We start from the raw sequence: 54402 nt of genomic DNA on the forward strand, positions 1-54402 counted from the left end.
CAGCCGTCACCACGGACTGGTCACCGCTCCCGGCGGCGACCTGGACGCTTGCCGCCGACTCGCGCACGACGTCCGACCGCGCAGTGATCTGCTCCGACAGCGCACCGAAGGTCACCGTCGCCACGATGTCACCGGGCGGCGGAGGTGCCGCGTTCGCGGCGACCTGTGCCGGGGACTGGAAGCTCGCCGCCGCGAACCACCCGCCCACGAGCCCCCCGACGAGGAGGACGGTCACGACCGCCCCGACGACGACGCGGCGGCGAGGAATCACCCGACCCCCGCCCCGTCCAAGATCTCCCGGGACTGCTTCTCGAAGGCATTCTTCTCCTCGAGGAGCGTGGCCAGCGCGTCCTCGTTCTCCGCGACGACCGTCGTCTGACGCTCCCACTCCGCGTCGTACAGCGCCTGCGCGTAGCCGGAGCTCTCCTGGCACTCGGCGTCGAACGTCGCGAGCCGGATCTCCTCCGCCTTCTGCTCCGGCGTCCGCTCGTTCTCCATACCGTCGGCGATCTCGCCGAACGACGCGCTCATCGTCTCGGTCGGCGTCCCACCGTCCTCGCCGTTCGGGCTCGACGGGAGATCGGTGACGCCGAGCGGCTGCATGCACGTCACCCACTTCTCGGCTGCCGCCACGACCGCGGGATCCAGGGCCGCGCCGTTCCAGGCCGACGCGCCGAGGCCGGCGAGGGCGTTGTTGATCCGCATGCCTTCCGTGGGCAGCTCCTCTCGCGCCTCGTCGACGCACGCCCAGAACTGCTCGTCCTGTTCCGGCGACCAGGACATCGACTCCTCGCTCGCCGCCCTGATGATGGCGGCGTTCGGGTCGGGCGCCCCGCTGTACCCCCACCGCGCGGCCGTCTCGACGTTGAACAGCCGTCGCCCACCGAGCGACATGGACTCCGAACGCACCGAGACGTCGACCTGCGGACGCTGATAATCGAAGCCCTCGTCCCGCATGCACGCCTCGACCAGCACGCCCTCCGCGGCGTCGCCGAGGGCGTTGTCGACCCTGTACGCGTCCAGGGGCATCACCCACTTCAGCCGGTTCTTTTCACCGTCGCCCGGCGCTGCCGCCTCGACCGATCCTGCCGCTGTTTCGTGATCGCGTTCCAAACCCCCGTCGGCCTCCATCGTTCCGCATCCCGCGACGACAAAGCAGAAGACCGCCCCACCGACAACCCCGGACAACGCTCGAACTCGCATCGCAGCTCTCAACCCCTTCAGACTTCGGCACCCGTGACCCGGGGACGTGGTGGGGCGGGGCTGTCGATGTCGTCATGTTCGACAGCCCCACGACCACCCACTACGACTACTTGCACCCGTACTCGACCGAGCCGAACGCCCCCGAGAGCAGTTCGTCGTTGAACCCAGCGGGAGCATTCCCTCCGCTGTCGCCCAAGTTGCCGTCGCCCGACCCGGGCTTGAGGCCGAAGGAAGGGCCCTGATAACCCGGGTTGATGTAGTAGAAGGCGTACTCGTACCTGCCCTTGTTGGAGACCGAGCTCACTGAGTAGCCACCGTTACCGCCGACGCCCGCGTACGTACGCCAAGAGAAGTCGTACTGGCACTCGAAGAAGGAGAAGTGACCGGCCTCGACCGAGCCCGTCCGGTAGCCGGTGTCTCGCCACTGGCACGAATACCCCAACGGGCAATCGGCCGTGGCTGCCGTCGCCGGTACCGCCAGGCCGACGCTGCCACCGAGTGCCAGCAGACCTGTGGTGACCAGGCCAATGATCGTTCGCTTCATCGCGTCTCCCTGCTTTCGGCCCCCCTGCTGAGGGCGAACGGGGCCAACCGTCGCAGATCGACCATCGGGCGCATAAGGGTTCTCACCATCTGGACCGTTTGCGGCCACCCCCTGCGTTCCGGGTGGAGTCGGGCACTAATTCAGACCGCGTCGTCAGGGGTGCGCTCCATGGACCTGTGCAGGACCAGTCGCGGAGCCGTGGGCGACGAGGCGCGGGAGGACGAACCAGAGGCCGACGAGCAGGACGAGCGCGCAGCCGCTCGACCACAGCGCCGCGGTGCGGTTCACGACGACGTCGACCACGAGCAGGACCGTCCCCGTGACGACGAACGCGAGGACGAGCACGCCGACCCGGGCGATGCGGTCGCTCAGGGTGACGAGCGCCGTCTTGCGGTGCTTGCGGAACAGCGCGCGGTGCAGGCTCACGGGCGTGACGAACAGGCCGGTGGACAGCACGGCGAGCGCCACGAGGGTGAGGTAGACACCGGTCTGGAACGAGTCGAGGTCGCCGAAGCGCTGCTGGAACGGCAGCGTGAGCAGGAACCCCGTGAGGATCTGCACGCCCATCTGCATGACGCGCAGCTCCTGGAGCAGCTCGGCCCAGTTGCGGTCGGACCGTTCGTCGGCCGACTCGTCACGCCCGTCGCTGACCTGCGTGGTCATGAGTCCTCCCTCGCGCCGCCCCTGGGCTAATCTTCCTTCTGCTGGGGTCAGGAATCGGCTCCGTCCTGATCGATCTCCGGGGACCCCCATCGATGGACGCTGTCCTGCCCTCCGACGTCGCGGAACCCGACGACGTCGTCCCTCCGGCTCTCGCCGACCTCCTCGCCGCCCTCGGCCCGGGTGACCCCCAGCCGGTCGGGCGCTTCCGCGTCGACGTCGCCACGGACACGTGGTGGTGGTCGGACGAGGTGTACGAGATGCACGGCTTCGCGCCCGGCGAGGTCGTCCCGACGACGGCGCTCGTCCTGTCCCACAAGCACCCCGAGGACCGGGAGCGCGTCGCGAGCGAGCTCGCGCACGCGGCGCGCACCGGGGAGCCGTTCGGGTCCATGCACCGCATCGTGGACGCGACGGGCCGGACTCGCACGCTCGCCGTGGCCGCGCAGGGCCGCCGCCTCGACGGCGGGGCCCCGTGGGCGGCCGTCGTGGGGTACTTCGTCGACCTGACGACCGCGCACGAGGAGGCGGCCCGGCGCGAGGCGACGGCGTCGATCCGCGCGGCGGACGCGTCACGCTCGGTGATCGAGCAGGCCAAGGGCGTCCTCATGACGGCGTTCGCGATCGGACCGGACGACGCGTTCGAGCTGCTGCGACGACGCTCGAACGACGCGAACGTGCCCGTGCGCGAGCTCGCGCGCCGGCTGGTCGCGGCCGTCGTCGACGGGAGCGTGGCGGGCGCGGGCGGAGGCGCGCTCGACGAGACTGCCCGACGTCGCATCGACCGGCTCCTCGGAGGTGCGGACGACGGCACGCCCACGGGCGCGCTCGACTGACCGACGGACCGTCCGGACCGGCCCGCGGCACGGGGCCCGCCGGGGACGGCCTCGCCTCAGTCGGCCCCGACCCCCGGGATGCGCCGCGTGTCGACGATGTGGCGCGCGATGTCGACGAGCTTGATGTTCGCGTCCTGGGACACGCGGCTCATCACCGCGAACGCGCGCCCGGCCGTGAGCGAGTAGCGCTCCATGATGATGCCCTGCGCCTGCCCGATGAGGGTGCGCGTCTGGACGGCGGACTGGAGCTGCTCCTCGGTGCGCGCGGCGGAGATCGCGGCAGCAGCGACGGCAGCGAACGTCGACGCGAGGTGGTAGTCGTCGGGCCCGAAGGCGTCGGGCGACGTCGAGTACATGTTGAGCGCGCCGTGCGCGTTCTCCGACGTGTAGAGCTGCACGCACAGCATCGACCGGACCCCGAGCTCGCGCGCGACGGCGGGCGCCCAGAGCGGCCAGCGCGCGTCGGACTCGATGTCGCCCGACTCGACCAGCGCGTGGTCGTGGACGGCGTCCAGGCACGGCCCCTCGTGGAGCTCGTACTGGAGCGCGTCGCCGCGCGCGACGAGCGGGTCGGACACCGCGGGGCTCTCGATCCGCCCGCGCGTGACGAGCGAGATGCCCGCGGACTCGCACCCCTCGACCATGGAGACCGCGAGCTCGACGACGCGGTCGAGCGTCTGCTGGAGGGTCGGCTCGTCGGCCAGCGCCCGCGCGGCGTCCGCGACGAGCCCGGCGACGCTCTGGTCCTCGACGCCGCCCACGATCTCGGGCAACCCGGCGACGCCCCCCGTCTGCGGGGCGGGGACGGTGGCTCCCGGACCCGCCGGCATGCCGACCGTGCCCTGCTCGACGCTCTGCTCGATGCTCGTCATCTCGGCCTCCTCACGGGTTCCCCGGGCCCAGCGTAGGCCGCCCTCACAGCGACCGGTACCCAGGGAGGCGGGCCGCGACGTCGTGCGCGGCCCGCCTCACCGGTCGTGCCGGAGGCCCCGCCCGGGCTGGGCGCCCGGACGGGTCGGGGGCGGTGGCCGTCTCGCCCGCACAGGGCGTGGCGGCTGGTGTCCCTGGGGCACCGCCGCTCTCGCGGCGGACCCGCCCCCGGGCAGGCGCGGACGCCTGCCCTCCGACCCTCCCGGGCGGGTCGCGGCCCTCGGCCGATCCGTCCGCGGCCCGCACGGGGAGGTCTCTTCCAGGCCCTAGAACACGGGCTTGCCTCCCGTCACCCCGAGGACGGTGCCGGAGACGTAGCTCGCGTCCGTCGGGGAGGCGAGGAAGACGAACGCCGGCGCGACCTCCGCGGGCTGCCCGGCCCGCCCGAGCGGCGTGTCCTGGCCGAACGTCTCGATCTTCTCCTCCGGCTGGGTGGCCGGTTGGAGCGGGGTCCAGATGGGTCCGGGAGCGACGGCGTTGACCCGGATGCCCCGCGGCCCGAGCTCCGCCGCGAGGTTCACCGTGAGGTTGTTGATCGCGGCCTTGGTCGACGCGTAGTCGAGCAGCGACGTCGAGGGTTGGAACGCCTGGATCGACGAGTTGTTGACGATCGCCGACCCCTCCTCCAGGTGCTCGAGCGCCGACTGGGTGACCCAGAGCAGCGCGTAGAGGTTCGTCTTGAGGACGCGGTCGATCTCCGCGGTCGTGACGTCCTCGATGGACTCGCGCCGCGCCATCTGGAACCCGGCGTTGTTGACGAGGACGTCGAGCCCGCCGAGCTCCGCGACGGCGCGCCCGGGCAGGTCGCGGGCGGTCGCCTCGTCGGTCAGGTCGCCGGGCAGGAGGGCGCACGTGCGGCCCGCCTCGCGGACCCAGCGCGCCGTCTCCTCGGCGTCCTCCTGCTCCTCGGGCAGGTAGCCGATCGCGACGTCCGCGCCCTCGCGCGCGTAGGCGATCGCGACGGCGCGGCCGATGCCCGAGTCGCCGCCCGTCACGAGCGCGCGCAGACCCTCGAGCCGCCCGCTCCCCCGGTACGACTCCTCGCCGTGGTCGGGCGCCGGGTCCATGGGCCTCGTGAGGCCGGGCGGCTCCTGCTGCTGGGCCGGGAAGGCCGTCTCGTCCGTCATGTCGTCCCTCCGTTCCGTCGGGGTCCTCTGCTCCGGCTCACGAGCGCGCGGGCTCGCGGCGGCGGGCGAGCTGGGCGTCGTGCGCGCGGGGCCGGGCGACCGGGCGCACGGCGGCGAGCGCCCCCGCGACCGTCGCCTCGGCCGTCGGGCCCACCCCGCCGGCCTTGCTCAGCGCGCGCATGACCTGCGTCGCCGTCTCCTGGACCGGGACGCCCGCCTCGCCCGCCGCCTCGGCGAGGAGCTGGCCGGCCGCGACGTCGTCGACGCCGTGCACGGCCATGAGCACGCCCTTGACCTGCTCGACGGCGGCCTGGCTGACGAACGCGCGCGTCACGGCGCGCTGCGACTCGCGCTCCAGCGCCTCCTTGTGGGTCGGGCTGACGTCGACGACGTAGCCCGCGATCTCGACGACGCGGCCGCGAGCGTCCCGGCGGCCCTGGCCCGTCACGACGACCGAGCGGGCCTTGCCGTGCCCGTCGACGATGCGGTGCGCGCACGAGAAGGGGCGGCCGGAGCGGATCGCGTCCGTCGCGGCGCGGACGACGCGGGCCCGGTCGTCGGGGTGCTTGCGCGAGCGCAGCGCGTCCAGGCTCGGCTCGACGTCCCCCGGCGTCCAGCCGTGCATCGTGTACACCTCGTCCGACCACCACCAGGTCCCGGTGCCGAGCTCGACGCGGTACTGCCCCACGAGCAGGTGCGTGCCCACGGCGAGCACCTCGGCGAGGGTTGCGGGGCGCACGGGAGCGGTCTGCTCGGGGCTGGGGGTGGTGGTCGCGGAGATCGAGGCCATGGTGTCCTCCCAAAGTTCGGGGGGCTGCGGGCCGCTTCATGACTCCGCCTCCAACCTAGCCCACTCGTCCGGAGTCGGCACCCGGGCTCCGCTACGGTGCGGGCATGACCCGCGAGCCGCGCCGGACGATCGCCCAGCACGCCGACGACGCGCTCGCGCTCGTCCGCCCGACGCCGTCGACGGACGTCCCGCTCGAGGACGCGGTCGGGGCGGTCCTCGCGGCGGACGTCGTCTCGACGCTCGACGCGCCCGCGTTCGACGCGTCCGCGATGGACGGGTACGCGGTGCGGTCGGAGGACGTGGCCGGGGCCACGACGGCGTCGCCGGTCGCGCTGCGCGTGGTCGGCGACGTCGCGGCGGGGGCACCGGGGCTCGACGCCCTCCTCGGGGTCGGCGAGGCGGTCCGGGTCATGACCGGGGCGCCGGTGCCGCGCGGCGCCGACCTCGTGGTCCCGGTCGAGCGCACGTCGACCGGGCGGTTCACGCCGGGGGCGGCCGGGAGCGGCCCCGCGACCGTCGAGGTCCACGACGCGTCGCGCAGCAACGTGCGGGCGCGGGGCGAGGACGTGCGCCGCGGTGACGTGGTCGTGGAGGCGGGAGCCGTGCTGACGGCTCGGCACGTCTCGGTCGCGGCGTCGGCGGGGCACGCGACCGTGCCGGTGCACCGCGCGCCCCGCGTCGCGGTGCTCTCCACGGGCAGCGAGCTCGTCGCGCCGGGGACCGCGCCGGGGCCGGGTCGGATCCCCGACTCCAACTCCGTCCTGCTCGCCGCGTCGGCGCGCACGGCCGGGGCGCACGTCGTGCGGCGGGGCGCGGTCGGCGACACGGCCGCCGCGCTCGTCGCGGCCCTCGACGACCTGCTGGGTGCGTTCGACGGCGCCCCGCCCGACCTCCTCGTCAGCACGGGCGGGGTGAGCGCGGGCGCGTTCGACGTCGTGCGCGAGATCCTCGACCCCGCGACGCGTGCCGGGACGGCGTGGGAGGGCGCCGTCGCCGACGCGCGGCTCGTCGCCGTCGGGATGCAGCCCGGCAAGCCGCAGGGCCTCGCGCGGTGGCGCGGCGTCCCGTGGCTCGCGCTGCCCGGCAACCCCGTGAGCGCGTTCGTGTCGTTCGAGCTGTTCGTGCGCCCCGTCCTGGACCGCCTGCGGGGCGTCCCCGGGCAGGGGCGTGCGCTCGTCGGCCGCGTCGCCGCCGAGGGCTGGTCCTCGCCGGCAGGCCGCGAGCAGCTCGTGCTCGTGCGGCACACCGCGCCCGACGGCGCCCGCGTCGTCCCGGCCGGCCGGCACCGCGACCGCGGCGCGGACCCCGCGGAGGCGCGGGGGTCCGGCTCGCACCGCGTGAGCGCGCTCGCGCACGCCGACGCGCTCGCCGTCGTCGACGCGGACGTCACGTCGGTCGAGCCCGGCGACGCCGTCCGGGTCCTGCTCCTGGACTGACCGTCGGGAACCCTCTCCGCACGCGCGTGCGAGAGTGGCGCCATGAGCCCCACGCACGACTTCACGCACCTGGACGAGCGCGGCCACGCCCGCATGGTCGACGTCACCGCCAAGCAGCCCACCGTCCGTTCCGCGACGGCGACCGGCGTCGTGCGGTGCTCGCCGGAGATCGTCGCGGCGCTGCGCGACGGCACCGTCCCCAAGGGCGACGTGCTCGCCGTCGCGCGCATCGCGGGCATCGCGGGCGCCAAGCGCACGGCGGAGCTGCTGCCGCTCGCGCACGTCATCGGGGTGCACGGCGCCGTCGTCGACCTCGTCGTGGGCGACCACGGCGTCGACGTCACCGCGACCGTGCGCACCGCCGACCGCACGGGCGTCGAGATGGAGGCGCTCACCGCCGTGGCCGTCGCGGGCCTCGCGGTCGTCGACATGGTCAAGGGGCTCGACAAGTCCGTCGAGCTCACGGACGTGCGCCTCGTCGCCAAGACCGGGGGCAAGTCCGGCGACTGGCACCGCGAGCCGTGACGGAACCCCGCCCGGCGTTCGTCTTCGACGCCGTCGTGCTGGCCGGGGGTCGTGCGGCGCGGCTCGGGACGCCCAAGCCGGGCGTCGTCGTCGGGGGCCGTCCCCTGCTGGAGCACGCGCTCGCGGCGACCGCCGGCGCGGTGCGGACCGTCGTCGTCGGGCCGGACGAGCTCGCCGACCCCGCCCGCTACGCCCTGACGCGCGAGGACCCGCCCTTCGGGGGGCCCGTCGCGGGCATCGCGGCCGGGCTGGCGGCCCTGCCCGGGCCTGACGACGGCGGCGCGGCCTGGGTGCTCGTGCTCGCGTGCGACGTCCCCCGGGCCGCGGAGGCGGTGCCCGCGCTGCTCGCTGCGGCGCGCCGGCGGACGGGCGAGGTCGCCGTGCACGCGGTGCGCGGCGGGCGCGACCAGTGGCTCGTGGGGCTCTACGAGCGGGCCGCGCTCCAGGGCGCGCTCGACGCCCTGCCCGCGCTGCACGGAGCCTCGGTGCGCCGCCTGCTCGCGGGACTGCCCGCGCTCGCCGTCCCCGACGAGGACGGCGCCACCGACGACGTCGACACGTGGGAGGATGCCCGCGAGCAGGACCGCCGCCTGGGCGCGGGTGCGGAACCGGCGCCCGACGACACCCCGGACGACAGCAGGAGGCCACGATGACGAACTTGGAGCGCTGGGTCGACGCGCTGGCGGGCGACCTCGACCTCGACCCCCAGGTGGTGGACATCGGCGCGATCCTCGACCTCGCGCGCGACGCCGCGCACGGCATCGAGCGTCCGGCCGCGCCCCTCACGACGTTCGTCGCGGGCTACGTCGCCGGGCTGGCCGCGCACGACGGCTCGGGCCGTACCGTGCAGGACGTCCTGGACCGCGCCGCCGAGCTCGCGCTCGCGTGGACGCCGGAGCCCGAGCTGCCCAGCACGGCGGCGGCCGAGACGCAGGACTGACCGATGGTGACCGTCCGCTACTTCGCCGGGGCGCGCGACGCCGCCGGCACCGAGACGGAGAGCGTCGACGCGACGACGGCCGGCGAGCTGCACGCCGCGCTCGTCGCCCGCCACCCCGCCCTGGCGGACGTGCTCCCCCGCTGCTCGCTCCTCGTCGGCGGCATCCGCGCGTCCACCGACGCCACCCCGATCGGTACGGACGAGACGGTCGACGTCCTGCCCCCGTTCGCAGGCGGCTGACCCGGCCCCGCGCCGAGCAGGCACGGATCGCCTGGTGTCAGTGGTCGCCGCCGTCGAGCTGGGTGAGGACGTGCGGGAGGAGCGGCTCCAGGACCGCCCAGCCGTCGCGCACGCCGCCCGTCGAGCCGGGCAGGTTCACGACGAGCACCCGGCCTTCCGGGCCCGACGCGATCCCCGCGAGCCCGCGCGACAGCACGGCGGCCGGCACGTGCGCGGCGCCGCGCCGGCGCAGCTCCTCCGCGACGCCGGGGAGCTCCTGCGCCAGGACCTCGCGCGTCCCCTCGGGCGTGAGGTCGCGCGGCCCGACGCCGGTCCCGCCGGTCGTGAGCACGACGCGCGCTCCCCCGGCCACGGCCCGGTCGACGGCATCGCGGACGGAGGCGACGCCGTCGGGCACGAGGTCCGTGACGACCGGCCAGCCCGCCGCCTCCAGGAGCCCCGCGAGGAGCGGGCCCGAGCGGTCCTCCGCCTCGCCGCGCGAGCAGCGGTCGGACACGGTGACGACGGCGACGGTCGCGTCCGCGGCCGGTCCGGTGGCTTGGCTCATGGCGCCACGGTAGCGACCCGCGTGGCCGGGTAGGGCGGGGTGTCGGGCGCGTCGCGCTCGGCGCGCGCGATCCGCCCGTTCTGGGCATAGTGGCTGTGGACCGACCCGCCGTCCCTGCTCGCCCAGGAGGCCCGCATGTCGTACGTGTCCGTGCCGTCAGCGCTGCCGGTGCGTGGGCCCTCGCGACCGCTCCGTGCCCGGCCCTCGACGTCCGGCGGCGGGCGAGCGGCATGACGACGACGTCGGACGGTCCCGTCGAGGACGCGCTGCTGCGGCTCGGCAAGCACCTGCGGCGCGGGCAGGTGTCCGACGACCTGCGGCAGGTGTTCCTGACCGGCGGGCGCCAGGGCGACGTGTTCTACCGCGACCGCTGGTCCCACGACAAGGTCGTGCGCTCCACCCACGGCGTGAACTGCACCGGGTCCTGCTCCTGGAAGGTCTACGTCAAGGACGGCATCATCACCTGGGAGACCCAGCAGACCGACTACCCCTCCGTCGGCCCCGACTCCCCCGAGTACGAACCCCGCGGCTGCCCCCGCGGCGCCGCGTTCTCCTGGTACACCTACTCCCCCACCCGCGTGCGCTACCCCTACGTCCGCGGCACCCTCCTGGACGCCTACCGCGCCGCCCGCGCCGCCACCGGCGACCCCGTCCTGGCCTGGGAACGCCTCACCACCGACCCCCAGACCGCACGGCGCTACAAGTCCGCGCGCGGCAAGGGCGGGCTCGTGCGCGCCACCTGGGACGAGGCCGCCGAGATCGTCGCCGCCGCCCACGTCCACACCATCAAGACCTACGGACCCGACCGCATCGCCGGGTTCTCCCCCATCCCCGCCATGTCCATGGTGTCCCACGGCGTCGGGGCCCGGTTCGTCCAGATGCTCGGCGGCACCATGCTCTCGTTCTACGACTGGTACGCCGACCTCCCGGTCGCCTCCCCCCAGGTCTTCGGCGACCAGACCGACGTCCCCGAGTCCGCCGACTGGTGGAACTCCACCTACTGCATCATGTGGGGCTCCAACGTCCCGGTCACGCGCACCCCCGACGCGCACTTCATGACCGAGGCCCGCTACCGCGGGCAGAAGGTCGTCGTCGTCTCCCCCGACTACGCCGACAACACCAAGTTCGCCGACGAGTGGCTCGCACCCCATCCCGGCACCGACGGCGCCCTCGCCCAGGCCATGGGCCACGTCATCCTCACCGAGCACTACGCGCAGCGCCGCACCCCGCAGTTCGCCGAGTACGCGGCGCGCTTCACCGACCTCCCGCACCTCGTCGTCCTCGACGAGCACGGCGACGCGCCGGGGCCCGGCCGCGCCACCTACGTCCCGGGGAAGTTCCTCACCGCGGCGGACCTGCCCGACGGCGTCGGGCGCCCCGGCGACGACGACGCCGCCTCCTCGAACGCGCGCTTCAAGACCGTCGTGCTCGACGCCGACGGCACGCCGCGCGTCCCGAACGGGAGCCTCGGCCACCGCTACGGCGAGGCCGACGCGGGCCGCTGGAACCTCGACCTCGGCGACATCGACCCGCTGCTCTCGGTCGCCGACCCGCACGGCGTCTTCTGGGGTGCCCCGCAGGCCGCCCCCACTCGCGACACCGTCCCCGGGCGACCGCCGTCGGCCGACCAGGGCTCTACCTCGCCCGACCAGGGCTCTACCTCGGCCGACCAGGGCTCTACCTCGGGGTACCAGGGCTCTCCCTCGGCGGAGCTCACCTACGAGACGGTCGCCGTCGCGCTGCCGCGGTTCGACCTCGACCCGACGCCGGGCGACGAGGCCGCCGCGCACCTGGGCGGCGCGGGCGTCGTCGTGCGCGGGGTCCCGGCCCGCCGCGTCGGCGGGCGGCTCGTCACGACGGTGCTGGACCTGCTGCTCGCGCAGTACGGCGTGAACCGCCCGGAGCTGGGGCTGCCCGGCGAGTGGCCCGCGGGCTACGACGACGACGCGACGCCCGCGACGCCCGCGTGGCAGGAGCGGTTCACCGGGGTCCCGGCCGCGGCGGCCGAGCGCATCGGGCGGGAGTTCGCGCAGAACGCGCTGGACTCGGGCGGTCGCTCGATGATCATCATGGGTGCGGGCACCAACCACTGGTTCCACTCCGACACGATCTACCGCGCGATGCTCGCGCTCACGACGCTCACCGGCTGCCAGGGCGTGAACGGCGGCGGGTGGGCGCACTACGTGGGGCAGGAGAAGTGCCGGCCGGTCACGGGCTGGGCGCAGTACGCGGGCGGCCTGGACTGGTCGCGCCCGCCGCGGCAGATGATCGGCACCGCGTTCTGGTACCTCGCGACGGACCAGTGGCGCTACGACGGCCTGCCCGCGGACGCGCTCGCGTCGCCGCTCGCGCAGGGACAGTTCTCCGGGCGCACGACGGCGGACACGCTCGTCGAGTCGGCGCAGCGCGGCTGGATGCCGAGCTACCCGACGTTCGACCGCAACCCGCTCGACCTGGTGGACGAGGCCCGCGCGGCGGGCAAGGAACCCGCGCAGCACGTGGTCGACGAGCTCAAGGCAGGGAACCTGCGGTTCGCGTGCGAGGACCCGGACGACCCCGCGAACTTCCCCCGCGTCGTGACGGTGTGGCGCGCGAACATCCTCGGGTCGTCGGGCAAGGGCAACGAGTACTTCCTCAAGCACCTGCTCGGCACGGACGCCGCGGTCAACGCGGCCGAGTCGAGCCCCGAGCGCCGCCCGCGGTCGATGACCTGGCGGGACGAGGCGCCGCAGGGCAAGCTCGACCTGCTCGTCACGCTCGACTTCCGCATGACGTCGACGACGCTGTTCTCCGACGTCGTGCTGCCGGCGGCCACCTGGTACGAGAAGCACGACCTGTCCTCGACGGACATGCACCCGTTCGTGCACTCGTTCAACCCGGCGATCAGCCCGCCGTGGCAGACGCGGACCGACTTCGACATCTTCCACACGCTGGCGGGGAAGGTGTCCGAGCTCGCGGTGACGCACCTCGGGGTCCGGGAGGACCTCGTCGCGGCGCCGCTCGCGCACGACACCCCTGACGAGATGGCGGTCCCGCACGGCGCGCTCACCGACTCGGGCCTGCCCGTGACGGAGCGCGAGCTCGTGCCGGGCGTGACGATGCCGAAGCTCGTGGTCGTCGAGCGGGACTACCCGGCGTTCGCCGCGCGCATGGCGTCGCTCGGCCCGCTCACGGAGAAGGCGGGCATGGTGACCAAGGGCGTGCACTTCTCGCCCGCGCCCGAGGTCGCCGACCTCGGACGTCGCAACGGCCTCGTCCAGGACGGTCCTGCGGCCGGGCGCCCGCGCCTGGACCGCGACACGCACGCGTGCGAGATGATCCTCGCGCTGTCGGGGACGACGAACGGCCGGCTCGCGGTGCAGGGGTTCGAGCACGTGGAGCAGCGCACGGGTACCCGGCTCGCGGACCTCGCCCTGGACGAGCAGGGCAAGCGCGTGACGTTCCCGGACGTGCAGTCGCGCCCGACGCCGGTCATCACCTCTCCCGAGTGGTCCGGGTCGGAGCACGGGGGCCGCCGGTACTCGGCGTTCGTCGTCAACGTGGAGCGGCTCAAGCCGTGGCACACGCTCACGGGTCGCCAGCACCTCTACCTCGACCACGACTGGATGATCGAGCTCGGCGAGCACATGCCGATCTTCCGGCCGCCGCTCGACATGCACCGCCTGTTCGGCGACTCGCCGGTCGTGGGCGACACGTCGCCGTCGGGCTACCCTGCCTCCGGCGGTCACGCCGAGGTCGCGGTGCGGTACCTGACGCCGCACAACAAGTGGTCGATCCACTCGGAGTACCAGGACAACCTCTTCATGCTGTCCCTGTCCCGCGGTGGCCCGAATGTCTGGATGTCGCCCGCCGACGCCGCCAAGATCGGGGTCGCGGACAACGAGTGGATCGAGGCGTACAACCGCAACGGCGTGGTCGTGGCGAGGGCGGTGGTCAGCCACCGGATGCCTGAGGGCACGGTGTACATGCACCACGCGACCGACCGCACGATCGACGTCCCGCTCGCCGAGACGTCCGGGCTGCGCGGCGGCATCCACAACTCGCTCACGCGCATCCTCCTCAAGCCGACGCACCTCGCGGGCGGGTACGCCCAGCTCTCCTACGCGTTCAACTACCTCGGGCCCACGGGGAACCAGCGCGACGAGATGACCGTCATCCGCCGACGCAGCCAGGAGGTGCGGTACTCGTGACACGCGTGACACTCGTGACCCGGAGCGGAACGGCGCGGGGCCCGGCCGCGGGCAGGGTGTCGTCGGCGCGGGAGGGGGTGGCGTCGTGCGGGTGATGGCGCAGATGTCGATGGTGATGAACCTGGACAAGTGCATCGGGTGTCACACGTGCTCGGTCACGTGCAAGCAGGCCTGGACCAACCGCACCGGGGTCGAGTACGTGTGGTTCAACAACGTCGAGACCCGTCCCGGCCTGGGGTACCCGCGCACCTACCAGGACCAGGAACGCTGGCAGGGCGGCTGGGTCCGGACCACGAAGGGCAAGCTGAAGCTGCGCGCCGGGGGCCGGTTGAAGAAGCTCGCCACGATCTTCTCCAACCCCGTCCTGCCCTCCATCCACGACTACTACGAACCGTGGACGTATGAGTACGACATGCTCCTGTCGGCCCCCCAGGGCCCCCACACCCCCGTCGCACGCCCCACGTCGCTGCTGACGGGCAAGGACATGACCATCTCCTGGTCGGCGAACTGGGACGACGACCTCGCCGGCTCCACCACCACCATGGACCAGGACCCGGTCCTGCAGCACATGTCTGAGCACGTCGCGACCGAGTTCGACAAGACGTTCATGTTCTACCTGCCCCGCATCTGCGAGCACTGCCTCAACCCCGCCTGCGTCGCGTCCTGCCCGTCGGGGGCCATGTACAAGCGGGCCGAGGACGGCATCGTCCTCGTGGACCAGGACCAGTGCCGCGGGTGGCGCATGTGCGTCACCGGCTGCCCCTACAAGAAGGTCTACTTCAACCACAAGACCGGCAAAGCCGAGAAATGCACCCTGTGCTACCCCCGCATCGAGGTCGGCCTGCCCACCGTGTGCTCCGAGACGTGCGTGGGACGCCTGCGCTACCTCGGCCTCGTCCTGTACGACGCCGACAAGGTCACCCACGCCGCCGCCGTCCAGGACGAGCACGACCTCCTCGCCGCCCAACGCGCCGTCTTCCTCGACCCGAACGACCCCCAGGTCATCGCCGCCGCACGACAAGAGGGCATCCCCGAGGACTGGATCACCGCCGCCCAACGCTCCCCCATCTGGGACCTCATCACGAAGTACGAGGTCGCCCTCCCCCTGCACCCCGAGTACCGCACCCTGCCCATGGTCTGGTACATCCCACCCCTGTCCCCCGTCGTCGACGTCGTCGCAGCGTCGGGCAACGACGGCGAAGACGGACGCACCCTGTTCGCCGCCATCTCGAAGCTGCGCATCCCCCTGGAATACCTCGCCGGACTCTTCACCGCCGGAGACACCGCCCCCGTCGAGAAGGTCCTGCGCCGCCTGGCCGCCATGCGCTCCTACATGCGCGACCTCAACCTCGGCCACGAACCCGACGAACACACCGCGGCCGCCGTCGGCATGACCGGACAACAGGTCCAGGAGATGTACCGCCTCCTCGCGATCGCGAAGTACGAAGACCGGTACGTCATCCCCACCGCCCACACCGAGATCGCCCGCGAGCTCGACGAGCTCTCCTGTTCCCTCGACTACGACGGCGGCCCCGGCATGGGCGGCATGGGCCTCACCGGCGGCGGCCCGTTCGGCGAGACGTCGGGGAGCCCGGTGCCCGTCGCGGTCGAGAACTTCCACGTCCTCCAGGCGCGCCAGACGGCGGACTCGCCGTACGGGCCCTCGACACCGGGCCGCGTGAACCTCCTCAACTGGGACGGCAACGGCCGCCCGCCCGGGCTCTTCCCGCCGGGCGAGGACGCGACGACCGGCGGGACCGGCGCGGGCACCGGGACCGGCGGCGTCACGCCCGGGGGCCCCGGTTCGCTGCCCGGGGGTCGGCAGGACGCGCGCCACGACACGATCCCCGGCCCGTCGGCGCCCGGTCGACCGGCGGCCGGACCGGCACCCGAGAACGGGCCTGGCGTCGAGCCCGACGGGGGCATCCGATGAGGACGCGCTCCCTGCTCCCGACCCCGGCGCTGCGTCCCGGGGCACGACCTCGCGGGCCGCAACCCGACCACCTGTCGCCGGTCGCGGCGTCGGACACCCAGCGCCGCACGGCGCACATGGCCGCGTCCGTGCTGCTCGCCTACCCCGACGCGGACGTGCTCGACGCGGCCGTCGCCGTCCGGGCCTCGACGCCGGGGCTGCCCGCGCCGGTCCGCGAGCGCCTCGACGCGTTCTGCGACGCGCTGCCGGCGCCGGCGGACGCGCAGGGCCTGCGCGACCTCCAGGCCCGCTACGTCGCGACGTTCGACCTCAAGCGCAAGTGCTCGATGTACCTGTCGTACTACGCCGCGGGCGACACCCGGCGGCGCGGGACGGCCCTCGTCGCGTTCGTCGAGGCGTACCGGGCCGCGGGCTGGGAGGTCACGGGCTCGGAGCTGCCCGACTACCTGCCGACCGTGCTCGAGTTCTCGGCCCGCACCGAGGGCGACGACGCCACGATCGCCGCGGGGCTGCTCGCCTCGCACCGCGACGGGATCGAGGTGCTGCGGACCGCGCTCGAGAGCATGGCGAGCCCGTGGACCGGGCTGGTCGAGGCGGTGTGCCTCACCCTGCCGCCGCTCGACGCGCGCACGCGGGAGCGGTACGTCGAGCTCGTGACGGCGGGTCCGCCCGCCGAGCTCGTGGGGATGGAGCCGTTCGCGCTGGAGCCGTACGGCAGCGGGTCCGGCCGAACCGGAGGAGCGGTGCGATGAGCGGGGTGAGCACGGGCGAGATCCTGCTGTGGGTCGTGTTCCCGTACGTGACGTTCGCGGTGTTCGTCGTGGGGTCGGTCTGGCGGTACCGGTACGACAAGTTCGGCTGGACCACGCGGTCGAGCGAGCTCTACGAGAAGCGGCTCCTGCGGCTCGGCTCCCCGCTCTTCCACTTCGGGCTGCTCTTCGTGATCCTCGGGCACCTCATGGGCCTCGTCATCCCCACGTCGTGGACGGAGGCGGTGGGCATCCAGGAGGTCGCCTACCACTTCGTCGCCACGTACATGGGGTCGATCGCGGCGGTCGCGCTCGTCGCCGGGCTGCTCATCCTCGTCTACCGGCGCCGCACCACCGGTCCCGTCTTCCGCGCGACGACGCGCATGGACAAGACGATGTACGTGTTCCTCGCGGCGTCGATCCTGCTCGGGTCGTGGGCGACCGTGCAGACGCAGCTCCTCGCCGGCGGCCACGGGTACGACTACCGAGAGACGATCTCCCCCTGGTTCCGGTCGCTGTGGTACCTCCAGCCGCAGCCCGCGCTCATGGAGGGCGTGCCCGCGGCGTTCCAGCTCCACATCGTCGCCGCCAACCTGCTGTTCATCCTGTGGCCGTTCACGCGGCTCGTGCACGCGTTCTCCGCGCCGGTGCCCTACCTGTTCCGCCCGTACGTGGTGTACCGGTCGCGCGAGGCGTCGGTCGCCGCGCGCGCCCCGCGGCCCGGCTGGGACCCCTCGGAGCGCCCGCGCGGGCGGTGATCCGCGTCAGCAGCGCCGCACCCGCGGAGCACCAGGTCAGCGGCCGGAAATCACCGTGGCGCCCCGAGCGGCCACCGGGGACCACCGGGTGAAATGGGCGCCGCGGCGACCACGGAACGCCCCGACGCCCCCTCCTTCCAGGGGCGGTCACCCCGACCGTGACCGTCACCCGGAAGAGGTTCGAGCATGTCCACCACCGCCCCGACGACCGCCGGTCGCCCCCGCGCCGTCCGCCCGTCCGCGTCGTCCACCACGCCCGCCGCCCGGCGCCGCGCGTCCGTCCTGCCGGCGCGCCTGGCCGGCCGCGTCGACGCTGCCGTCGCCGCCACCGCGCGCTTCCTCACGCGCTGGTCCGTGCCCGCGCTGCGCGTCGCCCTCGGCCTCGTGTTCCTCGGGTTCGGCGTCCTGAAGTTCTTCCCCGGCGCGAGCCCGGCGGAGTCGATCGCGGCGCGGACCGTCGAGACGCTCACGTTCGGCCTCGTCGGCGGGACGGCGGCCGTGATCTTCACCGCGGTCCTCGAGACCTTCATCGGCCTGGCCCTCCTCACGGGCCGCCTCCTGCGGGCCGGGCTGGTCGCTCTCGCCGTCGCGATGGCCGGCATCCTGTCGCCGATCGTCCTGTTCGCCGGCGAGCTGTTCGGCCACGGCATGACCCTCCTGGGCCAGTACGTGCTCAAGGACCTCGTGCTCGTCGCCGGCGCTGCCGTCGTGGCGGCGGTCGCCCTCGGTGCCCGGCTGAAGCTCGACGCATGACACCCAGGCGCTCCCACGCCTTCCACGACCCGACGAGAAGGACCCCGTGACCGGCACAGGACACGGGGTCCTTCGCTCTCCAGACGCCCAGCACGCGGCGTCGGACCCGCTCGTTACGCTTCCTCGCGACCGGCTGTGCGCTCAGCAGCAGCCAACGGCAAGGGGGCGGTGTGGTCACCTACGACGAGCTCGAGATCGAGACCAGACGCGACAGGCGGCGCAACTTCAAGAAGACGCCGCGGGTCCTCTTCGGACGAACCTGCGACGACGAGATGGTTCACCGACTGGTCCACGAAGGAATAGAACGCGAGGACTGGGTGCGAGCATCCGTCGCGGCTGACCAGGCGGTCGATGACGCGACCACCCACGCCGTCGTCCGGCCGGCGCTGAGCATCGCGATGTGGGTCGCGTCGGCGTCGATTGCGCTGGTCGGCATCCAGATCGTTCTCGCACTGTCATGGCCCATGGCGTCGGATCTTCCGGAGCTGAGACTTGCTGGGCTCCAGACCGTCGGTTTCCTCCTTGGCGCCGTGGCATGCTTGGCGCTCGGGGTCTGGTTCGCCACGGAAGGCCGCGAACAGGCCCAGGAGCGCCACGATGCGCTTGCGTGGCGATGCGCGCTGGCCAAAGCCCTCGTCTGTGAATCCGTCGCTGCGCAAGAGATGCCTTCGACGATGCCCGATGACGCACACCTCTGCGGCCCTCTCACCTGGCTCCGACGGCTGGCGAAGAGGTAACCGCTCGCTGTCCGGGCGCCCCGACACGACGCGCCCACCACCTGCTGACGGGCATGTGCAACGTCGACGCCAGTGACCGCCCGGTGCCGTCCTTGCTGCAGTGGGGCTCAGAGGGTGCGAGACATGTACGTGCTGTTCGGGTCGTCCGTGTAGTCGGCGAACGGTGCGCACGGCACGAACCCGTGGCGCGCGTAGAGGCGACGCGCGGGCGCGAAGTAGTCCTCCGCGCCCGTCTCCAGGCTCACGCGGTCGAGCCCACGGTCGCGTGCGACGTCGAGCAGGTGCGCGAGGACCGTCGCGGCGACGCCCCGGCCCCGCGCGGCCGCCGTCGTGCGCATGGACTTGAGCTCGCCCAGCGTCGCGTCGTGCTGCTTGAGCGCACCGCACCCCAGGAGACCGCCGTCCGCGGAGCGCGCGGTGACGAAGGTGACGTCCGGCGCGCGCAGCCGCTCCACGTCCAGCGCGTGCACGCTCTCCGGCGGCGACGTCGCGTGCATCTCGTCCAGGTGCTCCTGCAGCAGCGCCAGCACGTCCTCGGCCGCCGGGTCCTCGACGGCGACGCGCACGCCCGCCCGGGTCGTCGTCTCGCTCACCCGCCGAGCCTGCCACACCACCGGTCCAGCGATGCACGGGCGCGCGATCCTGCACGTCCACGTGCATCCTTCGGGCGCGGGTGCGCCGGCGCCCGGACGTCTCCCCTGGAGTTTTCACGGTCGAAACGAGGTGACACTCCGCAGGTGCGGGTCTATCCTCGCCGTCATGCCGCATTTTCGGATTCGAGAGGCCGCGAGCCTGCTCGGGGTGAGCGACGACACCGTCCGTCGGTGGGTCGACGCCGGCGAGCTCGCGGCGAGCGTCGACGACGCCGGGCGCAAGGTCGTCGAGGGCGCGGAGCTCGCGCGCTTCGCCGTCGCGCAGTCGCACCCGACGCCCGACCCGTCCGGCGTCGCCCGCTCGGCGCGCAACCGGTTCGTGGGGATCGTGACGGGCGTCGTGAGCGACACCGTGATGTCCCAGGTCGAGATGCTCTGCGGGGGCCAGCGCGTGGTCTCGCTCATGAGCACCGAGGCCGTGCGCGAGCTGCGCCTCGAGCCCGGGAGCCTGGCCGTCGCGGTCGTCAAGGCGACGACCGTCATCGTCGAGACCCCGGGAGGAGCCGCGTGAGCGCGTCCGCACGGCCCCGCCCGACCACCCGCCCGACCCTCGCGCACCGCCGGACCCGGCGCACCCTCGCGGCGCTCGGGGCGGCGACGCTCCTCGCCGCGCTCGCCGCGTGCGGCTCGGGCGCGGACGGCGGGGGCGACGCCGCGTCGTCGGACGGTGCCGCGGACGCCGCGAGCACGCCGGCCGAGGAGAGCACGCTCACGGTCCTCGCCGCCGCGTCGCTGCGCGACGTGTTCACGGACCTCGCGGCGGACTTCGAGGCCGAGCACGAGGGCGTGACCGTGGCGCTGTCGTTCGCGGGGTCGTCCGACCTGGGCGACCAGATCCTCGCCGGGGCACCGGCCGACGTCTTCGCCTCCGCGGACGAGCGCACCATGGCCCGGGTCGTCGACGCGGGCGACGCGTCCGACCCGGTCGCGTTCGCGACGAACACGCTGACGGTCGTCACCCCGCCCGGCAACCCGGCCGGCGTCGAGACCTTCGCCGACCTCGCGCGCGAGGACGTCAAGGTCGTGGTGTGCGCGCCCGAGGTCCCGTGCGGCGCCGCGACCGACACGGTCGCCGGGGCCGCGGGCGTCACCGTCCACCGCGTGAGCGAGGAGGCGAGCGTCACGGACGTGCTCGCCAAGGTGACGTCGGGCGAGGCCGACGCAGGCCTCGTGTACGTCACGGACGCGACCCTCGCGGGCGACGACGTCGACGTGGTCGACGTGCCCGAGACCGACGCGGCGCTCAACGTCTACCCGATCGCGCTCGTCGCGGCGGCCGAGCGGTCCGGCCCGGAGCAGGTCGAGCTCGCGCGGGCGTGGATCGACCTCGTGACCGGCGACGCCGGGCAGGCCGCGCTCGCCGCCGCGGGCTTCGGCGCGCCGGACGCCTCCGCGCCGTGACGTCCGCGGCACCCGGCGGGTCCTGATGCGCGGGCTCCCCCGCTGGGTCCTCGTCCCGGCGCTGCTCGGCGCGCTGTTCGTCGTCGTCCCCGTGGTGGCGATGGTCGCGCGCGTCGAGCCGACGCCGGGGCCTGACGGGACCGGCGGCTTCTGGGCCCTCGTGACGTCCCCGGCCGCGGTCGACGCGCTCGGGCTGTCCCTGCGCACCGCGCTCGTCGCGACGCTGTGCTGCGTCGTGCTCGGCACGCCCATGGCGCTCGTCCTCGCGCGCACGACGTTCCCCGGGCAGCGCGTCGCGCGCGCCCTCGTCCTGCTCCCGCTCGTCCTGCCGCCCGTGGTCGGCGGCATCGCGCTGCTCCACACGTTCGGTCGCCGCGGGCTGATCGGCCGGCACCTCGAGGTGCTGGGGATCGAGGTCGCGTTCACCACGACGGCCGTCGTCATCGCGCAGACCTTCGTCGCCCTCCCGTTCCTCGTCCTGAGCCTCGAGGGCGCGCTGCGCACGCAGGACGCGCGCCTCGAGGACGTCGCCGCGACGCTCGGCGCCCGCCCGACGACGGTGCTGCGCCGCGTCACCCTCCCGCGCGTCCTGCCGGGGCTGACGTCGGGCGCGGTGCTCGCGTTCGCGCGGGCGCTCGGCGAGTTCGGCGCGACCATCACGTTCGCGGGCGCGCTCCAGGGCGTCACGCAGACCCTGCCGCTCGAGATCTACCTCCAGCGCAGCGCCGACCCGGACGCCGCCGTCGCGCTGTCGTTCGTGCTCGTCGTGGTGGCCGTGCTCATCACGGCGGCCGTCCACGGCCCGCGCGTGCTCGGGGGCCCGGACGCCCGGACGGCGCGACCGCGGCGCGGGGGCCGGGTGGCCCGCGGGCCGGGCACCCTGCCCGACGGCGATCGGCTCCTCCAGGAGGACGTCTCACCCGGGGCCGACGACGACCGGGTGACGGCAGCCGCCGCGGACCCGACCCCGCGCGCCGGCGGGGCCCCCGCCACGCTCGCCGTGCGCGCCGTCGTCCCCGACCGCGGGCTCGACGTCGACCTCGCGCTCGCCCCGGGCGAGGTCGTCGCGGTGCTCGGCGAGAACGGCGCGGGCAAGTCGACGCTCGTGCAGGTCGTCGCGGGCCTCCTCCCACCCGGTGACGCGCCCGGCGCCCGGGTCGCCGTCGGGGACGACGACGTCACGCGCGCCGCGCCGCGCCGCCGCCGGGTCGCGTGGCTGAGCCAGCGGCCGCTGCTGTTCGCGAACCTGTCGGTCGAGGACAACGTCGCGTTCGGCCTCCGGGCGCGGGGCGTGCCACGCTCGCGCGCCCGGCGCGAGGCCCGGGCCGCGCTCGGGCACGTCGGCGCCGCCCACCTCGCGACCCGGCGCGCGACCGACCTCTCCGGGGGGCAGGCGCAGCGCGTCGCGATCGCCCGGGCGCTCGTCACCGGCCCGCGCGTGCTGCTGCTCGACGAGCCGCTCGCCTCGCTCGACGTCGGCGTCGCGCAGCACGTGCGGTCGGTGCTGCACCACGCGCAGCGCGAGCACCCGCGCACGACGCTCCTCGTGACCCACGACCTGCTCGACGTGCTGCTGCTGGCGGACCGCGTCGTCGTGCTGGACGACGGCCGCGTCGTCGAGGACGGGCCGGTGGACCAGGTCCTCACGCGGCCGCGGTCCCGGTTCGCGGCCCGCCTCGCGGGCGTGAACCTCCTGGCGGGGAGCGTCGTCCACGTCGCCGTGCCGGAGCCCGTCACGGTGGGCAGCCTCGGGACGGAGCAGGGCGGGCCGGGAGCCGGTGGGGCGGGAGCCGGCGGGGCGGACGCGGCTCTGGTCCGCACCGAGGCGGGGCCGGAGGAGGCCGCCGCACGCGAGGCGACCCTCGCCGTCGACGGCACCGAGGTCCGTGTGCGCGGAACGGCGGGCGATCCGCTCGCCGTCGGCGACGGGGCCGTCGCCGTGTTCGAGCCGCGTGCGGTCGCGGTGCACCGGGCGACCCCCGAGGGCAGCCCGCGCAACGCGTACCGGGTCGTCGTGACGAGCGTCGAGCCGCACGGACCGCTCCTGCGCGTGTGGGGCCGCGTGGCCGGCGAGGACCCGGGTGCCCCGGCCGCGGGAGCCCCGGCCGCCGTCGGCCACGACTCCCCGCACCTGGCCGCCGACCTCACGCCGCGCGCCGTCGCCGAGCTGCGCCTGACCCCGGGCGAGCGCGCGTGGTTCGTCATCAAGGCGGCCGAGGTGCGCATCCACCCCCGCTGACACGCCGAACCCGGGGTCCATCCCCACGACGCGCCGGTCGTGAGGAAGGACCCCGGGTTCGGCACCGCGAGTGTCAGACGGCGGCCGGCGCCTCCGGCGCGGGGGCGGGCGCCGCGTCGTGCGGGGGCCGCACGGCTCGCGACCACTCACCGCCGCGGGCCCTGACCGCGACGAGCAGGACGACGAGTCCGACGGCGGTCATCGCGGCGCCCGCCCACAGGGGCGACGTGAATCCGAGCCCGGCGGCGATGGTCAGGCCGCCGATCCACGCGCCCAGCGCGTTGCCCACGTTGAAGGCGGCGATGTTCGCGCCCGACGCGAGGGTGGGCGCGCCCTGGGCGAACGACATGACGCGCATCTGGAGCCCGGGGACGGTCGCGAACCCGAAGGCGCCCATGAGGACGAGGCTCACGACGGTCATCACCTGGCTCGTCGCGGTGAGCGCGAAGACGCCCAGCACCACGGTGAGCGCCGCGAACAGCACGACGAGCGTCGTGCCGAGCCGGCGGTCGGCGGCGCGCCCGCCGACGAGGTTGCCCACGAACAGACCGCCGCCGAACAGCACGAGCAGCCACGGGACCGACGCCGTCGTGAACCCGCCCACCTCGGTGAGCGTGAACGCGATGTAGGTGAAGGCGCCGAACATCCCGCCGAACCCGAGCACGGTGATCGCGATCGAGAACCACACCTGCGCGCTGCGGAACGCGGCGAGCTCGCCGCGCAGCCCGGCGCTGCCCGACGCGCGGTCCGTCCCGGGCGAGGTGCTGCCGTCGGGTGCGGGGACGCCGTCGGGCGACCCGACGCGCGACGGGACGAGGAGCGCGATCCCGGCGAGCGCGACGACGCCGATGGCGGTGATGGCCCAGAACGTCGCACGCCATCCGGCGGCCTGGCCGAGGAACGTGCCGAACGGGACGCCGAGCACGTTCGCGATGGTCAGCCCGGCGAACATGATCGAGATGGCCCCGGCCCGCTTCTCCGGCGCGACGAGGTCGGCCGCCACGACGGCGCCGATCCCGAAGAACGCGCCGTGGCACAGCGCCGCGACGACGCGGCCGAGGAGCATGACCTCGTACGTCGGCGCGACGGCGGACAGCAGGTTGCCCGCGATGAACAGGACCATGAGGCCGAGGAGGGCCTTCTTGCGGTCGACGCGCGTCAGGGCGGCCGTGAGGCCGATCGCGCCGAGGGCGACGGACAGCGCGTAGCCCGAGATGAGGTAGCCGGCGACGGACTCGGTGACGCCGAAGTCGGCGGCCACCTCGGGCAGCAGGCCCATGATGACGAACTCGGTGAGCCCGATGCCGAAGCCCCCGATGGCGAGGGCCCAGAGGGCGACTGGCATGACGATCTCCTGGTTCCGGGAAGGTGCGGTCTCGCGGGCGAGGCGCGGCGCGGGCCGGGGCGCGCGCCGGCGCGTCAGCCCTCGAAGGTGTCGGGGTGCGGTCCGATACGACCGCCCGCGTCGAGGGCGTCGATCGCGGCGACCTCGTCGGCGGTGAGCGCGAAGCCGAGGACGTCGAGGTTCGACGCGATCCGCGCGGGCGTCACGGACTTGGGGATGACGACCGTCCCCTGCTGCAGGTGCCAGCGCAGGACGACCTGGGCGGGCGTGACGTCGTGGGCGGCGGCGACGCGGACGACCGTCGGGTCGTCGAGGACCGTGCCCTGGCCCAGCGGGCTCCACGCCTCGGTGACGATCCCGAGCTCGGCGTGGACGTCGCGCAGCGCGCGCTGCTGGAGCGCGGGGTGCAGCTCGACCTGGTTGACGGCGGGCGTCTCGCCCGTCGCCGCGACGACCGCGCGCAGGTGCGCGGGCTCGAAGTTGGAGACGCCGATCTCGCGGACGAGGCCCGCGTCGCGGGCCGCGACGAGACCCTCCCACGCCTCGACGCACCGGCCGCGGGCGGGCGACGGCCAGTGGATCAGGTAGAGGTCCAGCCGGTCGAGCCCGAGCAGCTCGAGCGACCTCTCGAGCGCGGGGCGGACGGCGTCGCGGGCGAGGGAGTCGATCCACAGCTTGCTCGTGACGAAGACGTCGTCGCGCGCGAGGCCGGACTCCGCGAGAGCGCGGCCCACGCCCGCCTCGTTGCCGTAGACGGCCGCGGTGTCGACGCTGCGGTACCCCGCCTCGAGGGCGAGGCTCACCGCTCGCGTGGTCTCGGCGTCGGGCACCTGGAAGACGCCGAAGCCGACCTGCGGGATCGAGGTGCCGCCGCGCAGGGCCGTGCGGGGCATGGTCGTGGTGGTCGAGGACACGGAAGGGCTCCTGAGGGACGATCGGGAAGGGATCGCGTTGCACACGCGTTCACCTGGCGTCTGCACTTGTTGCAGACGCGCGCTATCGATAGTTGCACACGCCGATTAGTTGCACAAGCGCTATAGTTGTGAGGGCACGCACGCACCGAGGAGGACCCCATGGGCATCGCCGACGACGCCGTCGAGATCCGCGCGCAGGGCTGGCGCACGCTCGCCGCGCTGCACGGGCTCATCGACGCCGCGCTCGAGCGTGCCCTGCAGTCGGAGCACGACCTCTCGGTCGTCGAGTACACCGTGCTCGACGCGCTCTCCCGGCAGGACGGCTGGCACATGCGCATGCAGCAGCTCGCGCGGGCCGCCGCGCTCTCCCCCAGCGCGACGACCCGGCTCGTCAACCGGCTCGAGGACCGCGGGCTCCTCACCCGCATCCTGTGCCAGGACGACCGCCGCGGGATCTACACCGAGCTCACGCCCGCGGGCGAGGCGCTCCTGCGCGCCGCGCGCCCCACCCACGACGCAACCCTCGAGGCGGCCCTGCACGACGCGACGGAGACGCCCGAGCTCGCGTCGCTCGTCGACGCGCTGCACGCGCTCCCGGCCTCCGCCGGCGCGAGATAGCCCCGCCGGCTCCCGGCACGGCGTCGCCCAGCGGGCACGGTCCCGCCCGGCGGGCACGACCCCGCCTGGCAGGTACGGCGTCGTCCGGCAGGCACGACGAGCCGGACAGGCGCACGCGTGAGGGTCCGGTCAGGCCTGTCGGTCGACCCCGCCGAGCGCGGCGCGGACCTCGCCGACGATCGCCGCCATCGCCGCCTCGGCGGCGCGCGGGTCGCCGGCCGCGACGGCGCGCGCGACGGCCTCGTGCTGGTCCAGCGCCTCGGGGACGGGGGACGCGGGCATGAGGCCCAGGTGCGTCCGGCCGCTGAGCACCGCGGCGACGACGCCGGCGAGCGCGCCGAACATCTCGTTGCCGCTCGCGCGGAGCAGGAGCTCGTGGAAGCGCACGTCGAGCGCGAGGAACTCCTCCAGGTCGCCCGCCTCGCCGAGCATCCGCATGCGCGTCGCCGCCGCGACGAGCTCGGCGCGCTCGTCGTCCGTCGCGTGGACCGCCGCTCCGGCGGCCGCGAGCGGCTCGACGGCGTGGCGCAGCTCGGTGAGCGTGCGGAGCTGCGGGTCACGACCCGGCCCTTCGAGGCGCCAGCGGATGACGCGTGGGTCGAGCACGTTCCACTCCTCGATGCCGAGGACGACGAGCCCGACGCGACGCTTCGACCGCACCAGGCCGAGCCCTTCGAGGAGCCGCATGACCTCGCGCGCGACGGTGCGCGAGACGCCGAACTCGGACCCGATCGACTCGAGCGTGAGCGGCGAGCCGGCGGGGACGTCGCCGCTGGTGATACGGCGTCCGAGGGCGTCGAGCACGGTGGTGTGCAGGACCGTCGTCGCCATGGTCAGCAGCCTACTGGCGCCCATTGGTGATATCAATCACTTGCCAAAGGTGCTACCAATGCCGCACAGTGGTCGGCAGTGGGGACCACGACGGTCGCCACCCGGGACGGGACCGCGCCGCGAGACGCACCCGCACCGGACGCCCGCCCGACACGGAAGTCGACACATGGACACGGACGTCAGCACCACGGTCCAGGCCGAGAGCGCCGCACCCGACCACGCACCCCAGCACCTCGTCGTCATGGGGGTCGCAGGCTCGGGCAAGACGACGGTCGCGACGCTGCTCGCGCAGCGCCTCGGGACCGAGTACGCCGAGGCCGACCGGTTCCACCCGCAGGCCAACATCGAGAAGATGAGCGCGGGCACCCCGCTCACCGACGAGGACCGCTGGCCGTGGCTCGAGGCGATCCGCGACTGGCTGAGCGCCGAGGCGGACGCCGGACGCTCCGGCGTCGTGACCTGCTCCGCGCTCAAGCGCTCCTACCGCGACCTGCTGCGCACCGCGCGCGGCCGCGTCTGCTTCGTCCACCTCGACGGCAGCCCCGAGCTCCTCGCCGAGCGCATGGAGCACCGCAGCGGCCACTTCATGCCCACGTCGCTCCTGCCCTCCCAGCTCGCCACGCTCGAGCCCCTGGGCGACGACGAGCCCGGCTTCACGGTCGACGTCACCCGCACGCCCGAGGAGATCGCCGACCTCGTGCTCGACCGGCGGGCCGACTGCGGGCGGACCGACCCCAGCACCTCGACCGGGACCTCGGCCGGGACGGAGGCGCAGCGATGATCGGCACGCTCACGCAGCACCTCACGACGCTCGCTCCGTCCGCCGCCGCGGCCGTCGCGCGCGCCGCGGAGGACGCCCCCGTGACCGACGCAGGGACGGCCCAGCTCGTCCTCGCCGCCGTCGTCGGCATCGCGACGATCGTCGTCCTCATCGTGTGGCTCAAGCTGCACCCGTTCCTCGCGCTGATGATCGGCTCGGCCGTGCTCGCCGTCGTGGCCGGCATCGACTTCGTCGACGCGTTCACCAGCTTCTCCGCGGGGCTCGGCTCGACCGTCGCCGGGGTCGGCGTCCTCATCGCGCTCGGCGCGATCATCGGCAAGCTGCTCATCGACTCCGGGGGCGCCGACCAGATCGTCGACACGATCCTCGGCAGGACGACGCCGCAGCGCCTGCCGTGGGCCATGGCGCTCATCGCGTTCGTCATCGGGATCCCGCTGTTCTTCGAGGTGGGCGTCGTCCTCCTCGTGCCCGTGGTCATGCTCGTGGCCAAGCGCGTCCGCACCAACCCGATCCTCGTCGGGATCCCCGCGCTCGCGGGCCTGTCCGCGCTGCACGGTCTGGTCCCGCCGCATCCGGGGCCGCTGCTCGCCATCGACGCGCTCGGCGCCGACCTCGGCCTGACGCTCGGCCTCGGCCTGCTCGTCGCGATCCCCACCGTGGTCGTGTCCGGCCCGCTGCTCGCCAAGCCCCTCGCGCGCTGGGTGCCGCTCCCGCCGCCCACGTCCGTGCTCGGCGTCTCCGAGCGCGACGAGGACGCACCGCGCCCGAGCTTCGCGGTCTCCGTCGGCGTCGTCCTGCTGCCCGTGATCCTCATGCTCGCCCGCACCCTCGTCGAGGTCAGCGGGTCCATCGACACCGGCTGGGGCCGCGTCTTCGAGTTCATCGGCACCCCGCTCGTCGCGCTGCTCATCACCGCGCTCACCTCGCTCGTCGTGCTGGGCTCCGCGCTCGGCCGCACGCGCGACCAGGTGAGCAAGCTCGTCGACTCGTCGTTCGCGCCGATCGCGGGCATCCTCCTCATCGTCGGCGCCGGCGGCGGCTTCAAGCAGACGCTCGTCGACTCGGGCGTGGGCGACGTCGTCGCGAAGGGCATCTCGGACGCGAACATCACGCCGCTGCTCGCGGGCTGGCTCGTCGCCGTCCTCATCCGCGTCGCCACCGGCTCCGCGACCGTCGCGACCATCACCGCCGCGGGCATCATGGCCCCGATCGCCGCGACCCTGCCGCCCACGCACGCCGCGCTGCTCGTGCTCTCGATCGGCGCGGGGTCGGTGTTCCTGTCGCACGTCAACGACGCCGGGTTCTGGCTCGTCAAGGAGTACTTCGGCATGACCGTCGGGCAGACGTTCAAGACGTGGTCGCTCATGGAGTGCGTCCTGTCCGTCGTCGCGCTCCTCGTGGTCCTCCTCCTGGGCCTCGTCGTCTAGCGGAACGGGCGGGCGGCGCCGCGCGTGCGCGCGGCGCCGCCCCGGCACGGTCACGCCGGGTGCTCCCTGGCCAGGTCCGGCGCGACCGCGCCGCGAGGACCGCCCGGGCGCACGGCCCGGGCGGTCCCGTCTCTGCGGGCGTCAGCCCCGGTCGGTGAAGACCGGTGCGTAGGCGTCCCGGTCCGCGAGCCAGGACTTCCGACGGAAGCGCTGGAGCGACAGGCCGAGCAGCGTGAGCAGACCGGCCATCACGAGCAGCCCCAGGTCACCCCCCGCGCCCGTCGTCGCCAGGGCCGTCGGGCCCGACGCCGCGACGGCCGTCCCGCCCGCCGTCGTCGCCGTGACGCCGGCGCCGGCGCCGATCGGGTGGAGCACCCGGACGACCGTGCCGTCCGTGCCACCCGTCGACCCCGGGTCGGTGGGGTCCGTCGGGTCGGTCGGGTCGGTCGGGTCGGTCGGGTCGGTCGGGTCCGTCGGGTCGGTCGGGTCCGTCGGGTCCGTGGGATCCGTCGGGTCCGTCGGCACGACGGCGGCGGTCGGGCACGCCGCCGAGGCGTCACCCAGCAGGCCGACGCCCACGCCGCAGACGGTCACGGGGACCGTCACCGGCAGGTCGACGTCGAGGTCGGGCAGCGCCCCGAGGACGCCGTCCTCCCCGAGCAGACCCCCGTCGAGGAGCCCGTCGCCCAGCAGGCCGTCGTCACCGAGCACCCCGTCGAGCAGCCCGTCGCCCGAGGCGCCGCCGAGCAGGTCGTCCACCAGACCGTCCTCGCCGAGCACCCCGTCGAGCAGCCCGTCGCCCCCACCGAGCACGTCGTCGCCCAGGAGCCCGTCGCCGAGCAGGTCGTCCACCAGACCGCCGTCACCCAGGACGCCGTCGAGGAGGCCCGTGCCGTCGGCGTCGCCGGATCCGGTCCCGTCACCGGGGACCTCTCCCGCCGCGCCACCGCCGACCGTCGCGTCGCCGCCGACGCCGACCGCGACACCGGACACGTCCACCGGCACCGTCACGGGCACGTCGACGTCGACGCCGGAGCCGGACCCCGCCGTGCCGTCGTCCGCGCCGTCAGCCGGAGCAGCCGGAGCCGCCGGAGCCGGCGTGACGGTCGCGTCACCCAGGATGCCCACCGCGACGCCGGACACGTCCACGGGGACGGTCACGGGCACGTCGACGTCCACGTCCGTCGGTCCTGCCGGAGCTGGGGCCGGGGCCGGGGCGGGCTCGGCAGCCGCAGCCGGAGCCGGGGCCACCGCGGCGTCGCCGAGGATGCCGACGGCGACGCCCGAGACGTCCACCGGGATCGTCACGGGCACGTCGAGGTCGACGTCCGCCGGGCCCGCCGGAGCCGGCGCCGGGTCGGGCGCCGGGGCCGGAGCCGGCGCGGGCGCGGGCGCGGGCGCCGGGGTCACCGTGGCGTCCCCGAGGGCACCCACCGCGACGTCGGACACGGTGACGGGGACGTTCACGGGCACGTCCACCGACACGTCGGGAAGGGCCTCGGTCACCTGGCTCAGCGGAGCCTCGACCGACAGGTCCAGCCCGAGGTCGCCGAGGAGGTCGCCCTCGGCTGCGTGGGCCGCTCCGGCCCCGACGACCACGAGGCCGCCTGTGACGAGCGCTGTGCGCAGCGCGCGTCGAACGAAGGTGTGCATGATCGTTCTCTCTCCTGCTCAGAAGTGGCTGGCGCACGACGGCGCCGGGTCGCGTCTGCCGCGCTCGGGGCGCGACGCGAGCCACGTCAGGCAGGAGAGACGGGGACCTCGAAGAACGTCGAGGGGTGGTTCGACCGCGCGTCGTCGACGACGGCGGTCCAGGACGAGAGCACGGGGGCGTCGGCACCGTGGCCGAGGGCGGCGAGGTCGCCGCCGGACCCGGCGCGCTGGGAGCTGCCGGACGGCGCGGGTGTCGTACCGAGCCCGCCGTCCGACGGTGCGCCACCCAGGGGTGTCGCACCGCCTGCGGGCACGGCGGTGCCGGGCGGAGCGTCGAGCGGGGCGAGGAGACCCCCGCCGCGTGCGCCCGCGGGCGGGGTGCCGAGCGCCGTCGGGCCCGCCCGGTCCGCACCGGGAGGAGGCACGGGCGGCAGCTCGCCGCCCGACGGCAGCGGCACGGTGGGCGCGGTGGGCTCGGCCACGGTCGTGCCGGCGCCGGGCCCCGCCGGGCCGACCGGGCCCGGAGCCTCCGGACCGGGAGCGGGCGCCTCGGGGAGCACGGGTGCGAGCGGGTCGAGCGGGGTGAACGGCCCCGTCACCGGGCCGAGGACCGGGTCGGTCACGGGCGCCAGCGCGTCGAGCACCGGGGTCAGCGCGTCGAGGACGGGCGTCACCGGGTCGAGCGCGGGCGACACCGCCCCGAGGACGGGGTTCACCACGGGGGCGACCGCCTCGACGACGGGCGTCGCGGCCGGCACGACCGCGTCGAGGACCGGCGTGGTCACGGGAGCGACGACGTCGGTCACGGGCTGCACGACGGGCGCCACGGGCGCGACGACCTGCTCGACCACGGGAGCGGCCGGCGCGACGACCTGGTCGACCACCGGCGCGACGGGCCGCACGGCCTCCTCGACCACGGGTGCCGCCGGGGTCACGACCTTCTCGACGACCGGGGCGACCGGCTGGACGACGGGGGCGACGACGTCGCGCACGACGGGCTGGACGACGTCCTGCACGACCGGGTCGACGACGCTCTGGACCGTCGAGGTGACGGGCGACAGGACCTTGCCGAGGCCGAGCGGGTCGTCCGCAGCGGACGCGCCGCCCGCGGTCGCGACGGCGAACGCGAGGCCGGCACCGAGACCACCTCCGGCCACGAGCGCGCGCACGAGCCAGCGGCGGGCGGCTGGTGCGCGCCTGCCCTGCGCGTCGTGCGTCGCGTCCATCGTGCGCCCCGTAGGTCGTCGGTGCGGCGAAGAGGCGGGCCGGCAGGCCCGTCCGGGGTCACGGTAGGCATGCGCCGGTGACGCTCACCACCGGAGCGTCCGATTTCACCCGACGGTCGCCCCGAACACCAGCCCGAGCAGGTAGGTCGCCGCCGCGGCACCGAAGCCGATGCCGATCTGCCGCAGCGCCCGCGTGAGCGGCGAGGTCCCCGAGAGCAGGCCGACCGTCGCGCCGGTCGCCAGGAGCGCGACCCCCACGAGGAGCGCCGCCACGCCGACCGCGACGAACCCGGTCAGGCCGAAGAGGTAGGGCAGCACCGGGATGAGCGCGCCCGACGCGAAGAACAGGAACGACGACACCGCCGCCCCCATCGCCGTGCCGTGCGTCTCGTGCTCGTCCGCGCTGGGCGGCGGGGCGATCACCGTCTGCTGCGTGTACGTCGCGAGCACGTCGGCGGCGTGGTCCTCGGCCTCGGCGGGCGCCATGCCCCGCGCGCGGTAGACGAGCGCGAGCTCGTTCGCGTCGACGTCGAGGTCGGGCAGTGCCGCGGACGCCTGCGGGCTCGGCGTCGAGGCGTCGAGCAGCTCGCGCTGCGACCGCACCGACACGTACTCCCCCGCGCCCATCGACAGCGCGCCCGCGAGCAGGCCCGCGAGCCCCGAGAGGAGCACCGTGCTGTTCGACGCCCCGGACGCCCCGATGCCGAGGATCAGCGCGAGGTTGGACACGAGGCCGTCGTTCGCGCCGAACACGGCGGCACGGAACGTCCCCGACATGCGGTTGCGCCCGCGCGTCGCGAGCCCGCGCACGACCTCCTCGTGGATCCGCTCGTCGGCGGCCATCCGGGGCGTCGCGTCGGCGTCGGTCTCGTACGTCGAGCGCGCCTCGGCGCGCTGTGCGAGCGCGAGCACGAACACGCCGCCGAAGCGGCGCGCGAGCCAGCCGAGCGTCCGGGTGCGCCAGTCGCCCCGCAGGGGCTTGCCGACGTCGTCGCCGAGCAGGCCGAGCCAGTGCTGCTCGTGCCGCCCCTCCGCGTCCGCGAGCGCCAGCAGGATGTCGCGCTCCTCACCGCTGCGGCGGCTCGCGAGGTCGCGGTAGACGGCCGCCTCCGCGCGCTCGTCGGCGAGGAACCGGCGCCACCGCCGGATCTCCTGCGGCGTCGGTCGGTGCCCGACGACGGGGGCCGGGTCCCCGCCCGGCGTCACCCCGTGCGGGTCGCCGGCGGGCAGGCCGGTGTGCGGCTCAGGCGTGGAGGACATGCCTCCATGATGGCGATCTTCGGCCGCGCCGTGTTGCGCGCGGCCGAACGCGGGGCCGGGGGTCCCCCCGACCGGTGTTCCGGGCGTCCCCAACCTCGGGCCCGCCCGTCGTCCGCCGTCGTGGTTGGATCGGACCATGACCACTGGAGAGAACGAGCTGTCCCGCCCCGAGGTCGACGCGCCGGAGGGCCCCGCGCCCACCGAGCTCGTCGTCGAGGACATCACCGTCGGTGACGGCCCCGAGGCGACGCCGGGCGCGACCGTGAACGTGCACTACCTCGGCGTCGAGTACGAGACGGGCGAGGAGTTCGACGCCTCGTGGAACCGCGGGCAGTCGATCAACTTCCCGCTGCGCAGCCTCATCGCCGGCTGGCAGCAGGGCATCCCCGGGATGAAGGTCGGCGGGCGGCGCAAGCTCGTCGTGCCGCCGGAGCTCGCCTACGGCCCCGCGGGCGGCGGCCACCGCCTGTCCGGCAAGACGCTGATCTTCGTCATCGACCTGCTCGGCGTGTCCTGACCGACCGCTGACGTGCAGGAGGGCCCCGGTCGTCGACCGGGGCCCTCCTGCTGTCCGTCGCACCGGGCGGCGCCGTCGTGCGACGGGCCTACCGCGCCGGGCCAGGGCACGTGACCAGCGCGGCGTCCGTCTCCGGGGTGCCGGCACCGGGTGCCGGGCTCGGGGCGGGTCCGGCCGCCAGGTCGGTGTCCCGCTCGCGACGGGCCGCCCGGAGGCGGACCACCGTGTCGACGAGGACACCGAGGAGGATCCCGCCGACGACCCCCACCACGACGGCGAGGAGCGGGCTGTCGCCCACCCACGCGGCGGCGAGCGTGCCGATGAGGACCGAGTAGGTGGCCCACGCGACCGACGCGACGGCGGACAGCGCCATGAAGCGCCGGCGCGAGAAGCCCACGGCACCCGCGGTCACGTTGACCGCCGTCCGCCCGACGGGCACGAACCGCGCGCCCAGGACGACGGACGCGCCGCGCCGGTCGAGGGAGCGGGTCGCCCAGGCGACGGCGCGCTGACCGCGGGAGCCGCGCAGCACCGGCAGCGCGCGCGTGCCGACCGCCCGGCCGAGCGCGTAGGCGAGCTGGTCGCCGCACCAGGCGCCGAGCGCCGCGACGAGCAGGACGAGCCCCCAGGCGACGCCCCCGCCGGACTGCGCCCCCACGGCGAGCATGACGATCACGGTCTCGCCGGGGATCGGCGGGAAGAACCCGTCCCCCGCGGTCGTCGCGAACAGCGTCGGCAGCGCCCACACCGAGTCGACGAGCGCGAGCAGCCACGCCTCGACCTGTCCCCACAGCTCCACGACCCACGCGACCATGCGTCCCAGCCTCGACCGCGCGACCGCCCGGCACCATGGGGTATCCCCCCGGTTCTCCCCTGAGGCGACCCCGACCGGGCGCCCGCGGACAGGTGGTCCGGCGACCCTCCGGTCCGGGGGACAATGTGGCTCGACGCATTCGCCTCCCCGCGCCGCAGCCGGCGGGCGGGGACGTCCGTGATCGAGGAGCGCTGTGATCACTGTCAGCACCGACGGCTCGTGCCTGAGCAACCCGGGCGGCGCCATCGGGTGGGCGTGGATCAACCACGACGGCACGTTCGACTCCGGCGGCGCCGTGAGCGGGACCAACCAGGTCGCCGAGCTGACCGCGCTGCTCCAGGCGGTCCGCGCGCACCCCGGTGCGGAGCCGCTCCTCATCGAGTCCGACTCGCAGTACGCCATCAAGTGCGCGTCCGAGTGGGTCGTCGCCTGGAAGCGCAAGGGGTGGCGCACCGCGGGCGGCCAGCCCGTGAAGAACCTCGAGCTCGTCCAGGCGATCGACCGGGTCATCACCGAGCGCGCCGGGCCCGTCCGGTTCCGCTGGGTGCGCGGCCACGTCGGCGACCCGTTCAACGAGCGCGCCGACCAGCTCGCGGGCCTCGCCGCCCAGGACTGGGCCGCGGGCCGGGGCGACCTCGACGGCACGCTCGTCCCCGAGCTCGGCGATCCCACGCGCCCGGCCGGCCGCGCGACCGGGCCGGCGCACGCCACGGCTTCCGCCGCGCACGCCCCGGCGCCCAAGCAGCCGACGCCGGAGCCCGCGTGGGACATGGACACCCTGTTCGACTGACGCTCGGGGCGGGCTCGCGGTCGCGCATGATGGGTCCGTGACGACACGAACCCCTGCCGACCTCGTCCGTGAGTTCTTCGCCGTCGTGCGCTCGGGCGACGACCCGGCCCGCGCGGGCGAGTACTTCGCGCCCCTCGTCGCGGCGCACCAGGTGACGTCGGAGGCGCCGACGACGGTGCACCGGACTCCCGCGCAGTACGCCGAGCACGTCGAGGAGATGCGCGCCGCGTACGGGCGCTTCACCCTGACGGTCGACGAGCTCCTCGCGGACGGCGACCGCGTGTACGTCCGCTGGACCCAGCGCGGCCGCCACGTCGGCGAGGTGGACGGTCGCGCGCCGACCGGGGCGGAGGTCGTGCAGGTCGCGAGCTGCGTCTACCGTGTCGCGGACGACCGCGTGGTGGAGTACTGGATGCAGATCGACCGGGCAGGGCTCGCGGCACAGCTCGCGGCGGCGACGGATCCTGCTGGGCCGTCGGCGGCGGGTGCGACGATGGTCCGGTGACCGTCCTGCCGAGCCCGAACCCGCGCCCGAGCCCGGTCCCAGCGCCGGCCGAGCTCGCGGTCGGCGACGGTCCCGTCCCGGTCGTGTACGCCGTGGTCGGTGAACCGCTCGTCCGGCGCGTCCGGTCGGACCGGCCCCTGGACCTGCACCTCACGCTCGGTCGGCTCTCCCGCGGGCCGTACGACCCGACGTTCCGCCGCACGCCGTCCGGGGACGTCTGGCGCACGACGCGGATGCCCGCCGGTCCCGCGACGTGCCGCCTCGTGCAGACCGGGCCGCGCGACGTCGTCGGTCACGCCTGGGGGCCGGGCGCCCAGGAGGCGCTCGACGCCCTCCCCCACCTGCTGGGCGAGCACGACGACGACACCGGCTTCGTCCCGCCCGCGCCCCTGCGCGACGCGCACCGCCGCGCCACCGGGCTGCGCATCCCCCGCACCGGTCGCGTGCTGGAGGCGCTCGTCCCGGCGATCCTCGAGCAGCGCGTCCAGACGGTCGCCGCGTGGCGATCGTGGGGCTGGCTCCTGCGCAAGTACGGCGAGCGAGCCCCGGGGCCCGCGGGCGACGCCGGGATGCTCGTCGTGCCCGACGCCGCCACGTGGGCTCGCGTCCCGACGTGGGACTGGCACCGGGCGAACGTCGACCCGGGCCGCGCGCGGACCGTCGTCGCCGCCGCGGGCGTCGCCCGCCGGCTCGAGGAGTGCGGCGCGCTGCTCGACGCGCAGGGCGCCGCCGCCGCGCACGCCCGGCTCCAGGCCGTCCCGGGCGTGGGCGTCTGGACCGCGGCCGAGGTCGCGCAGCGCGCGCTCGGCGACGCCGACGCCGTGTCCGTGGGCGACTATCACCTCGCCAAGGCGGTGGGCTGGGCGCTCGTCGGCGAGCGCGTCGACGACGACCGGATGCTCGAGCTCCTCGCGCCGTACTCGCCGCACCGCTACCGCGTCGTCCGGCTCCTGGAGCTCTCGGGCAGGGCGCACGCCCCGCGGCGCGGCCCACGCCTCTCGATCCAGGACCACCGCCTGCACTGACGGCCCGCGCACCTCGCCGGGGGCATGAAAGAGTCGCCGGAACCTGCCGTTCCGGCGACCGTTTCACGCACGCACGGTGTTACTCGGGGAGCGCGCACACCCCGTCGACGCAGACCGCGGCGTCGTCCGCGCCGACCAGCGTGAGCGACGGCGCGGTCTCGCGGTGCGGGGCGGCCGCGTCCGCGGCGTTCACGCTCATGAGCGTGGTGCGGCGCGGGTTCGCGATGGAGTGGTAGAGGTTCGTCGTGGTGTCGGTCATCTGAGGCCTCCTCGTGGGATCACGGGCGCCGGTGCACGTGTGGAGCCGGCGTCGGTGCGGGCTGCTCCCAGTCTCGGTGATACCGAGTCGCAGGTCCACCGCACCGGGGTGTGAGATACGTCGCTCTCCGTACCTGATCTCGCAGAGCGGACAGCTCAGGCGGCGTCGCGCTCCGCGACGGCCTGCTGCAGCACCTGGACGAAGACCGCCGGGTCCTGGGCCCCCGAGACGCCGTACCGGCCGTCGACGACGAAGAACGGCACCCCGTTGATCCCGTAGGCGCGCGCCTGGTCGATGTCCGCCTGCACGTCGTCCGCGTAGCGGCCGTCCTCCAGAGCCGCGACGACCTCGGCGCGGTCGAGACCGACCTCCGCCGCGAGGTCCGCGAGCTCCTGGACGCGGCCCACGTGGCGGCCCTCCTCGAAGTACGCCTTGAGGAGGCGCTCCTTCATCTCGACCTGCTTGCCGTGCGCCTTCGCGTGGTGCAGCAGCTCGTGGGCGGTGAGCGTCTTGGTGTGCTGGAGCGCGTCGAAGTCGTAGGCCAGGCCCTCGGCCGCGGCGAGCTGCGTCATCTGCCCGAGCATCTGCTCGACCTGCGCGCGGGGCATGCCCTTGTGCCCCGCGAGGAAGTCCACCTCGGTGCCGTCGAAGTCGACGGGAGTGTCCGGCGCCAGCTCGAACGAGTGGTACTCGATGTCGACCTGCGGGCCGTCACCGGCCTCGGCGAGCCGGCCGAGCGCCGTCTCGAGGCGTCGCTTGCCGACGTAGCACCAGGGGCACGCGACGTCGGACCAGATGTCGATCTTCACCGTGGGGGCCGACGCGTCGGCCGCGGCGGGGCTGTTCGTGGTCATGTGACCGTTCAACCATCTGGACGACCGCACGATTCCCTCGCGGACCTCGTCACGGCGTGACGTTCGCCGCACGGTAGAGGTCCTGCAGCACCATGATCTCCGCGCCGTGGTGGATCAGCTCGCGGTTCATGTGCGCGACGAGGTGGACGAACGGCGCCTGCGCGTCGATCTCCGTCGCCTGGCTCAGCCCGACCGTGAACGCCCCCTCGTCCGGCAGCGCGTCCACCCCGGCCCGCCACCGGTCCACCTCGTGCCGCAACCCCGCGACCGCCGGTCCGACCTCGCCCGAGAACGTCACGGAGTCGCGGCGGCGCTCGTGCGGCCCGAACGTCCACTCCCACCGCTCGAAGAACGCCTCAGTGAGGTGCGCGACGAGCCACGCGATCGTCCGCGGCTGCGGCGAGTCCGGCCCGTCGGGCCACTCCATCACCCAGTCGCCGACCCCGAGCGTGCGCGACGTGCGCTCCGTGCCGCGACGCACGACGCGCAGCGCGTCCGGCCCCGGCTCCCACTCGAGCTCCGCCTGCGTCAGCGTCGCGAGCCGTTCCGCGACCTCGAGCCACGAGAACCCGAGCTGGCCGCGCACGACCGCGAGCGTCGTCGGGACCGTGAGGATCGACCAGTCGAACTCGGGGCTCCCGTACGCGATCTCCCCGTCCGCCGTCTCGTGCACCATCTCGCTCCCCTCCCCGCGGCGCCGTCGCCGCGCGCCCGTCGGTGTCCGCTCGACGCTAGCCGGACCCACCGACGCCTGCGCGCGAGAATGGGTTCGGCCCGTCCCCCGTCCCCCGGAGTCCTCGTGCGCGTCCGTCCCCGTACCGTCCTGCTCGTCGCGACCGGGATCGCCGTCGTCCTGCTCGGCGCCCTCGTCGTGTTCCTCGCGATCAACGGGGTCGACGGCGTCCCCGGCTGACCGGGCCGACGCGCGCTCCGGGCGTCCCGGGGTGATGCTGCTGGAGGACACCACCAGGAAGGCCGACCCGTGACCACGACCGACACCACCCCCGATCCGCAGCTCGTCCTCGTGCGCCACGGGGAGACGGAGTGGAGCGCGAGCGGCCGCCACACCGGCCGGTCCGACATCCCGCTCACGGTCGCCGGCGAGCAGCAGGCCGTCGCGGCGGGCGTGTGGCTGCAGGGGTGGGCGGACCGCCGCGGGCGCCGCCCCGCCGTCGTGCGCACGAGCCCGCGCCAGCGCGCACGACGCACCGCCGACCTCGCCGGGTTCCCCGACGCGGTGACCGACGACGACCTCGCCGAGTGGGACTACGGCCCCGTCGAGGGCCGGACCGCCGTCGACGTCGGCGAACAGCTCGGCCACGAGTGGCTGATCTTCCGCGACGGCGTCAACGTGCTCGCCGCCGCGAACGGGCACCGGGGCGAGGAGCTCTCCGCGGTGGCCGACCGGGCCGGACGCGTGCTCGGCCGCGTCGAGCCGACGCTGCAGGGCGGCGACGACGTCGTGCTGTTCGCCCACGGGCACCTGCTGCGCGTCCTCGCGACCGTGTGGCTCGGGATCGACCCGGGGCTGGGCGCGCGGTTCGAGCTCGGCACGGCCGCGATCTGCCTGCTGGGCTACGGCCACGGGCTGCGCACGGTCGAGGGCTGGAACCTCTCCGCCCAGGCCTGAGACCCGGCGAGCCGACCGCCGGGACGGCCCTCCCCGTGCGGACCGCGAGATGGCACGATGCTGCCCATGGGTCTGAGCGAGAAGCACCTCACCGAGGGCGAGCACGTCGTCATGGAGCTCAAGGAGCACGCGAAGGCGCTGTTCTGGCCGTTCGTGCTGCTGGTCGTCCTCGTCGCGGCGGTCGTCGTGACGGTCGTGCTCGTCCCGATCGACGTCGTCCGCTGGGTCGTCGCGGGCCTCGCCCTCGTCGCGGCGGTCGTCTGGGTGTTCGTGCCGTGGCTGCGCTGGCGGACCACGGAGTACACCGTGACGAACAAGCGCATCGCGATGCGCTCGGGCATCATCACGCGCACCGGGCGGGACATCCCCCTGTACCGCATCAACGACGTGAACTACGAGAAGGGCCCGATCGACCGGATCTTCGGCTGCGGGACGCTCGTCATCTCGGACGCGACGGACAAGCCGGGGCTGAACCTGCACGACGTGCCCGACGTCGAGAACGTGCAGGTCCGCCTGCACGACCTGCTCTTCACCGCCGACGACGGCTCCGACGACGGCGAGTGGCCGCCGAACGAGCCGCCGCGCGGCCCGCGCGCCCCTCGCATCCCGCGCGCGGAGCGCTGACCGCACGGCCCGCCGACGCGCTGCGAGAGCGTCGGCGGGCCGTGCGTGGCCGGTGCCGGAGGGTCAGCGGCTGCCGTCCGCGGAGAGCGAGACGATCGCCGAGATCGACGGGACGTACGCCGTCGAGGTGTGACCCGCCGCGACCCACGCCCCGTACGACGTGCGCACGGTGCCGTTGCTGACGTACTTGACGACCACGCGCGCGTACGTGCAGTTGATGTTCGTCACCCGCGCGGTGGTCCCGGACACGCTGGGCCCGGAGACGCTGCACCCGACGACGGCGGCGGAGGCCGCGGGGGCGGTCAGGGCGACCGCACCGGTCGCGAGGAGACCTGCCACGAGGGCGGAGCTGAGGAACTTCTTCATGTCGTGCTCCCTGCTTGATCGACATTGATACGAGTGAGCGCTCAGCAGGGAGCGTAGTGGAGCACCGCCGGTTTGTCAGCGGTCCGGATGAACTCGTCCCACCCGGCTCGCGGCCGTGTCGCCGCAGGTGGGGCGCGTGTCCGCTCAGTCCTCGATGCGCCGCCCGGCCGCGACCTCGGCGCGCGCCAGCATCTCGTCGGTCAGCGCGATGTCGCCCTCGAGGTGCGCGACGAGCAGGCGGCGCGCGACGTCGGCGGCACGCTCCGGGTCCGCACCGCGCGCGTTCCACGCCCCGAACCAGTCGGCGAGCGTCACGCCGTGCTCGGGCCGGTAGCAGACCGTCACCGCGTCCCCCGCCTGCAGCTCGCCGTTCCGCACGACCCGCAGGTACGCGCCGGTCCGGTTCGCGACGGTGAAGCGCTTGACCCACCTGTCCTCCCCGAGCCGCCGCGCGAACGTCGAGCACGGCGTGCGGGGCTGGGTGACCTCGAGCAGCGCCGTGCCCACGGACCAGCGCTCCCCGACGACCGCCTCGCTCACGGGGATGCCCCGCACCCGCAGGTTCTCGCCGAACAGTCCCGGCGGGACCTCGCGCCGGAGCTGCCCGACCCACCAGTCGGCGTCGTCCTGGCCGTACGCGTACACGGCCTGCTCCTCGCCCCCGTGGTTCGCGCGGTCGGCCTGGAGGTCGGCGTAGAGGCCGAGGCGTCGGACCTTCACCGGCCCGTCGACGGGCCGCTTGTCGATCGCCGTGACGCCGACGGGGCCGGCGTCCGGCAGGAGGGCGTGCACGCGGCACACCGCGAGGACCTCGCCGGTCGGGGCGCTGCTCGCGAGGGCGGTCACGGGCCCCGCACCGGGAGACGTGGGGTGGGCGGTCGGCGAGGCGGGCGCTGCGGGAGACATCCCTCGATTCTCTCAGCGCGACGTGGCCGAGGACACCGGGGACCAAGGTCACGGGACCGGTCTCACCCCGCACGGGTAGCGTCGGCGGCATGAGCGCCACCCGTCCCTCGCGCTGGGAGCAGAAGACCGCGGCCGACCCGTCCCACTCCGCCTGGTACGTCGAACGCTTCCGGGCGATGGCCGCACGCGGCGCCGACCTCGCCGGCGAGGCACGCCTGGTCGACGCCATGCTGCCCCGCGGGTCGCGCGTGCTCGACGCCGGGTGCGGGCCGGGGCGCGTGGGCGCAGAGCTGTTCGCGCGCGGCCACACGGTCGTCGGGGTCGACGTCGACCCGGTGCTGGTCGAGGCGGCGCGCGCCGACCACCCGGGGCCCGACTGGCGGGTGGGCGACCTCGCCGAGCTCGACCTGCCCGCCGAGGGCGTCACCGAGCCGTTCGACGCGATCGTGTGCGCGGGCAACGTCGTGACGTTCCTGGCGCCGGGCACCGAGGTCGAGGTCCTGCGCCGCTTCCGGGCGCACCTCGCCCCGGACGGTCGCGCCGTCGTCGGCTTCGGCACCGGGCGCGGCTACGCGCCCGAGCGGTTCCTGGCCGACGCCGCGGAGGCGGGGCTGCGCCTCGACGTCGCCCTCGCGACGTGGGACCTGCGCCCGTGGACCCCGGACGCCGACTTCCTCGTCGCCGTGCTCGCCGTCGACGCCGCGGGCTGAGAGCCCGGGCCGACGGCTCGCCTCAGGCGGGCGTGAAGGTGAACGTCACGGCCCCGCCCGAGCTCCCCGGCTCGCCCTCCACGTCGTCGACGTGGAGCATGCCCGCGCCGTGCAGGTCGATCGCGTCCCCGAGGTCGGCCCGCAGGACGTCCTCGCCGCGCGGCGAGCGGACCGCGAGCTGCGCGAGCGCGCGCCCCGCGCCGACGCCGACGCGCATCACGCCCACCCGCACGTCGGCGAACTCCGCCTGCGCTCCCTGCGGCACGCGCGCCCGGCGCACCTCGTCGTTGCCTGCCATGCGTCAGCCTCCCGAGTAGACGGAGTCGAAGTTCTCCTTGTACTCCTGCTCGGTGAGCCACAGGTCGCCGACCTTCTGCTCGCCGTCCAGGGTGCCGCCACCCGGTCCCCACGGGTTGACGACGTGGATCTTCATCTCGCCGTCGATCTCCTTGACCTCGGTGACGACGTAGGCGTGGTTGGGCACGATCCGGCTGTCGTCGACCTCGTCCTCCCACCACCAGAACGCGTCGTCGTCCTCGGTGCCCACGGCGACGGGCCCGTCCTTCAGCCGGTCCTGGATGTCGGAGAGGCTGAGCTCGCCCGACCGCTCGGCGGGGCGGCCGGTGATCGCCTCGAACGCGTCGTCGGAGTGCCCGCCGTCGATGTCCTCGTAGTCGCCGCCGAAGTACTCGGCCGCCGCCTTCTCGTAGATCGACACCCAGTTCGGCTCGCCGTTCTGGCCGCCGACGCCGTTCTCCGGGACCGTCGCCTCCACGACGATCTCGACCGGCTCGCCGTCCTTGTACATCGTCACGGTGTACGTGCCGTCGTCGTTGAGCCGGATGTGCTCGCGCAGGAACTCCGGGTCGGTCGTCGCGACGGCGCCCAGGCCGGCGAGGAACCAGCAGTCCCCGACCTGGCCCTGGTTGATGTCGTCGAGCGAGAAGTCCTCGTTCTCGAGGTCGATCGGCGGGACGTCCTCGTAGTCGCCGAGGTCGTCGGTGAGGCCCGGGTCCCCGGGCCGGTCGCCGTCCTCGCCCGGGGTGCTGCGGTCGCCGCCGCCCCCGCCGGAGCCGCCACCGGACCCGCCAGCGCCGTCGGTGCTCGCGCTCTCCTGCTGGTCCGCCTGGCGCACGACGGCGGTCGCCGCGTCGCCGAGGACCGCCCCGACCGCCGCGACGGCCGGGCCGTGCGACGTGGACCACTCGCCGCGCAGCGCGTCGCCGTCCGGCCCCTCCCAGGGGCTCGACGTCACCAGCGCGTCGAGCTCGCCGCGCAGCGACGTCAACCTGTCGGCGGCCTCGGACAACCGCTGTCCGAGCTGTCGCAGCTGTGCGACGTCCGCCCCGTACATCCCGCTCATGCTCTCCCCCTCGCCCGCAGGTCGCCGAGACGGTACCGCCGTCCGCCGACACGGGTCCATGGGGCGCGCTCCCCATCCCCGCGCGGGCCGCACCTCTGACCTCGGGTCGGTGCGCGCTGGTAGCGTCCCCCGCGGACGACGCACGCGACGACCGAGGGGGACCATGACGGAGCAGGCCACGACACCGCGCCGGGGCGCGACGACGCGCACCGCCGGGGCGGTGCTCGCGCTGGGCGCCCTCGCCACGCTCGCCGCGTGCGGCGGCGACGCCGAGCCGACGGAGCCGCCGCCCGCACCGGACGCCGTCGCGGGGTACGAGGAGGCCCGGCAGGACGTCCTCGCCGCCGTCCAGGACGTCTACGGCGCGGACGGCTGGGCCGACGACGACGGGGGCGCCTCGGCGACGGCGCAGGACGACGGTCGCTGCGTCGTCTTCCTTCCCGACGCCCGGGCCACGCCGGGGGGCGCGGACGCGTACGGCCTGCTCGCGGACGTCCCCGACGCGATCGCCCCGGTGCTCGACGAGCACGGTTTCGGCGCACCCTCGGGCGTCGTCGAGGCCGAGCACGGCGGGTCCGCCTCGGTCGAGGCCGAGGACCCGGCGGGGTGGTCGGTGCGCGTCACCGCCGACGGCGACCTGGTCCGCCTCGACGTGTCCGGCCCGGTCGACCTCGACCCGTGCGACGAGGCCGGTCTCCCGGAGCTCGGCTGAGCCGTGCCGTCGTACCGCGTGACCCTCGCCGTGGGCCTGCTGCGCCCGGGCGCCGACCCCGAGGCCGTGCTGCCCGCCGCTGCGGCCGCGGCGCGCGACCTGACGACGGTCGAGGCGTACGACGTCGGCGTCGTGCGCGGCGAGGCGCGCGTCACCGTCCGCTTCCTCGCCGACACGGACGCCGCCGCGCACACGGTCGCCGACGCGGTGGAGGCCGGCGTGCGCGCCCACGCCGCGACGTCGGGCGGTCGCCTGACCCGCCGTTGGGGAGCGCGCTGGCACCCGGCCTGACCGCCGTCGGCCCGGGACACCACGCCGGGCCGCCCGCCGCGCGACGAGGGCACGGGACCGGTTCAATGGACGGACCTGTCACCGACGCCGGGGAGGCGCACCCGTGGCCACGAGGACCGGCCTGTTCCGTCGCAAGTCCGTCGAGGACTCGCTCGCGGCGATCGACGACCCGGAGCGCTCGCTCAAGCGCAGCCTGACGTCCTGGGACCTCGCGGTCCTGGGGGTCGCGGTCGCGGTCGGCGCGGGCATCTTCTCCGTCGGCGCGACGGCAGCCGCGAACTACGCCGGGCCCAGCGTCATCGTCTCGTTCGTCATCGCGTCGATCGTGTGCGCCCTGGCCGTCATGTGCTACGCCGAGTTCGCCTCCGCGATCCCCGTCGCCGGGTCGGCGTACACGTTCTCCTACGCGACCATGGGCGAGCTCGTCGCGTGGATCATCGGGTGGGACCTCATCCTGGAGATGCTGCTCGCGTCGGCGGTCATCGCGAAGTTCTGGGGCGTCTACCTCGGTGACGCGTTCGGGCTGTTCGGCATCGACCTGCCGCTGACCGTCCCGATCGGTCCGGTCGACCTCGAGTGGGGCCCGGTGTTCATCGTCGCGGTGTTCACCACGCTGCTCGCGATCGGCACCAAGCTCAGCACGCGCGTCAACAGCGTGTTCACCGTCATCAAGGTCGGCATCACGCTGTTCGTCATCGTCGTCGGGTTCTTCTTCGTCGACGCGTCGAACTACTCGCCGTTCGTGCCGCCCGCCCAGCCCGCGCCGGAGCAGACCGCGCTCGAGCAGCCGCTCGTCGGCTTCCTCACGGGGCTCGAGCCCACGACGTACGGCGTCATGGGCCTGCTCGCGGGCGCCGCGCTCGTGTTCTTCGCGTTCATCGGGTTCGACGTCGTCGCGACCACGGCCGAGGAGGCCAAGGACCCGCAGCGCACGCTCCCGCGCGGCATCCTCGGCGGCCTCGCGATCGTCACGGTCCTGTACATCCTCGTGACGCTCGTCGTGACGGGCATGGTGTCGTACACCGAGCTCGCGGAGTCCGACGCGCCGTCGCTCACGACGGCGTTCATCCTCGTGGGCGCCGACTGGGCCGGACGGGTCATCTCCGTGGGCATCCTCGTCGGCCTGACGACGGTGATCATGGTGCTGCTCCTCGGGCTCACGCGCGTCGTCTTCGCGATGAGCCGCGACGGCCTCCTCCCTCGCGGCATCTCCCGGACCTCGCACCGGTACCACACGCCGATCCGCCTCCAGGTGGGGGTGGGGATCGTCGTCGCGCTCATCGCCGGGCTGTCCCAGGTGGAGCTGCTCGAGGAGATGATCAACATCGGGACGCTCTCGGCGTTCGTCCTCGTGAGCTTCGGCATCCCGGTCCTGCGCCGCTCGCGGCCCGACCTGAAGCGCTCGTTCAAGGTCCCGTGGTCGCCCGTGCTGCCGATCGTGTCCGGCGTCGCGTGCCTGTGGCTCATGGCGAACCTCACGACCCTCACGTGGCTCCGGTTCCTCGGCTGGGTCGTCGTGGGCCTGGTGATCTACGCGTTCTACGGCTACCGCCACTCGGTCGCGGCCCGCGACACCCTGAAGGGTGACGTCGCCGCGTAGGGTCGCCGCGTCAGTACCGTGGGCGCGATGAGCGCCACGGAGACCCCGATCACCGCCGACCTCGTCCGCGAGGCGCTCGCGGCGCAGCACCCCGACCTCGCCGCGCTGCCGCTCCGCGAGGTCGCGGGCGGCTGGGGAAACCAGATGTGGCGGCTCGGCGACGACCTGGCCGTCCGGGTGCAGCGCATGGACCCGACGCCGGAGCCCCAGCTCAAGGAACGGCGGTGGCTGCCCATGCTCGCGCCGCACCTCCCGCTCCCCGTGCCGACGCCGGTGCGGTGCGGCGAGCCGTCCGCGCGCCTCCCACGGCACTGGACCGTGATGACCTGGGTTCCCGGCGAGCCGCTGGACCACGGCACGATCACCCGGGGCGCGCACGCCGCCGACGCGCTGGCGGGCTTCCTCCGGGCGCTGCACGTCGCTGCGCCCGCCGACGCGCCGACGTCCACGGACCGGGGCGCCCACCCCCGCGACGCCACGGACGGCTTCGAGGGGTTCCTGCGCGCCGTCGCCCCCGACGACGCCGCCGACGTCCGGGCGGTCTGGGCCGACGCCGTCGCGGCCACCGCGTGGGAGGGGCCGCCCGTGTGGGTGCACGGGGACCTGCACCCCGCGAACGTCCTCGTCGCGGACGGGACGCTCGCGGGCGTCGTCGACTTCGGCGACCTGTTCGCGGGCGACCCCGCGTGGGACCTCGCCGCCGCCTGGGTGCTGCTGCCCGCGGGCACCGCCGCGCGCTTCCTCGACGCCTACGGGCGCGCCGACGACGCGACGGTCCGGCGCGCCCGCGGGCTGGCGGCGCTCAAGGCCCTCTTCCTCCTGCTCATGGGGCAGAACGGGGACCGCGGGCTGCCCGGCGGCAAGGCCCACTGGGGGCCCGCGGGCCGCGCGGCGCTCGACCGCGTCCTCGCGGGCTGGCGCTCACCGGACGGCCAGGGCCTCCGTCGGTGAGAGCCGCGCCGCGCGCTCGGCCGGGTAGAGGCCCGCGACCACGCCGACGACGACGGTCGCGGCGAGGCCGCCGAGCGACGCCCAGGCCGGGACGTGGGTCGGCCACGCGCGCAGCGCCGCGTACGCGGTGGTCGCGACGACGCCCAGCACGACCCCCGCCGTCCGGATCGAGGCGTCGTGCGACGAGGCTCCGACGTCCGGCGACCCGCTGCTGCTCGAGCAGCTCGTGCGCAACCTCGTCGAGAACGCCGAGCGCTACAACCTCCGCCACGACGGCTGGGTGCGGGTCGCCACGCGGTCCGACGCCGGCGGCGACGCCGTGCTCGAGGTCGTCGACCCCGGTCCGCCCGTCGCGCCCGACGACCTCCCGGGCCTGTTCGAGCCCTTCCGGCGGCTGGGCGGCGAGCGCACCGGCGACGGCACGGGGAGCGGGCTCGGGCTGTCGATCGTCCGCGCCGTGGTGGGCGCCCACGGCGGTTCCGTCACGCTCGCCGCGCGACCCGAGGACGGCCTCGTCGTGACCGTCCGGCTCCCCGGCGAGGTCTACGACGAGGTCCCGGCGTCTCCGCGTCTCGGATAACGGACATACCCGATGAATCGTCTCACCTCGGCGCTTTACTGCGGACGACCGATCAACACTGAGGGGGATTGATGCGAAAGGTCATGACGGCGGTCATCACTGCCACGCTCGCCGCGGGTGTCGCGCTCGGAGCGGCTGGCCCCGCCAGCGCGACGATCAGCTACCCGTCCGTGGGAGGCACGTGGGACCACGGCGCCGACGCCAAGGACGTCTGGTCGCACTACTACCACGGCAGCCGGGTCCACAAGTCCTCGACCTACGGGGAGAACGGGCTCCGCAGCTCCGGTTGGGTCTCCGCGGGGAAGTGGTCGTACCAGTGGGACGAGGTCCGTTGGTTCGGGAACAAGGCGTACTACGACGTCAAGTAGTTCGACTCACGTGCTGCCGAGCGTCCGGACGCCGTCGCTCGGCGGCACGCGGGCCCGCCCGTCCCCGACGACCGCAGTGATCGGAGCATCATGTCTCTTCGCAGGTCGACGCGGCGACGCGTCGCCGCGGCGGCTCTCGCCGCCCTCGTCCCGCTCCTTGCCGCGTGCGGCACCCCGGGTTCCGTCGGGTCGAGCGTCGACGACGGGACGGCCGTCGACGTTCCCGCGTTCGACGGCCCCTACGCCGCCGAGTTCACGGCCTTCTACTCCGACGCCGGGTCCGACTTCGCTCGTCAGGCGCTCGCCGACGAGGAGATCACGGACGCGGAGTACGCGGAGATGGAAGAGAAGTTCCGCACGTGCCTCGAGGCGGAGGGCGTGACGTTCTCCGGCTTCGAGCCCGACGGGTCGTACGAGGCCTCGCCCCTGCCGGACGGGAGCGACCCGTACGAGGTCGTGAAGGCCTGCGAGCGTGAGTCGGGCGCCGACACGGTCGGGGCGCTGCACGACATCATGGCGTCCAACCCGGACAACCTCGACGTCCCGACGATCATGGCGGAGTGCCTGGTCCGTCGCGAGGTCGTACCGGCGGGCTACGCGGCAGACGATTACCTCACCGACATGGAGGGGCGGTTCTCCGACCTCGCCGCCCTGTCGACCGAGCTCCGCGAGGCGCTGACGTCGTGCTCGAGCGACCCGCTCGGCCTGGCCGGTGAGTGAGGGTCGCAGCCCGGCCACGGTGGGCCTGTGGGTGCTCGGCGCAGTGACGCTCGTCGCCGTGGGGGTCGTTCTCGGTGCCGCGTGGACGTCCCCGGCCGTCCCCGCAGCCCTTCGACCTCCCGCTCCCATCACCACCTTCGAGGTCCGGTCCGCGACGTTCGACGACGTCCGCTCCGTCCGGCTCGCCGTCGCCCGTGGCGAGGAGTCGGGGCTGGCATCACCCGGTAGCGGTCTCGTCACACGCTTCGACTGCCGTCCCGGCTCGACCATCGAGTCCGGGACCGCGCCGCTCTGGCTCGACGACGCACCGGTCGTCGCGCTCGCGACGACGCTCCCGCTGTGGCGGGACCTTCCGGTCGGCACCCAGGGCAACGACGTGCGGGCGCTGCAGGAGGAGCTGACGCGTCTGGGGCACCCGGTCGAGGCCACCGGAACGCTCGGCACGAAGACCCTGCGTGCCGTCAACGCACTCTTCGACGACCTCGGCGACCCCTCCGCCCTCACCTCCGTTCCGCGATCTCGTTTCCTCTGGATCCCCGGACCCTCGGTCACCGTCGCGGAGTGCTCGGTCACGACAGGGAGCCGGCTCGAGGCCGGAGCGGAGCTCGTCGTGACGCCCGGCACGCTGGCAGGCGTCGCACTGCGCGACGGAGCGCCGTCCGACCTCGTCGCCGGGGCGCGCACGCTCCGTGTGGACGGGATCGACGTCGCGGTCGAGCCGCAGAACCCGGTCACCGACCCAGCACTGCTCGCACAGCTCGACGCTGCGCCCTCGCTCCAGCAAGCAGGCACGGGCGACGAGGCGCCGGTCGGTCAGCTGCGGTTGGCAGAACCGGTCGACGTGTCGGTCGTCCCACCGTCCGCCGTGATCACGGCACCTGACGGGACGACCTGCGTGACCACGGACGCCGTGCCCCACAGGCTGCGGGTCGTCGGGTCCGAGCTCGGGCAGACGTTCGTCCTGTTCGACGGCACCCCGCCGACCGCCGTCGACACGTCGCCCCGGCCGGACGCCCCGTGCGCGTGACGGCGACCGGCCTCGGGCACCACTTCCCCCGGCGCCCCTGGCTCTTCCGCGGGCTCGACCTCGATCTGCGGCCAGGTCGCACCTACGCGCTCACCGGTCCGTCGGGGTCGGGCAAGAGCACCCTGCTCGGCCTGCTCGCCGGGTGGGAGGAACCCCGCGAGGGCACCGTCGCGCGGGACGGCATCGAGCGGACCGGATGGGTGTTCCAGAACCCGCACGGGACGCCGCGACGCTCGGCGCTCGACCACGTCGCGCTCCCGCTGCTCGTCCGGGGGCTGCACCCCCGAGAGGCGGAGCGACGAGCCGCCGACCTCCTGAGCAGGTTCGGGCTCGACGACATCGCGCAGCAGCAGTTCCGCCGCCTCTCGGGCGGGGAGGCGCAGCGCCTGATGCTGGCACGAGCCATCGCGTCGGAACCGGGCCTCCTGCTCGTGGACGAGCCGACCGCCCAGCTCGACCTGCCGACCGCCCGCACCGTCAACGAGTCCCTCGGTGCGCTGCGCTCGCCCGGGACGATCATCGTCGTCGCGACCCACGACGCCGCGACCCGCGACTCCTGCTCGGACCACGTCGACCTGACGCTGGACCCCGCCGCATGAGGCTGCGCTCGATCCTGCGCGAGGCGTGGCGCAACGCTTCCACAGGTACCGCACGCTGCGTCACGCTGGCGCTGGTGCTGATCGGCCTGGTGGTGACCGCGACGGTCGCCGAGATCTCGACCGTGGCGACGCTCGAACAGCAGGCGGCGGACTTCCGGGCGGCGGGTGGGTCGGTCCTCACGATCTCGGCGCCAGGCCGGGTCGACGGCGCGCGGTGCGAGTCGTTGCGCGATCTGCCCGGGGTGCACGCCGCGGGTGCGCTCACCGTCCGACCGGACGAGCCCGTCGCCGCCGTCGCCCTTCCCGGTGCCCCGATGCCCGCCGCCGACGCGAGTCCAGGGTTCCCGGCCGTCGTCGGCGCCACGACCGACGGCGGGCCGGGCCTGATCCTGACTGACGACGCCGTCGCGACGCTCGGCCTCGAGCTCGGCGACCGGCTCTCCGCGACGACCGGGACGTCTCGACTCGCGGGCACCTACGCCTACCCTCGCGACGGGCGGAGGGACGGGTACGGCTATCTCGCGGTGAGCGTCACCGGGTACCGCGCACCCTTCGACGAGTGCTGGGTCGAGGCGTGGCCGATGACCACGGAGCTGAACCCCCTCCTCTTCACCGTGCTCCGGCCGGGCGGCGATGCCGACGACGTCCCCCAGGTGCAGCAGCTCAACTCCACGCTGGGTTCCGGGCTCGATGGCGCCGGGCTGTTCCACAAGCGCGTCACCCGGTTCGGAGGGCTCCTCGTCGGGCTGATCGCTGCCGCCGTGGCCCTCGTCACCGTACGGGCTCGCCGGGTGGAGCTCGCCACGGCCCTCCACGACGGGATGCGACGGCGTGACCTGTGGACGATCGTGTCGCTGGAGTCGGTGCTGTGGACCGCTCCGGCGGTAGCTGTCGGGATGTCGCTCTCCCTCGCCTGGTTCGGCCGGGACGGCGACCTGCTGGTCGGCGCGATCCTCGGTGCGCGCGTGACCCTGTCCGTGCTGGCGGGTGCCGTGGCAGGCGTCGCCGTCGCCCTGTCCACGACGCGCGAGAAGGACCTGTTCGCCTACGCGAAGGACCGATGACCACACCGACGCCGCACACAACCTACGCAACCGTAGGTTACGGTGGCGTAGTGAACACTCTGGCGACGAGGCCGTGGACCGCCCGCTACGCTCCCGGCGTCCCGACGGACGTCGCGGTGCCCGACGAGCCGGTTACGGCCGCCCTCTACCGCGCGGCCGAGCGCTGGCCGGACCGCGTCGCGGTCGACTTCTTCGGCGCGACCACGACCTACGCCCGGCTCGTCGCGCAGGTCGAGCGCGCCGCGAGCGCCCTGCACGACCTCGGCGTGCGCCACGGCGACCGCGTCGCGCTCGTGCTGCCCAACGGGACGTCGCACGTCGTCGCGTTCTACGCCGTCCAGCGCCTCGGCGCCGTCGTGGTCGAGCACAACCCCACCTACACCGCCGACGAGCTCGCCCACCAGTTCGCCGACTCCGGCGCGAGCGTCGCCGTCGTGTGGACCAAGACCGTCCCCGCCGTGCTCGAGGCCCGCGCGTACGCGCCCGGGCTGCGCACCGTCGTCGGGCTCGACATCGCGCGCGACCTCCCGCGCGGCAGCCGCATCGCGCTGCGCCTGCCCGTCGCGCGGGCGCGCGCCCAGCGCGACGCGCTGCGCGGCCCCGTCCCCGCGGGCGTCCCCGACTGGCACGACCTCGTCCGCCGTGCGCGGGCGCTCCCCCCGGCGCTCCCCCACCCGGGCGCCGACGACGTCGCGCTCCTCCAGTACACGGGCGGCACCACGGGCACGCCCAAGGGCGCGGTGCTCACGCACCGCAACCTCGTCGCCAACGTCGTGCAGGGCCAGGCGTGGGCCACGTTCGAGGAAGGTGCCGAGACCGTCTACGGCGTGCTGCCCTTCTTCCACGCGTTCGGGCTGACGTTCTGCCTCACCCTGCCTGCGCGCATCGGCGCGACGCTCGTCGCGTTCCCGAAGTTCGACCCGCAGGCGTTCGTCGCCGCGCAGGCGCGCCGCCCCGCGACGTTCCTGCCCGGCGTCGCGCCCATGTTCGACCGCATCGTCGCCGCCGCCGCGGACGCGCCCGGGCCGGGCTCCGACCTCACCTCGATCCGCCTCGCGTTCGCGGGCGCGATGCCCATCACGGCGGAGACCGCACGGCGCTGGGAGGACGCGACGGGCGGCCTGCTCATCGAGGGCTACGGCATGACCGAGACGTCCCCGATCTCGCTCGGCAACCCCTGCTCCGACGACCGCCGCCCCGGGACCCTCGGCCTGCCCTTCCCCAGCACGGAGATCCGGGTCGTCGACGCCGACGCGCTCGACGCGGGCGTCCTGCGCGACGCCGACCCCGAGCCCACCGACGACCCCGCCGCACCGCGCACCGTGCGCGGCGAGCTGCTCGTGCGCGGCCCGCAGGTGTTCCGCGGCTACTGGAACCGCCCCGAGGAGACCGCGCACCAGCTCCTCGACGACGGCTGGCTGCGCACGGGCGACGTCGTCCGCGTCGCGCTCGACGGCCCCGACGCCGGGCTCGTCACGCTCGTCGACCGCATCAAGGAGATGATCGTCACCGGCGGGTTCAAGGTGTACCCCTCCCAGGTCGAGGACCACCTGCGCGGGATGCCGGGCGTCCGGGACGTCGCCGTCGTGGGCGTCCCCGGCAGCGGCTCGGACGAGCACGTCGCGGCCGTCGTCGTGCTCGACGACGCCGACGACGCCGGCTCGCCCCCGCGCGTCGACCTCGCCGCCGTGCGCGAGTGGGGCGAGAAGCGCCTGGCCCGCTACGCCCTTCCCCGCACGCTCGCCGTCGTGCCGGAGCTCCCACGCTCCCAGATCGGCAAGGTCCTGCGCCGCGTCGTCCGCGAGGACCTCCTGCACCGCGACGACGTCGAGCACCACCGCGCCTGACAGCCCGCGCCGACCCGCCGACCGCCGAGGCAGACCCCCGGCCCGCCGAGGCAGACCCCCGGCCCGCCCAAGTAGACCCCTGGTCACGCGAGGTAGAGCCCTGGCCCGCCGAGGTAGAGCATGGTTGCCCGAGGTAGAGCCCTGGTCCCCCGAAGCAGAGCCGTGGTCCGCTGAAGTAGAGCCCAGGTCGTCCTCGACGCAGCCGGTCGCCCGCTGCAGTCGGATCGCCCGTCGGCGTAGTCCCTGATGTCCGACGGCGGGCCGCACGGGCGTGTCACCCGGGCGAGCGAGGACCAGGGCGAGACGACGTCGGGCGGGGTGGGTGGTGGTGCCGCGTCGTGGTCGGGCCTGGCGGGAGCCGCGAGGAACGAGCGGCGGATGGTAGACGCGGCACCACCACCCACCCCGACCACCCAAGGTGACCAGACCGCCGTCGGGCAGGACCACGGCTCTATCGCGCGTCGCGGCGCCTGTTCGGCGCGGGGGCGGGGTTCGCCGTAACCTGGCAGACGTCGTCGGCGACGTCCGCGACGCAGGCGGGCGGGCACCGGCGCTCTCCCACCCCGTCGCCCCGAGGAGGCCCCGTGCCCGAGCCCGTCACCGCTGCGCCTGGTGCGGCAGCAGCCCCCGACTCCCTGCCGCACGTCGTGGTGGTCGGTGCGGGGTTCGCCGGCCTCGCCGTCGTCAAGGGGCTCGCGAAGGCCCCCGTGCGCGTGACGCTCGTGGACCGCCGCGTCTACAACACGTTCCAGCCGTTGCTCTACCAGGTCGCGACCGGCGGCCTGAACCCGGGTGACGTCACGTACTTCCTGCGCGGGCTGCGGCTCAAGCAGAAGAACGTGCGGGTCGTGCACGAGCACCTCGTCGGGATCGACCACGAGGCGCGCCGCATCCGGCTCCTCAACGACGAGTGGGTCGACTACGACTTCCTCGTCGTCGCGAACGGCGTCACGGCGAACTTCTTCGGCACCCCGGGCGCCAAGGAGAACTCGTTCCCCATGTACTCGCGGTCGCAGGCGATGAAGATCCGCGAC

The 54402-nt window shown here is 74.5% G+C and carries 61 protein-coding genes (2 of these 61 cut by a window edge); 37 read left to right on the forward strand and 24 right to left on the reverse strand.

Features of this window, described 5'->3' with window-relative positions:
- The 4 genes from NHH00_RS16475 to NHH00_RS16490 form a co-directional block, all read right to left on the reverse strand.
- Nucleotides 1-271, reverse strand: the start of a protein-coding gene (locus tag NHH00_RS16475) for a peptidoglycan-binding protein (protein WP_253054224.1). Its footprint begins 992 nt before the window's first position; only the first 271 of its 1263 coding nucleotides appear in the window; the start codon lies at nt 269-271; its stop codon lies beyond the left edge, outside the window.
- Nucleotides 268-1029, reverse strand: a complete 762-nt coding sequence (locus NHH00_RS16480) for a hypothetical protein (RefSeq protein WP_253054226.1) — start codon at nt 1027-1029, stop codon at nt 268-270. The genes NHH00_RS16475 and NHH00_RS16480 overlap by 4 nt, the downstream gene beginning before the upstream one ends.
- 280 nt (nt 1030-1309) lie before the next feature.
- On the reverse strand, nt 1310-1747 hold the full coding sequence (locus tag NHH00_RS16485) for a hypothetical protein (protein WP_253054228.1): 438 nt from the start codon (nt 1745-1747) through the stop codon (nt 1310-1312).
- A gap of 153 nt (nt 1748-1900) precedes the next feature.
- Nucleotides 1901-2410 carry a DUF6328 family protein gene (locus NHH00_RS16490; protein WP_253054230.1) on the reverse strand — a complete coding sequence of 170 codons (510 nt, stop codon included), beginning with the start codon at nt 2408-2410 and terminating at the stop codon, nt 1901-1903.
- Nucleotides 2411-2502: 92 nt separating this feature from the next.
- On the opposite strand from NHH00_RS16490, the gene NHH00_RS16495 reads away from it, so the two are divergent.
- Nucleotides 2503-3243, forward strand: a complete 741-nt coding sequence (locus NHH00_RS16495; RefSeq protein ID WP_253054232.1) for a PAS and ANTAR domain-containing protein — start codon at nt 2503-2505, stop codon at nt 3241-3243.
- A 56-nt stretch (nt 3244-3299) separates the two neighbouring features.
- Here the strand turns inward: NHH00_RS16495 and NHH00_RS16500 are convergent, their stop codons facing one another.
- The 3 genes from NHH00_RS16500 to NHH00_RS16510 form a co-directional block, all read right to left on the reverse strand.
- Complete coding sequence (locus NHH00_RS16500) at nt 3300-4115, reverse strand: GAF and ANTAR domain-containing protein (RefSeq protein ID WP_253054234.1); 816 nt, start codon at nt 4113-4115, stop codon at nt 3300-3302.
- Between the two features lie 324 nt (nt 4116-4439).
- Complete coding sequence (locus NHH00_RS16505) at nt 4440-5300, reverse strand: SDR family oxidoreductase (protein ID WP_253054236.1); 861 nt, start codon at nt 5298-5300, stop codon at nt 4440-4442.
- Nucleotides 5301-5337: 37 nt separating this feature from the next.
- A complete protein-coding gene (locus tag NHH00_RS16510; protein ID WP_253054238.1) occupies nt 5338-6090 on the reverse strand; it encodes a PAS and ANTAR domain-containing protein in 753 nt (250 codons plus the stop codon).
- 104 nt (nt 6091-6194) lie between these two features.
- Between NHH00_RS16510 and NHH00_RS16515 the strand changes: the two genes are divergently transcribed.
- From NHH00_RS16515 to NHH00_RS16535, 5 genes are read left to right on the forward strand one after another with little or no spacing between them, the layout of a single operon-like run.
- Nucleotides 6195-7526, forward strand: coding sequence for a molybdopterin molybdotransferase MoeA (locus NHH00_RS16515; RefSeq protein ID WP_253054240.1), 1332 nt, complete (start codon nt 6195-6197; stop codon nt 7524-7526).
- A 42-nt stretch (nt 7527-7568) separates the two neighbouring features.
- Nucleotides 7569-8051 (forward strand): cyclic pyranopterin monophosphate synthase MoaC, encoded by a 483-nt coding sequence (moaC, locus tag NHH00_RS16520; RefSeq protein ID WP_047233669.1) that lies wholly within the window; start codon nt 7569-7571, stop codon nt 8049-8051.
- Nucleotides 8048-8704, forward strand: a complete 657-nt coding sequence (gene mobA, locus NHH00_RS16525) for a molybdenum cofactor guanylyltransferase (protein WP_253054242.1) — start codon at nt 8048-8050, stop codon at nt 8702-8704. The genes moaC and mobA overlap by 4 nt, the downstream gene beginning before the upstream one ends.
- Nucleotides 8701-8991 carry a DUF6457 domain-containing protein gene (locus tag NHH00_RS16530; protein WP_253054244.1) on the forward strand — a complete coding sequence of 97 codons (291 nt, stop codon included), beginning with the start codon at nt 8701-8703 and terminating at the stop codon, nt 8989-8991. The genes mobA and NHH00_RS16530 overlap by 4 nt, the downstream gene beginning before the upstream one ends.
- Before the next feature lie 3 nt (nt 8992-8994).
- On the forward strand, nt 8995-9231 hold the full coding sequence (locus tag NHH00_RS16535) for a MoaD/ThiS family protein (RefSeq protein WP_253054246.1): 237 nt from the start codon (nt 8995-8997) through the stop codon (nt 9229-9231).
- A gap of 37 nt (nt 9232-9268) precedes the next feature.
- On the opposite strand, the gene NHH00_RS16540 is transcribed toward NHH00_RS16535, so the two are convergent.
- Nucleotides 9269-9778, reverse strand: a complete 510-nt coding sequence (locus NHH00_RS16540; RefSeq protein ID WP_253054248.1) for a MogA/MoaB family molybdenum cofactor biosynthesis protein — start codon at nt 9776-9778, stop codon at nt 9269-9271.
- A gap of 230 nt (nt 9779-10008) precedes the next feature.
- Here NHH00_RS16540 and NHH00_RS16545 point away from each other — a divergent pair, with 230 nt between their 5' ends.
- From NHH00_RS16545 to NHH00_RS16570, 6 genes are all read left to right on the forward strand, one after another.
- A complete protein-coding gene (locus NHH00_RS16545) occupies nt 10009-13968 on the forward strand; it encodes a nitrate reductase subunit alpha (protein ID WP_253054250.1) in 3960 nt (1319 codons plus the stop codon).
- 85 nt (nt 13969-14053) lie between these two features.
- On the forward strand, nt 14054-15901 hold the full coding sequence (narH, locus tag NHH00_RS16550) for a nitrate reductase subunit beta (RefSeq protein WP_253054252.1): 1848 nt from the start codon (nt 14054-14056) through the stop codon (nt 15899-15901).
- Nucleotides 15898-16653 carry a nitrate reductase molybdenum cofactor assembly chaperone gene (gene narJ, locus NHH00_RS16555; protein ID WP_253054254.1) on the forward strand — a complete coding sequence of 252 codons (756 nt, stop codon included), beginning with the start codon at nt 15898-15900 and terminating at the stop codon, nt 16651-16653. The genes narH and narJ overlap by 4 nt, the downstream gene beginning before the upstream one ends.
- Nucleotides 16650-17408: a respiratory nitrate reductase subunit gamma gene (gene narI, locus NHH00_RS16560; RefSeq protein WP_253054256.1), complete on the forward strand. Its 759-nt coding sequence runs from the start codon at nt 16650-16652 to the stop codon at nt 17406-17408. Before narJ ends, narI begins: the two co-directional genes overlap by 4 nt.
- A gap of 186 nt (nt 17409-17594) precedes the next feature.
- Entirely contained in the window at nt 17595-18161 is a 567-nt protein-coding gene (locus tag NHH00_RS16565; protein WP_253054258.1) for a DoxX family membrane protein, read from the forward strand.
- Between the two features lie 170 nt (nt 18162-18331).
- Nucleotides 18332-18898: a hypothetical protein gene (locus tag NHH00_RS16570; protein ID WP_253054260.1), complete on the forward strand. Its 567-nt coding sequence runs from the start codon at nt 18332-18334 to the stop codon at nt 18896-18898.
- A 107-nt stretch (nt 18899-19005) separates the two neighbouring features.
- Here the strand turns inward: NHH00_RS16570 and NHH00_RS16575 are convergent, their stop codons facing one another.
- Nucleotides 19006-19491: a GNAT family N-acetyltransferase gene (locus NHH00_RS16575; RefSeq protein WP_253054262.1), complete on the reverse strand. Its 486-nt coding sequence runs from the start codon at nt 19489-19491 to the stop codon at nt 19006-19008.
- Nucleotides 19492-19657: 166 nt separating this feature from the next.
- On the opposite strand from NHH00_RS16575, the gene NHH00_RS16580 reads away from it, so the two are divergent.
- The 3 genes from NHH00_RS16580 to NHH00_RS21235 are packed head-to-tail and all read left to right on the forward strand — an operon-like array spanning nt 19658 to nt 23191.
- On the forward strand, nt 19658-20062 hold the full coding sequence (locus NHH00_RS16580; RefSeq protein ID WP_253054265.1) for a TOBE domain-containing protein: 405 nt from the start codon (nt 19658-19660) through the stop codon (nt 20060-20062).
- The gene (modA, locus tag NHH00_RS16585; protein ID WP_253054267.1) at nt 20059-20952 is read left to right on the forward strand and encodes a molybdate ABC transporter substrate-binding protein; all 894 of its coding nucleotides are present in this window, start codon (nt 20059-20061) and stop codon (nt 20950-20952) included. Before NHH00_RS16580 ends, modA begins: the two co-directional genes overlap by 4 nt.
- A gap of 25 nt (nt 20953-20977) precedes the next feature.
- Nucleotides 20978-23191 carry an ABC transporter permease gene (locus NHH00_RS21235; protein WP_374615158.1) on the forward strand — a complete coding sequence of 738 codons (2214 nt, stop codon included), beginning with the start codon at nt 20978-20980 and terminating at the stop codon, nt 23189-23191.
- A 73-nt stretch (nt 23192-23264) separates the two neighbouring features.
- On the opposite strand, the gene NHH00_RS16600 is transcribed toward NHH00_RS21235, so the two are convergent.
- Nucleotides 23265-24536 (reverse strand): MFS transporter, encoded by a 1272-nt coding sequence (locus tag NHH00_RS16600; RefSeq protein ID WP_253054269.1) that lies wholly within the window; start codon nt 24534-24536, stop codon nt 23265-23267.
- A 74-nt stretch (nt 24537-24610) separates the two neighbouring features.
- Nucleotides 24611-25429, reverse strand: a complete 819-nt coding sequence (locus NHH00_RS16605) for an aldo/keto reductase (protein ID WP_253054940.1) — start codon at nt 25427-25429, stop codon at nt 24611-24613.
- Between the two features lie 180 nt (nt 25430-25609).
- On the opposite strand from NHH00_RS16605, the gene NHH00_RS16610 reads away from it, so the two are divergent.
- Nucleotides 25610-26068 carry a MarR family winged helix-turn-helix transcriptional regulator gene (locus NHH00_RS16610; RefSeq protein WP_253054271.1) on the forward strand — a complete coding sequence of 153 codons (459 nt, stop codon included), beginning with the start codon at nt 25610-25612 and terminating at the stop codon, nt 26066-26068.
- A gap of 129 nt (nt 26069-26197) precedes the next feature.
- Here the strand turns inward: NHH00_RS16610 and NHH00_RS16615 are convergent, their stop codons facing one another.
- Entirely contained in the window at nt 26198-26899 is a 702-nt protein-coding gene (locus NHH00_RS16615; protein WP_253054273.1) for a FadR/GntR family transcriptional regulator, read from the reverse strand.
- A gap of 166 nt (nt 26900-27065) precedes the next feature.
- Between NHH00_RS16615 and NHH00_RS16620 the strand changes: the two genes are divergently transcribed.
- Both NHH00_RS16620 and NHH00_RS16625 read left to right on the forward strand, forming a co-directional pair.
- On the forward strand, nt 27066-27680 hold the full coding sequence (locus NHH00_RS16620) for a gluconokinase (RefSeq protein WP_253054276.1): 615 nt from the start codon (nt 27066-27068) through the stop codon (nt 27678-27680).
- Nucleotides 27677-29107 (forward strand): GntT/GntP/DsdX family permease, encoded by a 1431-nt coding sequence (locus tag NHH00_RS16625; RefSeq protein WP_253054278.1) that lies wholly within the window; start codon nt 27677-27679, stop codon nt 29105-29107. The genes NHH00_RS16620 and NHH00_RS16625 overlap by 4 nt, the downstream gene beginning before the upstream one ends.
- A 141-nt stretch (nt 29108-29248) precedes the next feature.
- Here the strand turns inward: NHH00_RS16625 and NHH00_RS16630 are convergent, their stop codons facing one another.
- From NHH00_RS16630 to NHH00_RS16640, 3 genes are all read right to left on the reverse strand, one after another.
- Nucleotides 29249-30760, reverse strand: coding sequence for a hypothetical protein (locus NHH00_RS16630; RefSeq protein ID WP_253054280.1), 1512 nt, complete (start codon nt 30758-30760; stop codon nt 29249-29251).
- 86 nt (nt 30761-30846) lie between these two features.
- A complete protein-coding gene (locus tag NHH00_RS16635; protein WP_253054282.1) occupies nt 30847-31986 on the reverse strand; it encodes a hypothetical protein in 1140 nt (379 codons plus the stop codon).
- A gap of 105 nt (nt 31987-32091) precedes the next feature.
- Complete coding sequence (locus NHH00_RS16640) at nt 32092-33246, reverse strand: VIT1/CCC1 transporter family protein (RefSeq protein WP_253054284.1); 1155 nt, start codon at nt 33244-33246, stop codon at nt 32092-32094.
- Nucleotides 33247-33382: 136 nt separating this feature from the next.
- On the opposite strand from NHH00_RS16640, the gene NHH00_RS16645 reads away from it, so the two are divergent.
- Nucleotides 33383-33763, forward strand: coding sequence for an FKBP-type peptidyl-prolyl cis-trans isomerase (locus tag NHH00_RS16645; RefSeq protein ID WP_087470098.1), 381 nt, complete (start codon nt 33383-33385; stop codon nt 33761-33763).
- 88 nt (nt 33764-33851) lie between these two features.
- Here NHH00_RS16645 and NHH00_RS16650 read toward each other — a convergent pair whose 3' ends face one another.
- Nucleotides 33852-34577, reverse strand: coding sequence for a DedA family protein (locus NHH00_RS16650; RefSeq protein WP_253054288.1), 726 nt, complete (start codon nt 34575-34577; stop codon nt 33852-33854).
- Nucleotides 34578-34770: 193 nt separating this feature from the next.
- Here NHH00_RS16650 and NHH00_RS16655 point away from each other — a divergent pair, with 193 nt between their 5' ends.
- From NHH00_RS16655 to NHH00_RS16665, 3 genes are read left to right on the forward strand one after another with little or no spacing between them, the layout of a single operon-like run.
- Entirely contained in the window at nt 34771-35367 is a 597-nt protein-coding gene (locus tag NHH00_RS16655; protein WP_253054290.1) for a ribonuclease H family protein, read from the forward strand.
- A 37-nt stretch (nt 35368-35404) separates the two neighbouring features.
- Complete coding sequence (locus NHH00_RS16660; RefSeq protein WP_253054292.1) at nt 35405-35872, forward strand: ester cyclase; 468 nt, start codon at nt 35405-35407, stop codon at nt 35870-35872.
- Entirely contained in the window at nt 35869-36897 is a 1029-nt protein-coding gene (locus NHH00_RS16665) for a DNA-3-methyladenine glycosylase family protein (RefSeq protein WP_253054294.1), read from the forward strand. The genes NHH00_RS16660 and NHH00_RS16665 overlap by 4 nt, the downstream gene beginning before the upstream one ends.
- A gap of 79 nt (nt 36898-36976) precedes the next feature.
- On the opposite strand, the gene NHH00_RS16670 is transcribed toward NHH00_RS16665, so the two are convergent.
- The 3 genes from NHH00_RS16670 to NHH00_RS16680 form a co-directional block, all read right to left on the reverse strand.
- On the reverse strand, nt 36977-37156 hold the full coding sequence (locus tag NHH00_RS16670) for a hypothetical protein (RefSeq protein ID WP_253054296.1): 180 nt from the start codon (nt 37154-37156) through the stop codon (nt 36977-36979).
- Between the two features lie 155 nt (nt 37157-37311).
- Nucleotides 37312-38010 carry a DsbA family oxidoreductase gene (locus NHH00_RS16675; RefSeq protein ID WP_253054298.1) on the reverse strand — a complete coding sequence of 233 codons (699 nt, stop codon included), beginning with the start codon at nt 38008-38010 and terminating at the stop codon, nt 37312-37314.
- 49 nt (nt 38011-38059) lie between these two features.
- Nucleotides 38060-38686 (reverse strand): DinB family protein, encoded by a 627-nt coding sequence (locus NHH00_RS16680; RefSeq protein ID WP_253054300.1) that lies wholly within the window; start codon nt 38684-38686, stop codon nt 38060-38062.
- Between the two features lie 306 nt (nt 38687-38992).
- On the opposite strand from NHH00_RS16680, the gene NHH00_RS16685 reads away from it, so the two are divergent.
- On the forward strand, nt 38993-39640 hold the full coding sequence (locus NHH00_RS16685) for a histidine phosphatase family protein (protein WP_253054302.1): 648 nt from the start codon (nt 38993-38995) through the stop codon (nt 39638-39640).
- A 66-nt stretch (nt 39641-39706) separates the two neighbouring features.
- Complete coding sequence (locus NHH00_RS16690) at nt 39707-40264, forward strand: PH domain-containing protein (protein WP_253054304.1); 558 nt, start codon at nt 39707-39709, stop codon at nt 40262-40264.
- A gap of 63 nt (nt 40265-40327) precedes the next feature.
- Here the strand turns inward: NHH00_RS16690 and NHH00_RS16695 are convergent, their stop codons facing one another.
- Together NHH00_RS16695 and NHH00_RS16700 are read right to left on the reverse strand one after the other, a co-directional pair.
- Nucleotides 40328-40630, reverse strand: coding sequence for a hypothetical protein (locus NHH00_RS16695; protein ID WP_253054306.1), 303 nt, complete (start codon nt 40628-40630; stop codon nt 40328-40330).
- Nucleotides 40631-40774: 144 nt separating this feature from the next.
- Nucleotides 40775-41536: an MOSC domain-containing protein gene (locus NHH00_RS16700; protein WP_253054310.1), complete on the reverse strand. Its 762-nt coding sequence runs from the start codon at nt 41534-41536 to the stop codon at nt 40775-40777.
- Nucleotides 41537-41625: 89 nt separating this feature from the next.
- On the opposite strand from NHH00_RS16700, the gene NHH00_RS16705 reads away from it, so the two are divergent.
- Nucleotides 41626-42246, forward strand: coding sequence for a class I SAM-dependent methyltransferase (locus tag NHH00_RS16705; RefSeq protein ID WP_253054312.1), 621 nt, complete (start codon nt 41626-41628; stop codon nt 42244-42246).
- A 22-nt stretch (nt 42247-42268) separates the two neighbouring features.
- On the opposite strand, the gene NHH00_RS16710 is transcribed toward NHH00_RS16705, so the two are convergent.
- Together NHH00_RS16710 and NHH00_RS16715 are read right to left on the reverse strand one after the other, a co-directional pair.
- Nucleotides 42269-42544 carry a hypothetical protein gene (locus NHH00_RS16710; protein ID WP_087470109.1) on the reverse strand — a complete coding sequence of 92 codons (276 nt, stop codon included), beginning with the start codon at nt 42542-42544 and terminating at the stop codon, nt 42269-42271.
- 3 nt (nt 42545-42547) lie between these two features.
- Entirely contained in the window at nt 42548-43609 is a 1062-nt protein-coding gene (locus NHH00_RS16715; protein ID WP_253054317.1) for a C2 family cysteine protease, read from the reverse strand.
- Between the two features lie 163 nt (nt 43610-43772).
- Here NHH00_RS16715 and NHH00_RS16720 point away from each other — a divergent pair, with 163 nt between their 5' ends.
- From NHH00_RS16720 to NHH00_RS16735, 4 genes are all read left to right on the forward strand, one after another.
- Nucleotides 43773-44321 carry a hypothetical protein gene (locus tag NHH00_RS16720; protein ID WP_253054319.1) on the forward strand — a complete coding sequence of 183 codons (549 nt, stop codon included), beginning with the start codon at nt 43773-43775 and terminating at the stop codon, nt 44319-44321.
- A 3-nt stretch (nt 44322-44324) separates the two neighbouring features.
- Complete coding sequence (locus tag NHH00_RS16725) at nt 44325-44612, forward strand: hypothetical protein (protein WP_253054322.1); 288 nt, start codon at nt 44325-44327, stop codon at nt 44610-44612.
- 103 nt (nt 44613-44715) lie between these two features.
- Nucleotides 44716-46212 carry an amino acid permease gene (locus NHH00_RS16730; RefSeq protein WP_253054329.1) on the forward strand — a complete coding sequence of 499 codons (1497 nt, stop codon included), beginning with the start codon at nt 44716-44718 and terminating at the stop codon, nt 46210-46212.
- A gap of 27 nt (nt 46213-46239) precedes the next feature.
- Nucleotides 46240-47163 (forward strand): aminoglycoside phosphotransferase family protein, encoded by a 924-nt coding sequence (locus NHH00_RS16735; RefSeq protein WP_253054331.1) that lies wholly within the window; start codon nt 46240-46242, stop codon nt 47161-47163.
- On the opposite strand, the gene NHH00_RS16740 is transcribed toward NHH00_RS16735, so the two are convergent.
- Nucleotides 47134-47313: a hypothetical protein gene (locus NHH00_RS16740; RefSeq protein WP_253054333.1), complete on the reverse strand. Its 180-nt coding sequence runs from the start codon at nt 47311-47313 to the stop codon at nt 47134-47136. The genes NHH00_RS16735 and NHH00_RS16740 overlap by 30 nt on opposite strands.
- Between NHH00_RS16740 and NHH00_RS16745 the strand changes: the two genes are divergently transcribed.
- From NHH00_RS16745 to NHH00_RS16780, 8 genes are all read left to right on the forward strand, one after another.
- The gene (locus NHH00_RS16745; protein ID WP_253054335.1) at nt 47291-47743 is read left to right on the forward strand and encodes a sensor histidine kinase; all 453 of its coding nucleotides are present in this window, start codon (nt 47291-47293) and stop codon (nt 47741-47743) included. The two genes, NHH00_RS16740 and NHH00_RS16745, sit on opposite strands and share 23 nt — an antisense overlap.
- Before the next feature lie 71 nt (nt 47744-47814).
- Nucleotides 47815-48111, forward strand: a complete 297-nt coding sequence (locus NHH00_RS16750) for a lactococcin 972 family bacteriocin (protein ID WP_081895947.1) — start codon at nt 47815-47817, stop codon at nt 48109-48111.
- Between the two features lie 90 nt (nt 48112-48201).
- Nucleotides 48202-48831, forward strand: coding sequence for a hypothetical protein (locus NHH00_RS16755; protein ID WP_253054339.1), 630 nt, complete (start codon nt 48202-48204; stop codon nt 48829-48831).
- Nucleotides 48824-49858: a peptidoglycan-binding domain-containing protein gene (locus NHH00_RS21145; RefSeq protein ID WP_253054341.1), complete on the forward strand. Its 1035-nt coding sequence runs from the start codon at nt 48824-48826 to the stop codon at nt 49856-49858. Before NHH00_RS16755 ends, NHH00_RS21145 begins: the two co-directional genes overlap by 8 nt.
- The gene (locus tag NHH00_RS16765; protein ID WP_253054343.1) at nt 49855-50457 is read left to right on the forward strand and encodes an ABC transporter ATP-binding protein; all 603 of its coding nucleotides are present in this window, start codon (nt 49855-49857) and stop codon (nt 50455-50457) included. Before NHH00_RS21145 ends, NHH00_RS16765 begins: the two co-directional genes overlap by 4 nt.
- Complete coding sequence (locus NHH00_RS16770; RefSeq protein WP_253054345.1) at nt 50454-51521, forward strand: hypothetical protein; 1068 nt, start codon at nt 50454-50456, stop codon at nt 51519-51521. Before NHH00_RS16765 ends, NHH00_RS16770 begins: the two co-directional genes overlap by 4 nt.
- Nucleotides 51518-53368: an AMP-binding protein gene (locus NHH00_RS16775; protein WP_253054347.1), complete on the forward strand. Its 1851-nt coding sequence runs from the start codon at nt 51518-51520 to the stop codon at nt 53366-53368. The genes NHH00_RS16770 and NHH00_RS16775 overlap by 4 nt, the downstream gene beginning before the upstream one ends.
- 584 nt (nt 53369-53952) lie before the next feature.
- Nucleotides 53953-54402: the 5' end (the start) of an NAD(P)/FAD-dependent oxidoreductase gene (locus NHH00_RS16780; RefSeq protein WP_253054349.1), read on the forward strand. Its footprint extends 870 nt past the window's final position; 450 of the gene's 1320 nt are visible here — the first part of the coding sequence; it begins with the start codon at nt 53953-53955; its stop codon lies beyond the right edge, outside the window.

Source organism: Cellulosimicrobium cellulans (assembly GCF_024124905.1).
Lineage (GTDB): Bacteria > Actinomycetota > Actinomycetes > Actinomycetales > Cellulomonadaceae > Cellulosimicrobium > Cellulosimicrobium cellulans_G.

Coding starts and splice junctions, on each gene's coding strand:
- NHH00_RS16480 (WP_253054226.1), bottom strand. CDS start 1,029: ATGCCCCTGGACGCGTACAGGGTCGACAACGCCCTCGGCGACGCCGCG.
- NHH00_RS16485 (WP_253054228.1), bottom strand. CDS start 1,747: ATGAAGCGAACGATCATTGGCCTGGTCACCACAGGTCTGCTGGCACTC.
- NHH00_RS16490 (WP_253054230.1), bottom strand. CDS start 2,410: ATGACCACGCAGGTCAGCGACGGGCGTGACGAGTCGGCCGACGAACGG.
- NHH00_RS16495 (WP_253054232.1), top strand. CDS start 2,503: ATGGACGCTGTCCTGCCCTCCGACGTCGCGGAACCCGACGACGTCGTC.
- NHH00_RS16500 (WP_253054234.1), bottom strand. CDS start 4,115: ATGACGAGCATCGAGCAGAGCGTCGAGCAGGGCACGGTCGGCATGCCG.
- NHH00_RS16505 (WP_253054236.1), bottom strand. CDS start 5,300: ATGACGGACGAGACGGCCTTCCCGGCCCAGCAGCAGGAGCCGCCCGGC.
- NHH00_RS16510 (WP_253054238.1), bottom strand. CDS start 6,090: ATGGCCTCGATCTCCGCGACCACCACCCCCAGCCCCGAGCAGACCGCT.
- NHH00_RS16515 (WP_253054240.1), top strand. CDS start 6,195: ATGACCCGCGAGCCGCGCCGGACGATCGCCCAGCACGCCGACGACGCG.
- moaC (WP_047233669.1), top strand. CDS start 7,569: ATGAGCCCCACGCACGACTTCACGCACCTGGACGAGCGCGGCCACGCC.
- NHH00_RS16530 (WP_253054244.1), top strand. CDS start 8,701: ATGACGAACTTGGAGCGCTGGGTCGACGCGCTGGCGGGCGACCTCGAC.
- NHH00_RS16535 (WP_253054246.1), top strand. CDS start 8,995: ATGGTGACCGTCCGCTACTTCGCCGGGGCGCGCGACGCCGCCGGCACC.
- NHH00_RS16540 (WP_253054248.1), bottom strand. CDS start 9,778: ATGAGCCAAGCCACCGGACCGGCCGCGGACGCGACCGTCGCCGTCGTC.
- NHH00_RS16545 (WP_253054250.1), top strand. CDS start 10,009: ATGACGACGACGTCGGACGGTCCCGTCGAGGACGCGCTGCTGCGGCTC.
- narJ (WP_253054254.1), top strand. CDS start 15,898: ATGAGGACGCGCTCCCTGCTCCCGACCCCGGCGCTGCGTCCCGGGGCA.
- narI (WP_253054256.1), top strand. CDS start 16,650: ATGAGCGGGGTGAGCACGGGCGAGATCCTGCTGTGGGTCGTGTTCCCG.
- NHH00_RS16565 (WP_253054258.1), top strand. CDS start 17,595: ATGTCCACCACCGCCCCGACGACCGCCGGTCGCCCCCGCGCCGTCCGC.
- NHH00_RS16580 (WP_253054265.1), top strand. CDS start 19,658: ATGCCGCATTTTCGGATTCGAGAGGCCGCGAGCCTGCTCGGGGTGAGC.
- NHH00_RS21235 (WP_374615158.1), top strand. CDS start 20,978: ATGCGCGGGCTCCCCCGCTGGGTCCTCGTCCCGGCGCTGCTCGGCGCG.
- NHH00_RS16600 (WP_253054269.1), bottom strand. CDS start 24,536: ATGCCAGTCGCCCTCTGGGCCCTCGCCATCGGGGGCTTCGGCATCGGG.
- NHH00_RS16605 (WP_253054940.1), bottom strand. CDS start 25,429: ATGCCCCGCACGGCCCTGCGCGGCGGCACCTCGATCCCGCAGGTCGGC.
- NHH00_RS16610 (WP_253054271.1), top strand. CDS start 25,610: ATGGGCATCGCCGACGACGCCGTCGAGATCCGCGCGCAGGGCTGGCGC.
- NHH00_RS16615 (WP_253054273.1), bottom strand. CDS start 26,899: ATGGCGACGACGGTCCTGCACACCACCGTGCTCGACGCCCTCGGACGC.
- NHH00_RS16620 (WP_253054276.1), top strand. CDS start 27,066: ATGGACACGGACGTCAGCACCACGGTCCAGGCCGAGAGCGCCGCACCC.
- NHH00_RS16625 (WP_253054278.1), top strand. CDS start 27,677: ATGATCGGCACGCTCACGCAGCACCTCACGACGCTCGCTCCGTCCGCC.
- NHH00_RS16630 (WP_253054280.1), bottom strand. CDS start 30,760: ATGCACACCTTCGTTCGACGCGCGCTGCGCACAGCGCTCGTCACAGGC.
- NHH00_RS16635 (WP_253054282.1), bottom strand. CDS start 31,986: ATGGACGCGACGCACGACGCGCAGGGCAGGCGCGCACCAGCCGCCCGC.
- NHH00_RS16640 (WP_253054284.1), bottom strand. CDS start 33,246: ATGTCCTCCACGCCTGAGCCGCACACCGGCCTGCCCGCCGGCGACCCG.
- NHH00_RS16645 (WP_087470098.1), top strand. CDS start 33,383: ATGACCACTGGAGAGAACGAGCTGTCCCGCCCCGAGGTCGACGCGCCG.
- NHH00_RS16650 (WP_253054288.1), bottom strand. CDS start 34,577: ATGGTCGCGTGGGTCGTGGAGCTGTGGGGACAGGTCGAGGCGTGGCTG.
- NHH00_RS16670 (WP_253054296.1), bottom strand. CDS start 37,156: ATGACCGACACCACGACGAACCTCTACCACTCCATCGCGAACCCGCGC.
- NHH00_RS16675 (WP_253054298.1), bottom strand. CDS start 38,010: ATGACCACGAACAGCCCCGCCGCGGCCGACGCGTCGGCCCCCACGGTG.
- NHH00_RS16680 (WP_253054300.1), bottom strand. CDS start 38,686: ATGGTGCACGAGACGGCGGACGGGGAGATCGCGTACGGGAGCCCCGAG.
- NHH00_RS16690 (WP_253054304.1), top strand. CDS start 39,707: ATGGGTCTGAGCGAGAAGCACCTCACCGAGGGCGAGCACGTCGTCATG.
- NHH00_RS16695 (WP_253054306.1), bottom strand. CDS start 40,630: ATGAAGAAGTTCCTCAGCTCCGCCCTCGTGGCAGGTCTCCTCGCGACC.
- NHH00_RS16700 (WP_253054310.1), bottom strand. CDS start 41,536: ATGTCTCCCGCAGCGCCCGCCTCGCCGACCGCCCACCCCACGTCTCCC.
- NHH00_RS16705 (WP_253054312.1), top strand. CDS start 41,626: ATGAGCGCCACCCGTCCCTCGCGCTGGGAGCAGAAGACCGCGGCCGAC.
- NHH00_RS16710 (WP_087470109.1), bottom strand. CDS start 42,544: ATGGCAGGCAACGACGAGGTGCGCCGGGCGCGCGTGCCGCAGGGAGCG.
- NHH00_RS16715 (WP_253054317.1), bottom strand. CDS start 43,609: ATGAGCGGGATGTACGGGGCGGACGTCGCACAGCTGCGACAGCTCGGA.
- NHH00_RS16720 (WP_253054319.1), top strand. CDS start 43,773: ATGACGGAGCAGGCCACGACACCGCGCCGGGGCGCGACGACGCGCACC.
- NHH00_RS16735 (WP_253054331.1), top strand. CDS start 46,240: ATGAGCGCCACGGAGACCCCGATCACCGCCGACCTCGTCCGCGAGGCG.
- NHH00_RS16750 (WP_081895947.1), top strand. CDS start 47,815: ATGCGAAAGGTCATGACGGCGGTCATCACTGCCACGCTCGCCGCGGGT.
- NHH00_RS16755 (WP_253054339.1), top strand. CDS start 48,202: ATGTCTCTTCGCAGGTCGACGCGGCGACGCGTCGCCGCGGCGGCTCTC.
- NHH00_RS16770 (WP_253054345.1), top strand. CDS start 50,454: ATGAGGCTGCGCTCGATCCTGCGCGAGGCGTGGCGCAACGCTTCCACA.
- NHH00_RS16775 (WP_253054347.1), top strand. CDS start 51,518: ATGACCACACCGACGCCGCACACAACCTACGCAACCGTAGGTTACGGT.